The sequence below is a fragment of the Lysinibacillus sp. 10T31 genome (genome assembly GCF_056394365.1).
Genome location: NZ_JBFTHS010000022.1, coordinates 1 through 57671, shown reverse-complemented (window position 1 = coordinate 57671; position 57671 = coordinate 1). Strand labels below are relative to the sequence as shown.

Below are 57671 nucleotides of genomic sequence, written 5' to 3'. Positions count from 1 at the left end.
TTTTCGAGTTAATCTTCCTTGCCTGTAAAGGGTGAGTGATTGCGCGTTTACCTGAGCAGATATTTTGGGTACCCGAGCGATTTTCTAGGGGGCCCGATCACTTTCCCGGCTTACCTGAGCGATGTCCCACGGCACCCTAGCATTTCCCCTCACTAAGGCTTTCTAAATCCCGCCTTTAATTTGTCTTCATTTCCCTTTTGCCAAGTAACGCCCTACCTGTCGGCCACTAAATAAACAACCACCAACAAATGTCCCTTCTAAAGCACGGTAACCGTGTACACCGCCACCGCCAAAACCACTAACTTCCCCAGCTGCAAACAAACCTGGTACAGGCTGACCATCTATTCCTAACACAGCACCATTCAAATTAGTCTGTAAGCCTCCTAATGTTTTACGCGTTAAAATATTTAAACGTACCGCAATAAGTGGCCAATTTTGGGGATCTAATATTTTATGGGGCTTCGCAACACGCACAAATTTATCACCAACATAGTTTCTTGCACCATGAATAGCATTAACCTGTAAGTCCTTTGTAAATTTATTGTCCATTTCACGATCCCTTGCTAAAATTTGCTCTTTTATTTTGATAAAATCAAGAAGATCATTGCCAGCCAACTTGTTCATTCCTACAACTAACTCCTTTAAATCATTAGCAATAACAAAGTCCTCACCATGATTTTTAAATGCCTGAATTGGTCCTGGTGCTCCTGGCAAAACACGTTTCAGAACATCACTAATACTTTTGTTTGTTAAATCAGGATTTTGTTCAGAGCCTGATAATGCAAATTCTTTTTCAATAATTTTTTCAGTTAAAATAAACCACGAATAATCATAACCTGTTTTTTGAATTGCCTCTAATGTGCTTAACGTATCAAAACCAGGAAAATTTGGTGCTCCAAATCGATTGCCTTCTGCATCAAACCATAATGATGAAGGGCCAGGCAAAATTCGAATGCCATGATTTGGCCAAATAGGGTCCCAATTCTTCAAGCCTTCTGTATAATGCCACATGCGGTCTCGATTAACGATACGTCCCCCCGCATGCTCAGTTATTTCTAACATTCTGCCATCTACATAAGCAGGTACACCACTGACCATATTTTTAGGTGGTGTACCAAGTCGATCAGGCCAATTTTTTCTGATTAAATCAAAATTTGCACCTATCCCACCGCTCGCCACAATAACCGCTCCCGCTTCATAAGAAAATTCGCCAATGCCTAGCCTAGAGCTTTTTTCACCGCGAATTGCATAGCTTTGAGCTAAAACTGTTCCACTAATACCTGTAATCCTTCCATCTTGTTGAATAAACTCATCTACACGATGTCTTGGTTTAAAATCTATATATCCATCCTTTATGGCCTTTTTCACTTTTTCAGCAAAAGGCTTTACAATGCCTGGTCCAGTTCCCCAAACAATATGAAATCTAGGCACTGAATTTCCGTGGCCGCCTGCTAATGATCCTCCACGTTCTGCCCAACCGACGACTGGGAAAAACTTAATACCAATAGACTTTAACCAACTATATTTTTCACCAGCTGCAAAATCTACATATGCCTTGGCCCATTTATACGCCCACGAATCTTCATCCTCCAAGCGATCAAAACCAGCCGTTCCTTGCCAATCTTGCCATGCAAGCTCTTTACTATCCTTAATACCAAGCCTTCTTTGCTCGGGTGAATTCACTAAAAATATACCGCCAAAGGACCAGAATGCCTGTCCTCCCATTGAATTTTCAGGTTCTTGATCTACTAAAACAATTTTTTTCTTTGCATCCGCTAACTCACAGGCAGCTACTAATCCTGCCAGTCCTGCACCGACAATTGCTACATCATACATCATTCTATCCCCCCTAAAAATCAATCTATCATTACTTACATTCTTCTCTAATGGATCGTTTACCTTCTACACATTGTAAATTTGACAAAAATGTGACAAGAAAAAATTGTTCGCTTTCTTCCACTAAACAACGAAAGTTCGTATTTTTATTATCCATTTAATGCCAATCCATTCCCGTATAATTTTCGACCTTAAATATTTGTTGAATGCCCATGTAATCTGACTTAACATCTATCGGTAGCGCTTTCATTGTCCTTCCTGAAAAGACGAACAATACTTAATACAAAACACAACAATATTCGCATTTAGGTATTTTTTAGACTTTTAAAGTCTCGTTTTTTAATCTTTTTCAGAAATATTGTTGACAAAGGTGAACAATAGGGATTATGATGGTAACAAATTTAATCACACGGAAATATAACGACGGAGACATGCTAGTCGCAAGAAAATCCACAGAGAGCTGATGGTTGGTGTAAATCAGCGATTTCTACGATAATAGTTCCACTCCTGAATAGATAAGCCGAACACTCCCAAAGTAAGCTTATCCGTCACATGCACGTTACGCATATAGCTAAGACTGCAAGAAATCTTTCAAGCAGTGATTAAGGGTGGTACCGCGAACCAAAGTTTATTCAGCCTTTCGCCCCTTACAACACAATCTTTGTGTTTGTAAGGCGCGGAAGGCTTTTTATATTGTTCTTGAATCTAGAAAGGAGATTGTTTGTATGGTGTAAGATGTTTAGTTTTACAAAATTCAGACTGTTTCGTATATAAAGGCCACTAACATATTTTATTTAAAAGGAGCTAATTACAAATGACTACTGCAACAAAAACAATTAACGTATTTATCGCTGACCCACTAAGTGAAGATGGTATTTTCCCACTTCGACAAGAACAAGATTTAGACTTAAATATCATTGTTGATACTGGTCTTGCACCAGAAGAATTAATCGCAAAAATTGCGGATGTAGATGTTTTACTAGTACGTTCTCAAACAACGGTAACACGTGAAGTAATTGAAGCGGCTAAAAACTTAAAACTTATCGGACGTGCTGGAGTAGGTGTAGACAACATTGATCTAACTGCTGCAACTGAACATGGCATTATCGTCGTGAATGCACCAGACGGTAACACTAACTCTGCTGCTGAGCACACTATTGCAATGATGACTTCACTTGCTCGTCACATTCCACAAGCATTCAATACACTTAAAAATGGTAAATGGGATCGTAAATCTTATGTTGGCGTCGAGCTTAAAAATAAAACTCTAGGTGTTGTAGGCTTCGGCCGTATCGGTGTTGAAGTTGCTTATCGTGCAAAAGGTCAACGCATGAACGTTATGGCATACGATCCATTCCTAACAGATGAACGCGCTAAAGAGTTAGGGGTAACAAAATCAACAGTTGAAGAAATTTGTGCAGCTGCAGATTTCATTACAGTACACACGCCACTTCTTCCTGAAACACGCAACCTTATTAACAAAGAAAAATTCGCTATGATGAAAGATGGCGTGCGTATTATTAACTGTGCACGTGGCGGTATTATCAATGAGGACGATTTATACGATGCAATCGTAGAAGGTAAAGTAGCGGGTGCTGCTCTTGACGTATTCGTATCTGAGCCAGCAACAGATCACAAGCTACTTACTTTACCACAAGTAATCGCAACACCTCACTTAGGTGCATCTACAATTGAAGCACAAGAGTCTGTAGCTGTTGACGTTTCAAACGACATCATTAAATTCTATAAAACAGGTACTGTAACTAACCCAGTGAACATGCCATCTATTCCAAAAGAGTTACTAGCACAAGTCGAGCCTTTCTTTGAATTAGCTGAAAAACTAGGTTCATTCTTATCTCAACTTACAACTGAGCCTGTAAAAGAAATCAACTTATCTTATGCTGGTGAAGTAGCAAATTATGATGTACGTCCATTAACGTCAAATGCGTTAAAAGGCTTATTGGCTAAAAACCACGGCAATCATGTGAATGACGTAAATGCTCGCTACCTATCTGAACGTATCGGTATGAAAATTAATGAGCACAAAACAACAACTGCTAAAGGCTTCACTAGCTTAATTACGATTGAAATTAAAACAGTGAACGAAACACATACAGTTGCTGGTACATTACTAAATGGTTTAGGTGCACGTATTGTTAAAGTAGAAGACTATGTTGTTGACGTTATTCCACAAGGTCACCTTCTTTACATTAAAAATACTGACAAACCAGGTGCGATCGGCCGCGTAGCAACAAAGCTAGCAGAAAAAGATGTAAACATTGCAACAATGCAAGTTGGTCGTGCACAAGTTGGCGGTACAGCTGTCATGATGCTAACAATCGACAATGCTGTAACAGAAGAAGATTTAACATTCGTTGCACAGCTTGAAAATATTGATGAAGTAAGAGCGATTAACCTATAATATAGTGGTTTATAAGCAGGGAGTATTTGTACTCTCTGCTTTTTTATTTTTGGAGATTATCATCTTAACGTAGGGATGATTTCCGTTCCGACTGGGCGCTTTGCCGCTGACGCTTCGCTTTCGCGCAGATAAAACATTTGTTGTTGCTGTCGCTACGCTTTCGCACAGAGCAAAGCTTCCTGGGGGCGTCCGATGAGCCACTTCACTCGCGTTGCTCGCTCCAGGGTCTCGGGCCAACAGATGTTTTTTGCGCGAAAGCGTAGTGTTAACGTAGCGGCAGCAGCACCGATGTTGGTCACGAAGGCGTTATCACAGGACGTGATGCTTTTAGCCTTCGTTCCTCTATATCGCTGAACCCCAAGGAGTCGCCCAGCCTCCACTCCAATCAACTTATATACATAGTATACGTTTCAACAATGTCATACCTAATTTTTAATGAGGAGCTTTTTTTTGGTAAAATGATACTTTTCAGAAAGTCACTCGTCTCTAAGAGAAAGGAGGTGCACATTTTGACGATTGAAGAGCTGTTTTACTTACATAATCAAACCATTTTTAAATACTTATATTACTTACTCAATGATGAGAAATTAGCGGAGGATTTCACACAGGAGACATTTGCCCGCTATTTAAAATATCAGCAGACAATCAAAGAAGGCGCAGAGCTCGCTTGGCTTAGGAGTACTGCACGTAATCTAGCCTACGATCATTACCGCCGAAAAAGGCTTATTCAATTTGTACCGTTTTTAAACGACCATGAAGAGCTTGAACCAACTTCACCACATCAATGGCTCATCCAGCAAGAAGATGCAAAGACGCTTTATCTTGCCATTAGTAGACTTAAGCTTACCTATCGAGATGTCATTATTTTACGTAAAATCGAGGGTTTATCCATTCAGGAAACTTGTGATGTACTTGGTTGGAATGAAGGCAAGGTCAAAAACACATTAAAACGTGCACTTGTTGCATTAAAAAAGCAACTTGGAGGTGAATTTGATGAAGAACAATGAGGAATCCTGGCAACATTTACGCGACCTCAAATTAACTAAGCAGCAGCAGGAAAAAATACTGCACAATATTACTACACCTACTACAATAGAAAAAACACCAATTAAAAAGTCTTGGAAAATGCCAGCTGTGTCTTTGCTATTTATCATAGTTCTTTCTATTTTAATTTTGTCCATTATCCAAGGGCCAGCCACCTCTCCACTGACAACAGATACAAACAAAACAATTGCAGAAGTCTATGTACACAATAATGAAAACAAAGAAACGTTCATCGCAAAAGCTTCATGCCTTTATGTACCTCAAGAATGCTATACAAATAAGCAACTTTTAAGTCAGCTACAAGAACAAATGGAACATGCACCTTCAGTTTCATTAACCGCTCAGCAGTGGGAAGCTAACAGTAACTCACCTCATGATGTGTTGATTGTCTATTCTGATGGTACTCATGAGAAATGGAAGGTGCTTAATAATGATATTTTCTTTAATGTCGTAACAGAACAAGCAATTCAATTCGATAATGCATTTAATTCACTAATGTATTACTTTGATGATAAACAATTAACCAAGCTCATTTTTATGTATATCTTTATATCACTTAGTCATGTAACACTATGGCTTGCAAAAAAAAGAATGCCTCATATTGAGCGACGTTTTTTTGCGGCTACAGTTGAACATGCTATCGCCAACGCTATCATGTTAGTCTTGTTTGCAGGTATTTTATACGCAATTTATTTACTGATGCATTCCATACACGCTACGATTATATACAGCTTATTTACGCTCTACTCTATTATGCAAATTTATTATCGTAAAAAAGCAGGCGAGCCCCGAGGTTACCTAGTAGCAAGTGCCGTTGTTCAACTATGTATTGCAATAGCTTTTTCATTGCTATATCTTACAAAATATATACACCTTTAATATATATTTCGATAAACTTCAAGAGACAAAAAAATGTACTGATTCTTTGATGAATCAGTACATTTTTACTTACAGCTTATTCACAAGTTCTAATAATGTAGTTAAAGAATCAACTTCATATGTTGGAGTGACAACGCCATTTGGTACATTGTTTTCACGATTAATCCAAACGTTGCGCATACCAACACGGGATGAGCCTAAAATATCAGTATTTAAGTTATCTCCAACCATGATTGCATCGTCTGCTGTAATACCTGCTTTCTCCATTACATGCTCGAAAATAGAGGCATCTGGTTTCCCTTTACCAAAGTCCCCAGAGATAATAATATGATCAAAATATGGCGCGATTTCTGGTGTAATTTCTAGCTTTAAATTTTGTAAACTTGGTGCTCCGTTTGTTAGTAATACGAGTTGATACTTTCCTTTCAGCTTATCTAGCACATCAAAAGTATCTTCATATAAGAATGGAGACACTTTACGCTCTGCCACAAAGCACTCCCCTAGCTCCGCCCCTAGTTGTGCATCCTCAATACCAAGAGCTGCTAAGCCTTTTGTCCATGCTTCTGTACGATAGCCTGGTACGATATTTTTCATCTTTTGGAAAGAATCTGTTGGATCGTCGAATGTTCCCCAAAGTCCTTCGAATGGGTTAATGCCGATTAACACCGTATAATCATATGTTTCATAGCCTTCGTAAAGTGCACGTGCTTCTTTACGCACAGATTCCTCTAGCTCAGCCGGATTTACATTATGTATTGTTGCTGCATATTCACACGTTTTCTCAAATGCTGTTTTGACGGATTTTTTATCCCATAATAGTGTATCATCTAAATCAAAAATAATTGTGTTAATTGACATTGTGTCAGCTCCTAGCTTCCTATTAGTATAATTATTTTAGCATATATTCAAAATATTTAGCATAGCGTTTTAGGCATTTTCGCGCTCGAGTTGGCCCGTCAAAAAATAGACTCATCACCATCTTCTAGTGATGAGTCTATTCTTCATTCTGAAGCTATTGATTTTTCCTTCGCAATCTATCCATTAAGCTTTGTATTTCGACCTTTTTCTGCTCAGTCTCTTCTTTTAATATTTCAATTTGATAGATACCGTCAATTTCTTCAATTAGCACGCGGTCGCCAACCTGTACTGGTTTATTCATGGCAGACTGTAAAATAATTAGCTGTTCCTCTTCCTCTGGGTACTTCAAAAAAACTGCATATCCGTCTTCAATACGGTCTAAGGTGTATTTAGTCGAGCTCACTAACAATATCCCCTTTCGCATTACGTAATTGCGCAGCATCCCCATCATTCAGCCATATCTGTTTCTTTGTCCACTTTAAATAATTTTGACCCTCTCGTGCATTTGAGCCACTTGTAACATAAATTGTTTTCCCTGGCTGCAATGTCACATTTGGAAAGTTAAAAACTTGATACCCTTCAACCGATATAAGCTGCCAATCTTTTAAGGACACTGCTTCATTACCATTATTTTTAATGCCTACAATTTCTTCGATTAAGTCCTTACTAACAATCTCAACACTTGCACTAGTTGTTTTTGGTGTTGAGACATTCGCACTAGTTGCTTTTGGTGTTGAGACATTTGTTCCTGACATTTCTTTCGAATTCACGTCATAGTTTACCCCATCTGTTGATACGATAACAGTCCCCGCTTCTGCAGTTGCGTAAATTTTACTACCAATTGCTTGTAAACGGTCAACTACTTCAGCATGAGGATGACCATACTTATTCCCCTCTCCATAGCTTAAAATTGTTACCTCAGGATGCACTGCTTGAATGAACTCCGTAGAGCTACTCGTGTTAGAGCCATGATGACCTGCCTTTAAGATTGTTGCTTTCACATCGTCCTGCATCATCTCTTTTTCTAACGCTATTCCCGCGTCGGCTGTTAATAAAAATGATACATTGCCATAAGTAATTTTTAAGACAATAGAAGCATCATTATTATCTGTTGCATTTTCATTGGCGTTTAATACCTTCACATTAATATCATCATCAAACGCTATACGGTCGCCTGTTTTGGGAACATTATAAGGAATATTCTTCGTATCAATAAGTGTCAGCATCTCTTCAAAGGTTTGAGATGTATGTACCTTCCCTGAATCATAAAATTGTCCGATATCTATCGAATTTAACACAGGAATCAAACCACCAATATGGTCTGCATCAGGATGGGTAGCGACCACTATATCGAGCTTGTTCACGCCAAGCTCCTTCAAATAAGAAACAACCTTTTGACCAGCTCCTTTAACGCCTCCATCAACAAGCATTGTTTTACCATTTGGCGATTCAATAAAAATCGAATCTCCTTGTCCTACATCAATAAAATGTACGCGCATTTCATGTCCTGCAGTGACGGATACTTTCTCCTTATTTAAGGTCTCCGTACAGCCTGCTAATAAAAAAATACAAAGGAGCACTACTATTAATTTTTTCATTTACTAACTTCCTTTCTATTTTTCTATTATACAAAAAAGAGAGCTAGCCATGGGCTGCTCTCTATCGTTACCTGTCATTGTTCCGGCATTAACCCTTCCCCATTTGTACGTAAGACTCAAAGATTCTCTTTGTTTTCATGCGAATAAAATAATAAGGTTCTTGCATTGCCTGTTGGACACTAATATTTTCATCTACTAATGATTCAACAACAGTAAAGTATTTGAGTAATTCAGGTTTATCATTTTCTTCTATTGCCCCTGACAATAAGATAGCCTGTACATTCACCGATGTTGCAGCCTCCGCTACCCCCAATGGTGCTTTCCCATGTAATGTTTGACGATCCGATTTCCCTTCACCTGTCATAACAAATCCGGCACCTTCTAAATGCTTTTTTAACTGTATTGCATTCATCACAATCTCGATACCTGCATGAAAACTGCCGTTTAAAAAGGCTATTAATGCGCCTCCCATTCCACCTGCAGCGCCTGCCCCTTTGTAGTCGTGCAGTCGGATGTCAAATTGCTTATCAACAATATCTGCAAATTGCTTTAAGCAGCTATCAAAATAAGCAATTTGATGTTCTTTTACACCTTTTTGAGGTCCAAAAATAGCTGTTGCCCCACGCTCTCCAATCAATGGATTATCAACATCACAGGCAATAATAAATTTTGCTTCAAGCAATCTGGGATCTAGCTGACTAACATCAATTAAAGCTAAATCTAAAAGTGCCGAAACTCCATCAGCAATTAAAGTGCCGTCTTCTTTTTTCAATTGCAGTCCAAGTGCCTTTAACATGCCAATACCAGCATCATTTGTAGCACTACCGCCAATTCCGATAATAAATTTCCTAAACCCTTCATCAAGAGCAGCCTTGATTAGCTGGCCCGTCCCATACGTCGATGCACGCTCAGGATTTTTTTCCTTCTCCTGTAACAGCATAATACCGGATGCCTGAGCCATTTCAATAACGCATGTTTCATTATCATCGAGAACACCATATTTCGCTTCAATTACTCTCCCTAATGGGTCAAGCACATGTTGTGAAATATATCGACCGTTTGTTGAGGCAATAAGGGATTCTAGTGTTCCTTCTCCACCGTCTGCTACTGGTAAAATGACTGTTTCAATCGATGGATCAACATCCAAGATACCTGCTTGCATTGCACTAGCCACATCGATGGACGACAAAGTCCCCTTATAGGAGTCTGGACTAATAACGACTTTCATGTTTTACCTCCACTCATTTATGTTAGGTACTTACAATCATTATAGTTCAGACTAACAACATTCCTGAGATTTTATCGGAATGATTTTTAATTTTATCGGAACATTATCGCGATTTATCGGAATAAAAGAGGCAATCTGAACATCACGTCAGATTGCCATCATTTTTTATGCCTTATATAATTCGTCTAAAAACTCGATTTTTTTACCGATTGCCTCTTCAAACGTCATGATGTAGGCGGCTGGATCCTTTGGATTATGGAACTGTGTAATCTTCCCTGTTTCAGGATGAACAAATTTAGAGGATGCTCCACAGCCAATCCCTAAAATTGTCTGCACTTCTTCCATTATGACAATGTTATAGATGCTTTCTTCGCCCGCTTTACTATAGCCAACATTTTCTAAATTACCTAAAATATTTTTTTGACGATATAAATAGTATGGTACATAATCATTTTCCTTCGTCCATACTTGTGCCATATGCATCATTTGTGCAACAGTATCACGGTCTGCTACCTTGTACTTATCCTTATTACGTGTCATTTCCGATGCACGCTTAAATGATAATGTGTGTACAGTTAGCGATTCTGGCTGCATTTTTCCAGATTCCTCTAATGAATGTTGGAACTCCTCAATTCCTTCATTCGGTAAACCAATAATTAAATCCATATTAATGTTATTCATGCCTGATTCACGCGCTAACCAAAACTTATCAATTGTTTCTTGTACTGTATGATGACGACCAATCGCTTTAAGTGTTTCATCTGTATATGATTGTGGATTAACACTTATTCGGTCAATGCCCCATTTTTTTAACACTTCTAGTTTTTCAGGCGTAATCGTATCAGGTCTGCCCGCTTCGACAGTTACTTCACGGATTGTTTCAGGATGCGGGAAGGATTCATGCATCGTCTGATAGAGTGCATCCATTTCATGTGCCTCGATAGATGTCGGTGTACCGCCACCCCAATAAATGGACGTGATTTTCATATTATTTTCCTTCAGCCATTTCCCCATTTCACGTAATTCAATATGCAGTCCATCTAAAAATGTAGCAACACGCCCTTGTTTTCGATTGCTGCCAATCGCATATGCTGGGAACGTGCAATAAGCACATTTAGTCGGGCAAAAAGGAATACCTATATAAATACTTATTTCTTTACCGATTTCATCTATATCAGGAATCGTCACTAATTGACGAGCCACTATTTCTTTTAGTAGTGCTACCTTTTCTTCTGACAGACGGAAATCACGAATAAGAATATCTGCAATTTCTTCCTCACTCTTCCCAGCCTTCCGGAATTTATGGTAAAGCTTAGTTGGACGCACACCCGTTAAAATTCCCCATTGCTGATGCATTCCAGTATGTTGTTCTAGCACATCTAAAAAAACGTGAGACAAAGCACGCTTCATACGAATATTTAACTCACGTCCTTCAGCCCCAGATTCGTATTGAATACGGTAATCATCCGTATAACGCTTACCGTCTACCTCTAGAACAGCTTTTGTAGATATTGAGAAATCATCCCCAACCTTATATTCGAATGACACTGTCATATCTGTTCCTTCAGACTCTACTTTTAACTTGGAATCCTCATAAAATAAATTCGCAATATGATTTAATACACGAATCCAATCCTCAGGATATTTTTGATCTATATGAATGATTTTCATTGTCTTCGCTCTTTTCTCTCAAAAATTACAGCACCAATAGTTTAACAAATTTTTATAACGTTAAGCAAAGCCGCAAATAATAACAGAACATTCTGTCTATTGATACAAAAAATCCATTTTGAAAAAATTTATCAAAATGGATTCTAATCTTTTAATTTTCTATAGCCACGTTTGTTTTGAAATTTTCTTCTTTTAGTTTAAGAATTCCCCTTAATTCCGTGCTTACTTTTTCCAAGCTTTCCATATCGGGTATAAAATAAGACACTTTGTCGATATACTGATCTTCTCCTTTTATTTCTATCGTTTTCGTAGATATGCTTTCGGAATTCAAATATTGCTTTTGGAGTGCGTAGATTTCATTAGCGTTTAAATCTGTTTCTACGTTTTTCCCTAAAATATCTGCAATTTGACCAATTTTAAATATTGTATTCGTGGATTTTGCTTGATTAATTGTTGCAGTCAAAAATTGTCTTTGTCTCTCTTCGCGTGAGTATGAAGCATTCACAGGTCTGTATCTCATCCTTACAAATGCAAGTGCCTCTTCCCCGTTTAAATGCGACTCTCCTTTATGAAAGTCTATCCGTTTTTTATCGTAAATATTATCTTCCCAAAAATCCTCTTTTACATCTACTGTTACTCCACCTAAAGCATCGACAATATCTCTAAAGCCATCAAAGTTTACCGCAATAAAGTTATCTATCGGTATATTAAGGAATTTTTCAACTGTCTCTAATTGAAGTTTAATTGCTCCATAGCCTGTAATCGATCCATAATTATAAGCAGCATTGATTTTATGTATACCTGTATATTCCCCTGCATTTTCTATTTTCACTCTGGCATCTCGAGGTACTGTAATTAAGCTAATTTCAGATGTAGCCGGGTCTAAAGTAATGACCATTTGAGTGTCTGCTCGACCATTCTCTGCCTGACTAGAGTAATTTTCAACACCTAATAATAGAATTGAGATCGGATCTTTTTTAATTGATACATTCTCTTCCCTAAGATTTGATTTATTTCCTTCTCTATTTAAATCGATCTTTGAACTATCATAGGCATTTTTAAACTTAACAAACGCATAAGCTCCATAACTAGTTACGGTTAATAATAAAATTACAATTACTAGTAAGGTTATTTTTATTATTTTATTTTTAGGTTTCGCTTTATTAGAGTTTCTTGATTTTCTTTCCATATAGAATCCTCTCTTCTGTTTGAATTCCTAAAGTAAAGCCATTCTCTTCATTGATTAAGACGCTGTTTGTTCTCTCAAGTTTCCTACAATAACTATACTTGGTAATAAAATTAAAAAATCCCTATAAAGGTAAACCTACCTTTACAGGGATTTTTTGAATTATTTTAAGTATTCCTCTACAAATTCAACTGGTACATATGTTTTATTACCTTCAAACAAAGCAGGCGCTGCATGAAGTGGGCGTAATGCTTTGTTATAACCAAACATTTTTTCTCCACGAGTAATTGTGAAAGATAAATTACCTTTTGATACAATTGCACCTTTACCTGTTGACTCCACTTTATAGCCAAGCTTTTCGGCAATCAAACGCAATGGAACCATCTTTGTTCCATCGACTTCATAATAATCTGTCGCGATTATTTCTGCTATCTCTGCATCTACAGTATTTTCTGTTATATTTCCTGATTCATCATCAAGGACAATTACTTTCGAAGGTGTTGTTTGAGCTGGGATACTTTTTGTTGAAGCTGTATAGAAAACAACTAAGTTCTTCTCTGCTAAATCTTTAGCTGCAACTTTCTCTCCCATCGTATTTAAAAGCTCTGTGTTTTCACCGATGCTTAATTTTAACATATCATACGTATTGGTTAAGTTTTCGAAGAAGTAATCAACTTCAACAAATCCAGCTTCCTTAGTTTCAACAATGACAACATCAGGATTGAATTGTGGTGGATAAATTAATTTTTGTGGCTTGTTTGCAAATGTATAAGCTACTATTTTATCGCCTTCTTTAAGTTCCACTTTTTTACCTGTATTATCGAAAACAAGTGTATCATTTGTTATTTCTAAAGTGTTTGTTTGATCGCCATCTTTTACTGTGAAATATGTAATGTTTTCACCAGAATTGACTTTTTCAACTGTTCCATAAGTAGTATTGAAAATGTGAATAGGATCAATTTGAATTTGTGGTTGTTCTGCCTCTTTCGGATTCTCATTTGCTGAAGCGACTGGTATTACTACACTTCCAAATAATAATGCTGTCATTGCTGCAGGTGCAAATTTTTTCATGTTCATAAAATCTCTCCTTATTATTAGGTTCATAGTAGTAGTAGTTTTAGAATGGTAAAAGTTTCATTAAAAATGGAGAAATTATGATAATAACCGTTTTTTTAGTCAATATCTATTATAATTAGCAATAAAGAATGGAATAATTGGCCTATCGTCAAAGCGTAGAGTTGATTTCTGTTCCTTTTTAACAAATTTCGTCTCCGGCTTTTGGTGATGAATCACTAATTTTATGGAGAAGTAAGGAGATATTATGTTAAAAAATGGATAATTCCACTATTCTTTCTAAGTTGTTTGTTATTTGCTTGTGAGAATCAATCATCAAAAGAACCTGATGTTTCTAACGAGTCAACAAAGAATGACAAATTACCTTATACGACAGAAGAGTGGAAGCAACAGGCTTTAGATAGTACATGGTACAAAAACTTAACAATCCCAAGTGAAGAAGTATTTGTAGAAATGATTGACTTTGAAGGAGATGAAGTACCAGAACTCTTCATTAGTTATAGCGGTACTAATTACGGTTATATAATCGGTCATTATAATAAGAACAACGAAGCTTGGGAACAATGGAATTCTCAACAATATGAAACGACAATTCATGGAGATATCCGTTTTAAAGGTATCTTCGAGGACGAAGACAAAAAAGATATTGCATTAATAATCAATTTTGAGGCTGGTGCTTCAGGCAATTTAGAAGTTCTCCATCTACTTAAAATAGCAGACGATGGTAGTAACATTATTAGCGGACAATCCTATAGGCTCTATGAGGATAGTGAGTTAAAAGTAGATACCTCTAAAAACACCTTTACTATTCAAACAGGTGATTTTTTAGAGCGTTTTACACTTCGTGACCATGCTATAACTAGTGAAAATAGTACAACAAACTTATATTCTGGGTTGCCAATCATTCAAAATTCAAAACTGCTAAAATTGTTAAATCATGATTTCTTTAATACTGATATTATTTTTGGTGATACATATCCGATCGCTAAGGGGAAAGCCGGCTTGCCGAAAGGGGAGGATTATTATGAGGGGGGTCTTTGTTCTTTTTATGATAATTACTTTTTCTGTCTAGCTGAGGAAGAGATACCTGTTAGTCATTATTATCTTTCAAATTTCAAAAATGTTACAAAAGAATCATTAGAGGAAGTCATAGGTCAAGCTATTCAAATTTCTTCCTATGAGAGATATGAAGATCCTGATGATATCGTATATTATGCAAATTTTGAATTTGATAATGTTTATTTCCAAGCTGAATTTAATCATGATCAAAGTAAGGCTGAGCTAACTAGTCTTGCATTGGGGATTAATGCTTTAGAATAGTTAAAAACCACCTTGTCATTGAACTGCGCCCAATTGTTAGACACACCATCTAACAATTGAGTGTGCATTTCAAAATACTGGTGGTTCTCTTTTGGAGTTTCTAATATCTACTCCTTTACAATTTCCTTTAAACCTGTAATATCGATACCATTTAATGCTTGAGTTGCAAGGCGGTCGGCTTCAGAATTTTCTTTACGTGCTATCAGCTTGTACTCTGGTTGGATACTGAGTTCCTCTAGCTTTGCATCAATTTTATCTGCCCAGCTAGATAAATTCTTTTCAAGTGCTGGCCATTCCCCACTCAATTGATTGATAACAACTTGGGAATCACCAGTGAAACAAACTGGCAAATGGTGCACATTCATTAGCTCAAGCTCAACTAACCCCAAATAAAGTGCTGCGTATTCTGCCTCATTGTTGGATTTAAGCTCTGAAGAAAAAGAATTTTGTCTTAATCGATATGGCTTACCATTTTGCTCATAATAAATCGCACAGCCTAGCCCCGATTGATTTGTTGCACGATCAAAGCCCCCATCAAAATAGACTGTAATATTGTGTGGTTCAGTGTCAATTTCCTTTAAATATGCCTTGAGTTCCTTTAAAGACCAATTTGTATCCTGTCGATCGACACAATGCAGTGATTTTACTCTCCCTGTTCGCTCCATGTCCTCCGCAAGTAGTAATGCTTGAGCTGCAGGCATTTCTTCTGAACGTAAAACAGTTTCTGCACCCTTTTGCGCTTTATAGGTCCATTCAATGATTACATGCATAGTATAACCTCCAATGATATTGAGCCATAAAATGAAAACGTGCTCCGGCTTGCGGAAACACGTTTTTCTTCTTACTTGTTATATGTGCAACTATTAGTATTTTTATGCCTAAAAAAGCGGTTTGATCAGATTGATGATAGCATCTGTTTCTCATTGCGACGCTAAAACATGTTGTTCAGCTGGGATGTTGAGCTTTGCCGCTAAATCATGCTTTTCCGCCCTTGAATTCTACTGTTAAAATTCTTCATATAATGCTTGAATAGGTTTTATTAAAATGCGGTTTACTTCTTCAATGATCTTGCTTACATTCATTTCTGCCTCAAGCATTGCAGAAATTTTTGCATTTTGCTGTGCAAGCTGTGCCGCTTTTTGTGCGTATACAAGCTCATCTTCCAATATATCTTCGCCATTTAATTGCTTTTGCTGTAGGTCAATTTGAACCTTACGGAAATTTTTGAATAGATTTAATGCCTCTTCATCTTCCTTAACCACTGTCACTGCTTCATTTAACGCTTCAAATTCAGGTGTTTTACGAAAAGTTGCCTCTAACGCATTAATTTCATTGTAAATATTAATCATAAACATAATTCTCCTTTTTAAATAAAGTAAACAATTAACCCTTGCACAATCCCAATCAATCCACCTAGAACTGCACCAAGTACTGTAATCATTTTAAACTCACGCTTTGAAATACCTAGTACAAGCTCCTCTAATTTCGATACAGGGAAAGAATCAACCTGCTCACGTACTACTTCTTGTAAATTTAAGCGTTTCAACACATCTTCTAATTTATCTTCAGCTTTTACAAAAGCTTTTTCAATTGCTTGTGGGATTACTGTTTCCTTCATCCATGAATTACCTTCTGGCCAGTAATGCGAAATAGGATAATTCAAGCGCTCTTCAACTGCTAATTGTTCTTTTACGTAAGTTTGCAATTTCGATAATATTTGTTCAAAACGAATATCCTTTAAGAAATCCATTGCTGGGCGATCTTTTAATTTTTCCAATTCCTGAGTAAAAATTTTCGTTAGTAATGTTGACGTTCCTGGTGCCTGTAAAAGTTTCACAAGTTCACGTTGAACTTTTGCTACGAGCGACGAAGAATCACCTAAAAACATATTAATCATTCCACCAAGTGATCCTTTTGACGATAGGAAGTCATCGATCATCGCCTTAATTGTCAGTTCGCCCTCAGGTGATAAAAAATAATCTTCACCCTTTTCTAAAATATGATCAACCGCTACTGGTATCTTTGCATCAATAGTATTTTGAATATCTGCTGATAATAGTGTACGAATTGATTTCGTTGATAGTGTATTCTTAACTGATTCAAATTGTCCCTCAACAATTGCTTCTACCTTCTGTTCAATTGTTGCTGGCATATTGGAAAACCCAGCTAATGATAGCCAATCTTGAATTGTTTTATCATTTGTAAAAATCGTTTCTTCTACCTTCGTTTGTACAAACTGTTCAACCTTTTCCTGAATATCCTTTGAGAAAAATTTCTTTCTAAAAGTTTCAGGTGTTAATAAATAATTCACAACCGTTAGCCCAAGTTGCTTTGCTAATTCGTCACGTCTTTTTGGAATAAGACCTGGTGTAAAAGGCACACGCCAATTTTTAATATATATAGCATTATGTGGTCGGAAAAGCATTTTAATCGCTAGGTGATTCGTTACACCACCGATTGCAGCACCGATAACGGCCATAAATATTAGTGTCACTAGAAAATTATCCATTCGTATCCTCTCATTTCAATTGTATTCTCTATTGGCGTATTTTGTCGCCTGCTGCACTAATTATAGCAGAGCAATGTTTTTCTACGAAAGAAATACCCTCTATTTAGTAAATTAATTAACTATTTTTATCCATCTTTATTAATTTGAAGGTGTTGATTTCCGCTATTTATCAAAAATCATGCTACGTATTAAGTTGATTGGGGTGGAGGCTACTCGGGGATCAGCAATAGAGGAACGAAGGCTAAAACCATCACGTCCTGTGATAACGCCTTCGTGACCAACATCGTGTTGGCCCGAGTCCCTGCAGCGCAGCTGGATGTTTTCTTTGCGAAAGCGTAGTGCTAATATAGCGGCAGCAACAATGTTTTTTCTGTGCGAAAGCGAAGCGGCAGCAACAATGTTTTTTCTGTGCGAAAGCGAAGCGTCAGCGGCAAATGTTTTATCTGCGCGAAAGCGAAGCGTCAGCGGCAAATGTTTTATCTGTGCGAAAGCGAGGCGACAGCCACAATGTTTTATCTGTGCGAAAGCGAAGCGTCAGCCACAACAAAAGTGGCTTATCGGATGCCCCAGAGAATGCGCCCGGTCAGAACGGAAATCAACCACACGTTATTATTATGTCTTAGCATATACAACGCTACTCACTAAGTGTTCGTAAAGAGAATAGTTGCAAAATTACCACTATCCTTGAATAATATTAACTACATATATAAGAAATGGGGTTTGGTTATGATTCAGCATTTTAGCTTTAAGCCTTTATTTGAAAATTCGCAGCTTCCAGGTTGGTCTATTTCGTTCTTTTATCAACGTGAACGTTATTCTGCGGAGTACTTAAAAGATGGCGTTATACAATGGAATGGACCTATTCCTCCAGACGAAGAGGATGTAAAAAAAATGATTCATGAGCTTATGTTGTACCATGTTTACGACTGATCAATTTCACCTTAATAAAGATAAAAGTAGTATTTTCCTGTGCCAACATTGCATAAAAGCACCTATTTTTTACTAATTTTAGCACTGCTATTATCTTAATATTGTTTATGTATATTGAAATTCCCTTATTTTTCTTATACATTTATGTTATCAAGTATTAAATGTTTTTTATGCAGGAGGCTATTTCAATGAGTAAAGTCACTCTTTCTGATGACTTAAACAGTTATAATTCAAAAGTATTAATTCGTGCAAAAGTAAAAGAAGTTTTTTCCGAATTTTCCGCTAAAATTTTCGAGTTAGCGAATGAGGCTGAAGCGATTGATAGTAAAAAATTTGAGGCTCTTTCTGGCTTTAAAAGTGATTTCTACAATGAATACTGCAGTCAATTAAAAGGATTTTTCAATTCATCTACTAGTACTTTCGGAAAAAGGTCTGTAAAAAATATATATTTAACGTATAAGGGCAAAAATTATATTTTTACACAGCAAGGCATAACAGAAAAAGCACCTGTTACAATTGCACTTTACTCAGGTGAAATACCGTTTAAAGAAACGCTTCACGATGTGGAAAAAGCGTGCTTAAAATTACGTTTTCAACAACAATAAATAATTAGAACAGAAGGAGCCTTCTCATACAAATGAAAATGGCTCCTTTTTTGTTAAAAAAATATATTGTTAGCTTTCGCTAAAAAAGCAATACTATGACACCATCTATTTTACTTTCAACACAACAAAAGAGCCAACCCATATGAATGAGACGGCTCCTTTTTGTTGCTATTAAAAATAATTCATTTAAAAAAATCCGCAAGTATAGCTCTCTTGAGATTTTTGACGTGTCGTTTTATATGAGATGTAAATGCTTCTTTCTCTAAATAAACTATCTTCTTTGCTACATTTAAAGTTAGCATACAAAATTTCTATTTTCAATCTTTTGGTGTTTGAAATTACTTTTATTTTTTCAATTTACGGTGTCAAAATCAAATCAATTATGCCTCTGCATAATTGTAGCTGTCGCTACAGATAAACAATGCGTCTGGAATCGGCTTTGGGCTAATAGATTTTTTTGTGCGAAAGCGAAGTGACAGCAACATCAGATATTTTTGCAGATAAATTGCCACAGGACATGGCACTCTTAGACTGAGTTCCTCTATTTCAGCGGATGTTTGGACATCCGCTGAAATAAGTTAAAAAAATTGTTGTCAATATTTGTGTTTTGCAAGTAAATATTTTATGATTAAATCATTCAACAATTTTTTAAAATCATAGGAGGTGTACACTTTGTTTACCTCCCTCATTCGGGCGGGGACAAAGGAATTATTTGGACGGAGACATAATGGAAATAACCATAAGGTTGGCGGCATTTGCCCTACTAATAATAATGACAGGATTTTTCGTTGCAACCGAATTTGCAATCGTTAAAGTAAGATCCACACGAATTGATCAATTGCTTGCCGAAGGGAATAAAAAAGCAAAAAATGCAAAACGTGTAATTTCAGATTTAGATGAATACTTATCTGCATGTCAATTAGGTATTACGATCACTGCTTTAGGTCTAGGTTGGCTTGGTGAACCTACATTTAAGATTATTTTGAATCCAGTGTTTGAATTTCTAAATTTGAGTGAAAATTTTACTACGGTCCTTTCATTTATACTTGCATTCTCAATTGTAACGTTTATGCATGTAGTTATAGGGGAATTGGCGCCAAAAACACTTGCCATCCAAAAAGCAGAATTTGTAACATTAAATCTTTCTGGCCCATTAATTTTATTCCACAACATTACGTATCCAATCATTAAGCTGTTAAACGGATCTGCACGTGGCTTAACTGGCCTTTTCGGCTTAAAAATGATGTCAGAATCAGAAGTAGCCCATACTGAGGAAGAGTTACGTATGATTTTGTCGGATAGTTTAAAAGGTGGAGAAATTAATACTTCAGAATATGAATATGTGAACAGTATTTTTGAGTTCTCTGATCGTCTTGCGAAAGAAATCATGGTCCCACGTACTGAAATCGTTGGTATTGAAAAAGAACTAACGATTAAAGAGGTTTTCGATTTAATGGGCGTTGAGCAATACACTCGTTACCCAATTATCGATGGTGACAAAGACCATATTATCGGCTTAGTCAATATGAAGCACTTATTAACTGCTTACATTAAAGACCCTGCAAATGGCGATAAACTAGTGATTGACTATATGCAGCCAATTATTCGAGTAATGGAGACAACGCAAATTAACGATTTGTTACTAAAAATACAGCGTGAACGCATTCATATGGCCATTTTAATGGATGAATATGGCGGAACATCTGGACTAGTTACGATTGAGGATATTATTGAAGAAATTGTCGGCGACATTCAAGATGAATTCGATGAAGATGAAATTCCAGAGGTTCAGGAAATTGCAGAAGATCACTTTATTTTAGATGCGAAGATGCTAGTAGAAAACGTTAATGATATGCTAGGTACTGACATAGAAGATGATGATATTGATACAATCGGTGGTTGGTTCATGACAATGCGCTTTGATGCAGTCGAAGGAGACAGTATTGAAGAACAAGGCTATGAATTTATCGCAAAAGAATTAGATGGTCACCATATTTTATACTTAGAAGTTCTGAAATTACCTGAACGTGATTTATCAAATGACAACGATGAGTAATTGACTAAAATCTATTATGCCACGGCATAATTGCGTTTGGACAAGCGCTGAAAGAAGATAAATTGCCTTATCGTATTGATATGGTAAGATAAAAATCGCGCTTGTACCATTCAGGGAAAAAATAGTATTTTGCTCACATCCTATAGTGGCAAGAGCTTCTACTTAAAAAATAAATATATACGCAAAAAACGACTCCCTTACACGAGAAGGGGGTCGTTTTATAATGTCCGAAAGTTTTGCTAGGAGGAAACAAAATGGAGCTCTATACAAATTTACGTCAAGGGGAAAAAGGTGCCTGGTTATCCATCGGCACATATTTAATACTGAGCTCAATAAAACTGACGATTGGCTATATCGGAACATCAGAAGCATTAAAAGCAGATGGACTTAACAATACTACTGATATTATCGCATCCATTGCGGTATTAATTGGGTTACGGATTGCCCAAATACCACCTGACTCCAATCACCAATACGGACATTTACGTGCTGAAACCGTTGCTTCACTTGTTGCATCGTTTATCATGCTAATTGTTGGCTTACAAGTACTCACCAATTCGATAAAAAGTCTATGGGAGCCGACTGACACAGTGCCATCGCTATTAACAGCCTATGTGGCCATCGGCAGTGCAGTAGTGATGTATATCGTTTATCGCTATAATTTGGCACTGTCTCAAAAAATAAAAAGCGCTGCCGTTAAGGCCGCAGCCTATGATAATCGCTCAGATGCGCTTGTCAGTATCGGTACAGCCATCGGGATTTTTGGAGCAATTTTCGGCTTCCCCATTATCGATACAATAACAGCTCTTCTCGTCGCACTTCTTATTATTAAAACAGCTGTAGAAATCTTTTGGGAAGCAGTTCAAAGCCTCACAGATGCCTTTGATGTTGAAGAGGTAGAGACATTATCCATTTTAATCCGCAATGTTGACGGGGTGGTCAAGCTCATAGACTTTAAGGGCCGTGCTCATGGCAATATGCATTTTATCGACGTAACAGTGACCGTCGATCCTTACTTAAATGTCTTTGAAAGTCATCGAATCACAGAGGAAATTGAAAAAACCGTTACTCATGAAAATTGCTTCTGCCAGGTACTCGTGCATATTGAGCCAGAAATAGCAGTAATTCCTCCTCCAGCAAATGTCGACAAGTCTCCTACCAATTGATTGGTAAGAGACTTGTTTTTAACTTCTTTCAGCAATTGTTTTGTGTAGCGAAAGCGAAGCGTCAGCTACAATTGTTTTATGTAGCGACAGCAAAGCGTCAGCTACAATTATGCCTCGGCATAATTGATTGTTTAGGCTTGAACTTCAACATCGAAAAGGTTTATGGTTCACCGATTCCCATTGCTAATTGTAATAGAAAAGCACAAACCAAAAATAATACATTTGCGATTAGACCGATCCAACCGAAAATACGTTTTATAGACAATACCAAAGAAACTACTGCAAATATAATACCGATGATTGATAAAATGCTAAACACGGTGATACCAAAATAAATATCAAAATCAGGCCCTCTTTTTATATAGAAAAAAATAACACTTATTATCGCGGGTAACAACGATGTAACACTTAAAATGTCTCCTACTTTTTTCTTAGCCAAACAACTACTCCTCCCTCAGTTTTCTTTATCCTCTTCTTACAGCAATAAACGATTTATCACCATCATGAGGATTAATTTCCGTTGTAACTATTCACCTCTTAAATGTAAGAATATCCCTTTTCATCATACTGTACATGCTCATAGAAATGTATGCTTTCTCCATATTCAAAATGTAAACCAACAAATAAGCCTCCTATCCATCATAGACAGGAAGCTTAATTTGTTTAATTATTTGATTGCAATATAAATGTCGACCTGAGCTTCTTGTGGGTTGGCACATCGTTCATCGTACATTTCAAAGTCACCTGTGTATGTTCGCTCTACACCTGAGCTTGCGAACCAAGCCCAAACATCCTGCCATGCTTTTACGACAACTTCTTCAAATGGACCTTTGTTAGAAGTAAAAACTAAATATTTTGCAGCTGGTACTGTTTTTACGACCATACCTTCAGGAATTTCGTCGGTAGCTAATACTTCTACTCCAAGTGTAATTGAATACTCTCCATTAACATCTGTTTCATAGTCAGAATACAGACCATATATTACTTGATTTACTGCATTAGCTATTTGTCCTGTTACATCTTGTTGATAAAAGTTCGTCCATAATTGCGAGATTTTTGCTTGGGAGGTAATTTCTTTCGCATTACTTGTTCGTGCTGAAATTCCTACGATTTGAAATGATTCTTTATTCATCACAACCGGTTCTTTTATGTCATGCTTTCTCCATCTCTTTAAACTTGGTAAAAAAGAAGCTAACATTTGGCGTGCTTCCTCTTCCGCCATACCATCTTCTTTTAAATGCGGTACACAAATTTCAATCATTTCTTGAACTGTTAGATTTAGCTGCTTAAACTCTCCTAATTCATAACAATATGTGCAATAATTCTGACTTTTGTGTCCTTCTTTTTCTGTACCAAGTAAAGCCTCATCCACTAAAGGCATTCCACAGCTTTGACAATAACTTTGCATTATTAAATCCACCCTTCGTTCTATTTGCTTTGACTATAACAAAGGAAACTTGACATCTGTATGTCATCTATTCAAATTCTTTATACAACTTAACAATTTCCTGCGCCCGTTTTAGCACAATCTCACTTATATGAGGTGGTTCTAAAACTTTTAGGCGATGGCCAAAGCTAAGAAGAAAGCCATATAACCATTCATCCTCAGGCAATGCAATATTAATAGTTGAACTCTCATTATCTACATGTTCAGCGCCAAATGATTCTTCTACTAATGTCGTTATTGCAGAATCGAAAGATAACGTAAGATTTACTATATTTTGAGGACGATGCCACTCTTTATCCCAAGGGAGTTCAGACAAGTTGACTTCTTTGCGCTGGAATGTCGTCACATCTTCTTTTATATCCTTCATTCTAGAAATTTTAAATAAGCGAAAATCCTCTCTCATTGTGCAATAGCCATAAACATACCAAACTTTTCCCTTTTGTACTAAAGTATGCGGCTCTAATAATCGTCTTGTTATACAACCATGTGTAGTAGAATACGTAAAGCTTATACAATGCTCATGTTCAATCGCATTTTTTAATAACGTAATCTGTTCCTTAAAAATAACATTTGGCCCCCAAGGACTAAGGTCAATAAATAGTTGATCGATAGATTGTTTAATTTCCTCATCTGCAACACCTGTTAATTTTTCAAGCACTGCTTCAGCATGTGAATTCTCGTATGTTGTTAGCACACTTTTAATGGCAATAGAAAGTGAAGTAAGCTCTTCCTTTGTCAGCACCTGCTTATCAACTCGATAGCCATCAATTAAACTAATCCCACCATTAACCCCCTGCTGGCTAATAACCGGAACCCCAGCGCAACTCAATGTTTCAATATCTCGATAAATAGTACGAACTGACACATTAAATAAATCGGCAAGCTCCTGGGCTGTCACTTTTTTACGATTTATTAAAATCATTGTCATCGTTAATAGACGCTCTAATTTCATATTTGTACTCCTTTATTATAAATCCTAATTATCCTATGCTAATTACGCTTTACCTACTATTTCCCTATCTATTTTAAGTATTTTTTAAGTACTTTTTGAGTTTTATTTAAGTCAAATGTACTATAATAACGCCTAATAAATTATTACATTCATTACACTATTTTTACAATATAAGAAAAAAACAACTAAGGTACTTTTAATCTCTCTATAACACCGTTGTTTTTAACAATAAACGCTTAATTATTTCAATTCTCTTAACACAACATATAAAATTTTTATCCTCTATATAGGGACGCTGAAAACTCTGAAGTAGAAAACATTATAGTAACTATTTGTGGAAGTCCAAATTTCTATGTATAAAGGTTTAGCATGGAGCACAAGCCATCATCGAGAAAAAGCTAAGCAGATAAATCTTGTATGAAGAGATAGCCTATGAGGAGACCCGACACTAACTTATGGAATACAAAGAGATAAATTTTGGTGTCAAATTTTTAATTTTATGTGGAATTTACTTTTTAGTGCCCACCCTATATTCGAAAAGCATTTTCAAAACAACAAACTAGAGTTTAATGGTTTTCAATTTAATTGTAAAAAGGAGATTTTGATGTGATTCGAGCCGTTTTAATAGACAATGAACCTTTAGCTTTACACTATTTTCAAAATAAACTACAAGCATTTCAGCAAATACAGGTAATTCAAACTTTTACAAGTGTAGAAGTATTTTTAAATGAGCTTCCAATAATAGAATTTGACGTGATTTTTTTAGAGGCAAGGCTGAATGATCTAACTGGGCTTGAATTAGCTGATATGATCAAAACTGATCGTCCACATGTTAGTGTTATTTTTATAACTTCATATAAAGAATTCGCTTTACAAGCATATGAAATCGGAGGTCTTGACTACGTACTTAAACCAATTAGTCATGCTCGCTTAGAAAAAACTATTTCTCGTATTGAGCATGAATATTCCATTCAGCAAATGATTAAAAAAGCTTCGAAAACTATGTTAAACGTACAATGCTTTAATCAATTTGCCGCATATAGCAACAACAGCTTAGTTGCCTTCAAAACTGAAAAAACAAAGGAGTTATTTGTATATTTCATATTACATCCAAACATTCCTATTCATCGGGATTATTTAATTGAAATTCTATGGCCTGATTTAGACTATGTACGAGCAAAATCGAATCTTCATACCGCTCTTTCTTATTTAAGAAAAACCTTAAATAATATAGGTTATGCAAACTGTATTATCTTTTCAAACAAATACTATATCTTCGAGAAACCGAACATCCTTTGTGATTTATTTGACTTTCATAGATATTATGAGGATTTCACGAAGTTAGAATTCCCACCAATTTCATTGATCAATCAATGTCTCTCAATTTATAAAAATGGACTACTCATTTATGATGATTATGAGTGGGCTACTGCCTATAAAGATAAGCTGACGAAATCATACATAGATTTATTAGAAAAAGGTTTTCAAGCAACTTTACTAACGGATATTGATAAGGCATTAAATTTTTTAAATAGACTATTAGAGTTTGATCCATATAATGAACAAAAACTTGAGCACTATTTACACATTTTAATAAATGCGGGGTTTCATGAACAGGCATACAAAGTATTCCTCGCTTATGAACAGAAACTAAAAGATGACCTATCAATTTCGCCAAGCTCTACGTTAATTGATATTTCTAACAATTTCTTTGTTCAAAAGTAAATAAAGAATTCATTCATTAAAAAACGACGGGCTACTACAATTTGTAGGAACTCGCCGTTTTACTTATTTTTTTATTTTATACACCGCTACCCTCTGTTAGCCCGTGCTTCACAGCATAAAGCGCCGCCTGCGTACGATCCTGCACTTGGAGCTTTGTGAAAATATTAGAAATATGAGTTTTCACCGTTTTTTCTGTAACGAATAAAGAGGACGCAATTTCTCGATTACTTTTCCCTTTTGTAAGCTCTGCAAGCACATCCTGTTCACGAGGTGTTAGTGGGTTTAAAACATGAGGTGCATTATTTGATTCTTGGCGGTCCATTTCAAGAGTTGTTGTTGCATCTGGATGTATTGTATTTTCGCCTCTCATAATACGACGAATGGACAATACCAACTCATCAGGTTCAATATCTTTCAACTGATATCCTGCAGCTCCTGCCTCCATTGCTGGCACTACATGATCACGATCTGAAAAGCTTGTCAGCATTAGAATTTCTATATGTGGAAACTTAGCTTTAATACGCTTCGTTGCCTGAATCCCATCCATCTCAGGCATTACCAAGTCCATGAGTATAATATCTGGCTGTATACTTTCCGCTAAAGCTACTGCCTCTAGTCCATTTTTCGCTTCTCCTACAACTTCTATATCTTTCTGTGTTTTTAAGAAAAATAATAATCCACGACGCACTACATGATGGTCATCTGCGATTAAAACACGTATCATACTCTTCCCCCCCTAATATGGCAAGCGGATTAACAGCTCTGTTCCTTTGCCAATTTCACTAACCCAGTCAGCTTTGCCACCAACTGATTTTGCACGATCCTTTATGGATTGCAAGCCTATCGACAGTAGCTTCGTGTTATGATCGATAACGAAGCCTCGTCCCTCATCACGAATAACAAGTAAAATATCTGTAGAAGTAACCGTAATATAAAGTGCAGCCTCCAGCACACCAGCATGCCGACGAACATTATTAAGTGCTTCTTGGGCTACCCGAAATAATGTTTCTTCGATACGCGATGGGAATTGCAGTACACCTGAGACCGTTACATGAAGCTTAAGGCCAAGCATTTCAGCATACACTTTTATCGCTTCAAGTAAACCATTTTCTAATCCTTTTGGACGGAGCTGCCAAATAAGAGCACGCATTTCTGTTAAGGCATCCTGTGTTAAGTGCTGAATCTCCTTAAACGTTTCCTTCACATCACAGTCGTTTGTCATTTCAATACCAGCTCTCGCCGTTAATGTAACCGAAAAAAGTAGCTGATTCACGGAATCATGTAAATCTCGAGCTAGACGATTACGCTCCTTCACAAGGGCCATTTCCTGCTCCTGCTTTGTCAGCAAAATACGCTTAATAGCTGATCCCATCTGAAATGCAACCGATTCAAGTAGCGCTAGCTCTTCCTCTGAAAAACGCACGGTATCCTTCGATGCAACATTTAAGACACCAAAACGCTCATGTCCAGATAGAAGCGGCACTGTTGCATGATGTGTAATGCCTTCGTGATCGCCAACATTTGCTGCAATTGCACTTTCAATACGTTGACATTCAATAATATTAGAGGCTTTTTTTAATTCCTCGTTACGATAGCGGGAAACACACCAACAGCCACCTTTTTCTAAATAATGGCAACCTTTATACTCCAGTGCCTCTGGTAAATTGACATGGACAACAAGCTCTGAGCGCCCTTTTTCATCGATAAAAAAAATCCAGCCTGTTTCAAAATTTGTGCCATTTAAAAATTTCACAAGTGCTCCCTTTAACATCGACACAATTTCAGTTTCTTCGTTTAATAACTCTGCAATCTCTTTTAAAATACCAATATTGGAATGATCATTCTCCCTCACAAAAACACCTCTTCTTTGGCATTACTATTTTTAATGATAACATTTCAAAGTCTGGAACGTCTGCCTCAGCCATTCATACTTTAGACTGATTTATAAGAATATACCTTATTTTGGGTAAGTTAATTTACATATAAAACTAGAACAACTATAATCGAACAAGTACATGGTTATAATAAGGAGAGAATTACTATGTCTAAAAAAATGGAAAATGGCTTATTATTTATTTGGATTGTCTCTGTCGTTGCAACAATGGGTTCCTTATACTTTTCTGAAATTCGCCATTATGAACCTTGTAAAATGTGTTGGTACCAACGAATTTTCATGTATCCAATTGTCATTATGACAACGATTGCCTTTATTCAAAAAAATGCACGTATTGCTGTAACAACAGCTGTTTTTGCCATTATGGGAGGCAGTATATCACTTTACCATTATGGTATTCAAAAGCTTAGTTTTTTAGCTGAAACTGCACCTTCTTGTGGCCTTGTTTCATGTACTGGTGAATATATTAACTGGTTAGGTTTTATCACAATACCATTTTTAGCGCTAACTGCATTTATTTTAATTGCAGGGGCAAGCTTTTATGTAATGAAGGCTGCTAAAAAAGCAAATTAATTACGAGACCGTGTTCTACAATTGGAATACGGTCTTTTCTACGGAGGAAGATTTATGTTTCATTATGAAATAAATACGAATAATTTAACAGTCGAGGATTTATTACGCAATCATTGGCGACTTGGTAAAAAAATAGTCCATGAATTGCGAATGGCGAAGGCTATCACAACAATTGACGGAGAGCCTATTCAGTGGAATGATCCACTACAGGTAGGAACAATCATAAAATTCACATTCCCTATGCCGACATCTAATTATCAACCGACACCGGTTTGTGCAATTGATGTCGTCTATGAGGATGACCATTGTTTGATCGTTTCCAAACCTAAAGGCATGTCGACACATCCAAATGATGCACGCGATACTCACACTTGTATGAATCATGTTATGGCTCATATTAAAGATCAAGGCGGCACTTATGCGGAGCATGTCCATCGTTTAGATAAAGGGACACAAGGTTTGTTACTTGTAGCAAAACATCCTTTAGCAAAATCAATCTTTGACCGTATGATTGAAGAAAAATCCATTATTCGAACATACGCTGCAGAAGTACAAGGAAATTTACGCTCTTCATCCGGCACGATTTCTGAAGGAATCGGAAAAGACCGACATCATGCAACAAGACGTGTCGTTTCAAAAACTGGACAGCATGCGGTTACACACTATGAAGTTGTAGCGCGCTATAAAAGCTCTTGTGTTGTTCATCTAATTCTTGAAACAGGAAGAACACATCAAATTCGCGTACATTTAGCACATATCGGTCATCCGATTATTGGAGATACAATGTATGGAGCAAGAGAAACGGCAAGTGACGACTATGAGCTCCATGCTATCCAATTGGAATTCGAGCATCCATTTTTAAATAAGACGATCGTTGTAAAGGATCAGCAGTAATTAACGTACTGCACTTACTATTGTTGAACAGCTAACAATAGTAGGTGCAGTTTTTGTATGTCTAAATTAACCGTTGAAGACATTGATATCGAGAAAAGAAATATTCCTTTACTTAGGCTCATCATCAAAGGTTGGGAATAATATTTGTAAAAAAGTATGTCATGTATATAAGTTGATTGGAGTCGAGACTTGACGACTCCTTGGGGATCAACGTCACAGAAGAGACCCTGCAGCGAAGCGGCTCATCGGGCGCCCCTGTACTTCTGTGGCATTATACCGGGACTGATTGTTTTTACTACCTCTCCACCTTCAAGAACTGCCCCAGAAAAAACATCCACTGAGCAAATGAGCAATGCTTACCTAGGAAAGCGCTCGTCAGAACTGAAATATTCCCTACTTTCTCGTGATGAGGCTAATATATTTCAATCTATTTACTTATAATTCTAAAAAAGTATATATATATCATTTTACATTTTTTTCATCTATTTTTTACAGTAATTTTAATATGCATTTCCATTATTGGTAATGACGTTGGATTTTTTTCATGGTAGAATTAGAGTAAATTGTCAGTCATCTGACTAATTATGAGGAGGAATTCATTGATGAAATGGGTTAAAAGTATTGCAGCAACAACTCTAGCTGCTAGTTTACTAGCTACACCAGGTTTTGCCGCACATGCAGCGGAAGCAACAGCTACGAAAGATGGTTTCAAATTAACAATTCTACACTCAAATGACACGCACGCACACGTTGAGGACGCTCCAAAGCGAGCAACAAAAGTAAAAGAACTTCGTGCTGCAAACGCAAACTCACTTCTTTTAGACGCTGGTGATGTTTTCTCTGGTACTTTATACTTTAACGAATTTGCTGGAGAAACTGATATGAAATTAATGAACTTAATGGGTTATGATGCCATGACTTTCGGTAACCATGAGTTCGATTTAGGATCAAGCCCAGAAGGACATGCTGCACTTTCTAAATTCGTTAAGGGCGCAGAGTTCCCATTACTAGGATCCAATCTAGATTTTTCAAAAGATTCTTTATTCGATGGCTTACAATTCAAAACAGTCACAAAAGACTTTAAAAACGGTAAAATTTATGACGGTATTATTAAAGAAATCGATGGCGAAAAAGTAGGTATTTTCGGCTTAACAACAGAAGAAACACCTACGATTTCAAGCGTTGCTAACGTCCAGTTTGCAAACTATATCAACTCTGCGAAAAAAGCAGTAGCAGAATTTGAAAAGCAAGGTGTTAACAAAATTATCGCATTAACACACATAGGCTACGATGACTCCGCTGATTGGGATAATGACCAATTACTAGCGAAAGCTGTAGAAGGTATTGATGTAATCGTAGGTGGTCATACACATTCTAAATTAGACAAGCCTGTGAAAGCTGAAACACCATTTAAGAACCCTACAATTATCGTTCAAACAGGTCAATATAGCGAAAATTTAGGTGAATTAGACTTAACATTCAACGATAATGGCGCCGTTGTTGACTACTTCGGTCAATTACATGCTTTAAATGATAAAGAAAAGCCTGTAGAAGCAGATCCTGAAGCTACAGCACTTTTAGCTCCATATAAAGAGAAAATTTCAAAAATATTAAATCAATCAACAGGTAATACAGCTGTTTCACCACTAAATGGCGGTCGTAATCTTTGGGGCGTTCGTGCTGGGGAAACAAACCTTGGTAACTTAATTACTGATGGTATGCTTGCTGGTGCTAAGAAAATTGATCCAGAAGTACAATTTGCATTCCAAAACGGTGGAGGTATCCGAGCTGGTATTGACGCTGGTGATATCACTGTTGGCGAAGTTATGACAGTTATGCCATTCGGTAATGCTCTTGGTATCGTAAAATTAAAAGGTGCTGAAATCTACGAAATTGCTGAACATAGTGTAAAAGAATTCCCGAAAGAATTCGGTGGCTTCCTACACTTCTCTGGTTTACAAGTAGAATTTGACGGAAAAGCACCAGCTGGTAAACGTGTAAAATCAATTAAATTAAATGGTAAAGAACTAGATAAAGCAGCCTATTATAAGGCGGCAACAAATACATTCACTGCTAAAGGTGGAGACGGCTACGATACACTGAAAAAAGTTTATGAGGACGGCCGTGTAAGTGAACCTGGTACGATTGACTATGAAATGTTTATCGAACACTTAGATACGCTGAAAAAAGTTGATCCAAAAGTAGAAGGACGTATTATCGCAACAATTCCATTTAAAGATATCGCAAAAGGTTCAGAAACAGAAGGATATGTGCGTGACCTTTATTACCGTGATTTAGCTAACGGTACTTCTGCAACAACATATTCACCGAATGCAAACTTAACTCGTTCACAAGCTGCATCATTTATCGCACGTGCCTTAAAGCTTGAAGCAAAAGGTCAAACAACATTCTCTGATATTGCGAATGTAAATCCTGCAACACAAAAAGAAATTACAGCACTTGCTGAAGCAGGAATTGTACAAGGTGTGAATGGTAAATTCAATCCTAATGAAAAAGTAACTCGTGCTCAACTTGCCTTAATGTTTACTCGTGCATACAACCTACAACACGATGCAAAAACTGGTTTAAAAGCTGATTTCAGCGATATTTCTAAATACGACACTGAAACTCAAAATGCTATTGCACTTATGAAAGACTTAAAGATTGTTAGCGGCGCAAACGGCAAATTTATGCCTGGTGACTACGCTACACGTGCACATATGGCAAAAATGCTTTCTAACTACATTCCTTTTGTAAAAGAATCTAAATAATACATTTGAAAATCCCGCTTCTCAAATTAGAGAGCGGGATTTCTTTTGCACTAAAAATTAAATTTAAAGTTATCTGGGTCCTGCCCAAATCTTTCATTGCGATTTAACGCAGCTATTTTATCCATTTGAGCTAGTGTTAATTCAAAATCAAAAAGCTGTGCGTTTTCCTCAATACGACTAGGTGTCACAGACTTTGGAATAATAAGTGTATCATTTTGCAAATGCCAGCGTAGCACTACTTGAGCAGCTGTCTTCCCTATTTCACGACCAATTTCCATAATCGTAGCGTTATCAAGTACACCGCCACGACCTAATGGAGACCATGCGGTAACAGCAATTCCATGCTCACTACAAAATGCTCGTAATGCGTTTTGTTGTAAATATGGATGCACCTCTATTTGATTGACCATTGGTGCAATATTTGCTTTAGCTAATAGCTTTTGTATATGATGCTCATGATGATTTGAGACACCTGTTGCACGAATTAATTTTTCATCATATAATCGTTCAATTGCTCTATACGTTTCTTCAAATGTTTCTGGTACTGCCCAATGGGTTAAATATAAATCTAAATAGTCCATATTTAACTTTTTCAATGAAACTTCAAAAGCTCGTAACGTTTCATCATAGCCCTGGTCATTATTCCAAACCTTTGTCGTCACAAAAATATCCTCACGTTTTACGCCTGAATGACGAATAGCTTCGCCCACCTCAGCCTCATTACCATAAAGAGAAGCCGTATCAATAGCTCGGTAGCCAAATTTAAGAGCTTTATCAATAGCCTGTAAAGTCTCATCACGCTCTGTCATTTTGTAAACACCTAAGCCAAAGCGAGGCATTTCCGCACCGTTTGCTAATGTTTTTGTTGAGTGTAAATTCAAGAATAACAACCCCTTTCTTTTCCTAGTTCCATTATACTAAAAATTGGTTTTAAGAAACATAAGGAAAATTTTCGGGGTAATTTCTTATTAATCTTTCGCTTCCTCTCCATAATCATCTACTTGAATAGGATCTGGAATCCGATCGTCTTCTACAAGCTCTAGACCATCACGTAAATGCTCCATCTGCTTTCCTAAATCCTGTAAATCTTTAAAATTTCTAGCCATTGTACCGTTTTCGATATTCGGAACCTTTTTTTCCATTATTATCACCTCTCTTATAGTTTTCCCGAAATAGTTATTTCTGAACCATTTCTGACATATTTTATTCCTCTATGTCGTTTCATTTTTAAAGTAGATAGGCTATACTAAAAAGAGATTTCTTTATAAACATGAGGAGGGTTCTTCCATGAGTTTAATTTTAATTATTGGTGTAACTGTTGCGTTCTTAACTGCTATTTTCACTGCTGGTTACGAAGGCGACTACAGATCAGAGAAGTAATACCTCAAGAAAATCACTAAGCATGAATATATGCTTAGTGATTTTTTTGTTGTCGAAAAACTATTGTGATGAAATAAGGTGCCCTCTTAAATAAAGTTTGGCTCTTCGGCAAAGTGAGAAGTTGATTTCCGTTACGACTGAGTGCTTTCCCGGGGCGCCCAATAAGCCGCTTCGGTTACTTCTCTTATTTTTTGGAACAATATAATTACTTGACATTCTGTACTTTATAAAATAAACTTAGTTACATAAAGTAAGTTGATAATTAATAATAACTTATATTCGGAGGTAATTTACTATGCATTTTCATGAAAAACCTAACACATATGTCACTAATGTTGAAATTAAAGTGAGTGATTTACAACGTTCACTAACTTATTATCAGGAGGTTATTGGCTTTAAAGTTTTACATCAGGAATCTCATAGAGCAACTCTAACAGCTGATGGCAAAACAGCCATATTGACAATCGTCCAACCTGAAACAGTAGAAGAAAAAACAAGCTTAACAACTGGACTTTATCACTTTGCAATTTTATTGCCTACTCGTCGTGATTTAGCAAATATTATTACTCATTTCCATAACAAAGGCGTGTACTTCGGAGCATCTGACCATGATGTAAGTGAAGCACTTTATTTAAATGATCCTGATAATAATGGTATAGAGGTTTATGCGGATCGCCCTGAAAATGAATGGACTTGGCATTTCGACCAAGTGCATATGGTGACTGAACCTCTTAAAATCCGTTCTATATTAGAGGAAGGCGATGGTAAATGGGATGGCCTACCAGCTGATACGGTTATGGGGCATATTCATCTATCTGTTTCTAATTTAGCTGCCGCAGAGGAATTTTATACAAAAGGATTAGGATTTGAGATTGTCACTCGCTATGGAGCACAAGCTTTATTCATCTCAACTGGCCGCTATCACCATCATATCGGTTTAAACACTTGGCACTCTGAAAACGCACCAAAGCTTGGTGAACATCAGGTTGGCTTAAAAACTTTTTCACTGCGTCTGGATAATGAAGAGCAAGCAGCAAAAATGAAAGAAAATCTTCGTGCGATTGGTGCACCTGTTACTGATATAGATGGAGGATTCCAAACAGAGGATCCATCAGGTATCGTTGTGTTATTGAAATTTTAAGAATGATGTGACGTACTAACTGTCAGTTTGAGGATTGTATTTGGCGCAAGCGGCGTTCTTTCCGTCGCTTGCGTGATTCTTTCCGTCGCTTGTCGAGTTTTATCCGTCGTTTGTGAGGTTCTTTCCGTCGCTTCCCGGGCTTTCCGTCGTTTGCGAGGTTCAATCCGTCGCTTGTCGAGTTTTATCCGTCGTTTGCGAGGTTCAATCCGTCGCTTCCCGGGCTTTCCGTCGCTTGCGGGGTTCTTTCCGTCGCTTATCGAGTTTTATCCGTCGATTGTCATTTTATCCGTCGTTGTGAGGTTCTTTCCGTCGCTTGCGGCGTTCTTTCCGTCGTTGGCGAGGTTCTTTCCGTCGCTTGTCGAGTTTTATCCGTCGTTTGCGAGGTTCTTTCCGTCGCTTCCCGGGCTTTCCGTCGCTGCGGCGTCCTTTCCGTCGCTTCCCGGGTTATCCATCGTTTGCGAGGTCAAACCGTCGCTTCGCGGGTTATCCTGCGCTTGCGAAGCTCATTCCGTCGTTTGTCGGGGGCTTTCCTTCTCTTGCAGAATCCCTTCACGACTGACGTAAAAACAAAAGAAGTTCTCCTCTATTTGGAGAACTTCTTTTTTAATGTAACCCTGGATATCCTTGTTGACGCAATGCCTCATAAATAACTATTGCTGCTGTATTCGATAGATTAAGTGAACGAACATGCTCACTCTGTGGAATTCGTAAGCACATATCTCGACGCTCATACGCAAAATCCTTTGGTAGGCCAGTCGTTTCTTTGCCAAACATAAAGTAAATATCACGATCTTTATCACTAAAATCATGTGTCGTAAATGGCTCTTCACTATATGTCTCAATTAAATAAACGTCGCCATTTTTGGATGCCTCTAAAAAATCCTCTAGCGAATCGTGATACACGACATTGACACTATGCCAATAATCTAAGCCGGCACGTTTTAGCATTTTATCGTCTGTGGAAAAGCCAAGAGGTCGAATTAAATGTAGTGAGGTATTTGTGCCAGCACATGTGCGTGCTATATTTCCTGTATTTGCTGGAATTTCTGGTTGATATAAAACGATATGCAATGGCATAACGGTACACTTCCTTAACTAAAAAATTGTAAACCTTTATTAATTTCAACGAGTACTTCCTCGTCTTGTTCTTTTGCTTTTGCCTCAAGTAATGCAGATTGGGCATTATCCCCGCCTATCTTACCTAAAGCCCATGCTGCTGTTCCTCGAATTACTGGTCGTTCATCCTTTTCAAGAAGCGCTACTAAATCTGGGACCGCAGCTTCTTCTTTAAAGTGTGCAAGTGCCAAAATAGCATTGCGTTGAATTGGCTTTTTCCCCCGCCATGAACCAGAAACATGTCCAAACTTTTCTTTAAAGTCACGATTTGAAATTGTTAAAAGTGGTACAAGTAATGGCTTTGCAAGCTCTGGATCAGGTTTAAATTCCTCATGTATCCAGTTAATCTTGCCTTTATTCTTTGGGCATACGGTCTGGCATGTATCACAGCCGTACAAACGATTACCAATATGGGTACGAAACTCATCTGGTAGCATTCCCTTAGTTTGTGTTAAAAAGGCTATACAACGTTGAGAGTCTAGTTGTCCCCCCTCGATTAACGCGCCTGTTGGACAAACATCTAAGCATAGACGGCAATCCCCGCATTCATCCTCCATAGGCTTATCAGGCGCAAAAGGGATATTCGTGATTAGCTCTCCTAAATATACATAAGAACCGAACTCGGGCGTAATAATTGAGCAGTTTTTCCCGCTCCAACCTATCCCTGCACGTTCTGCAACTGCCCTATCAACAAGTGCCCCCGTATCAACCATTGATTCAATACGAACACCTTCTATGTGTTCTTCAAGCCAGGCTGATAATAATTTCAAGCGCTCACGTAATGCTGTATGATAATCGACACCCCAGGAAGCACGACAAAAAATCCCGCGTCTTGATCCCTTTTTGCCTACGGGTGCATCTTGCATGCGCGATGGATATGCGACAGCTATCGCCACAATGCTCTCTGCCCCCTCTAACAATTGTAGGGGTTCGGTACGTTTTTCAATATCGCTTTCTTCAAAGCCAGACTGATAGCCAAGCTCTTGCTGACGACGCAGTCTATTTTTTAATTCTGTAAATGGAGCTGCTGTTGTAAAGCCAATCTTGTCTACACCAATGGACATTGCATACGCCACAAATTCACGTTGTAGGTCATGTATGTTCATTTTATTCCCAACTCCTTACATGGTACAATAATAAAAATAGATAAAGTAGGTGATGTTTTATGGAAATTTCAATTAATCAATCTCTATTGACACAACATCCCGAGCTTAAAATCGGTATTATTCATTATACCAAAATTGTCGTTGCAGAATCCCCTCAAATGATTAAAGGCCGCATGCAGTTGTATCAGGAAAACCTTTTTTTAGAAATGCAAGATAGTCCTGTAACGCAACGAGAGGGTATCGCAGAATGGCGACAATTATGGAAAAAGCTTGGTGCAGATCCAAACCGCTATCGTCACTCAGCAGAAAGCTTAATGCGCCGAATTAGTAAGCAAAATTATTTAACACCCCTTCACTCAGGTGTTGATTTAAATAATTTCTTCTCCCTCCAATATGAGATTCCAGTAGGATTATATGATGTAGCTAAACTAAAAGGAAATATAGAAATCGCACTTGGCGACGAGGACACTGGCTATGAGGGCTTAAATGGTCGTTTTAATTCATTAGAAAATATCCTTTATAGCTATGATTCTGAAGGAGCATTTGGGTCACCATTTGTCGATTCTAAACGTACGTCTGTTTCAGAGGAAACGACCGAGGCTTTACATATCTTCTACCTCCGCCCATCATTATCAGAAGAAAATGTGGAAGAGCTTCTTGCATCTGCCGGTAAGATGTTTAATCAAATTCATGGCGGCGATTTTAAAGTGGCCCTATTAACAAACGCAGCACCATCTACTACACTGTAAAAAGGACGTGTTTTCATGATTAATCTTGCAGAAGCCGTTAAGCTAAAAAGTATTTTAGCAAAAAAGGTTCAAGAACTCGTTAGCGAATTACATCGTAGCGCTTTTGTAACTGTTGAAAAAGGACAAGTACCCAAAACAAGTAATCGTGCCATGAAAGTAATTGAAGCTGAATTAGCTCAAGTACGTCTCGATGTTCGTACATTGGATCGTTTAGTATATGAAGCAAATATAAAAAACACAGTAGACTTTAAAGGCGAAAAACTGGCATTAGTTGAAGCGATTGAGCTCGCAACACAGCTCCGCGCCGATGTCGAGCTTTGCAAACAGTTTAGTATGCATGAAAAAGAAAGTGTGCGCATGGGCTATGGTGAAACTACAATGCTTTATGAAATTGCTATGTATGAGCCAGATGAGTACCGCGAGCGTGCTATTAAACTAGAAAAAGATGCCCATAAATTATCGAATCTTATCAACGCAAAGAATTATAGTGTTGAAATTAATTTTGATGATTCTCGATATTTATAATCTCGAGCATCAAGGCTATTATTTCTAAAAAAAGAAATACAATAAAAAAAGCATCCTTTTTGAGCTGTACCTCCAATTGTGTTTAACAATTCGGAGTGCAGCTTTGGGATGCTTTTTGTTCTACTTACTTAAATCATATTTAATTTCAAATTTCCCTATATCCCAATCAGCAAACAGAAAAGTTACATTAGTCTTAGTGTTAGGATCAGTATATGTATAAGCTTCTTCCTCGTCAAAAGCAATATCACTTTCTTCGTCAAATTTATCTATATTCAATCCTAGTGCTTCAGCAATTGACATAGCGGATATAATTCCTTCTGCCCATTCTCCTCCATTTTCATCTTCATTTAATTCGGTTGCGGGGATTCCTTCTATAAAAATATTATATCCAATTTTTTTATCCTCATTATATTTAGCGTCTATTTTATAATGACCCTTATGTTTTTTAAAATCAGTATCCAATAAGATTTGTGAGAAAATATTTTCCTCTTTATTCAATTCACTAGTTATTGGTTCTGGCATTTTTGCTATTACAATTCCATCTACTGGATTCTGTTTATAACCTTTGATTCAGGATCAACCTCTTCAAATTTTATTGGAACGACTTTCTCCTCCTTTACGACCGCTTCTTTTGTTTCCTGATCTTTTTTTACATCTGCCTCTTTTTTCTTCTCTGTTCCTTCTCCAGAACATCCAACTAGCATAACTGCTAGAAGTAATAATAAAACTTTCTTCATTACCTTTATTCCCTCCGAATGTATATCAATAAAAATATACGTTACTAGATTCAATGAAATAGAATTCAGTGCAAAAAATACTTAAATTACTATATTGCATCATCCTATTATAATTCTGACAAAATAAAGTTTCTGTTTCCACCCTTCCTTTCAACATTTTTCGACATTTTGTGTAAAATTAAGGTTTTATGGAATAATAATATATAGAATATCAATTTTTAAAATCTCAATTACACAAATGCAAATACAAAAGACAAGCCGAGGTTTCATCGCTTCTCAAGCCTATTAATAAGCAAAAACGACTTGTATAGCTCTAAATCAATTAAAATAAATACAGCAAAGCAAAAAAGCATCTCTTGATCTGCATTGCAATTGTTAGACACAATTGAGATGTAGTTCATTAGAGATGCTTTTTGTTCTACTTAGTTAATTCAAATTTAAATTCAAATTTTCCTGCATCGACCTCAGTACAAAGATTAGTTACCTTATATGTAGAATCAGTATAAGAATGAGTGTCTCTATTTTCTTCAGCTTTAGCTAATGATTCGGTGAATTTACCCAAATCTAATCCTAGTGTTTGAGCAACTATTACAGCTGAAGTCATCCCTTCTTCCCATTCATCTCCCTCATCATTTACTTCTTTTTCAGGGAGTCCTTGAACAGAAAGATTATATCCAATTATTTTTTTATCCTTATTGTATTTAGCAACTAATTTGTAATGGCCCTTATATTCTTTAAAATCAGCTTCCAATAGAACTTGTGAGAAATCATTAAGTTCATTCGTTACAGGTTCTGGAATCATGTCTAATCCTATAGGTTGAACCTGTTTAAATAAAGTAAGCTTTTCATTGTATTCTTTGGCAAACTTTTCAACTGTAGCTTTTGATTCAGTATCGACTTCTTCAAATTTTACTGTAACGACCTCTTCTTTTTTTACATCTGCCTCTTTTTTCTTCTCTGTTCCTTCTCCAGAACATCCAACTAGCATAACTGCTAGAAGTAATAATAAAACTTTCTTCATTACCTTTATTCCCTCCGAATGCATATCGTTAAAAATATACGTTATTAGATTTAATGAAATAGAATTATAGTACAAAAAGTTTCTAAAATACTATATCATTTCCTCTTATTGCAATTCTGACAAAATAAGGTGTACATTTCCACCTTTATTATTCGTCATTTTTCGACATTTTAAGTAAAATAAAGGATCTTGTTACATATTGAACTAAATCTAATGCATATAAAAAAGCGTTCAACCAATAATGGCTAAACGCTTTTGATAGTCTATTTTTTGCGAAAGCTCAGTGCTAACGTAGCAGAAGCAATAGATGTCTTTTGTGTGAAAACATAGGGGTAGTGCCACCGATACAGGTCAATTAGCCGTTTTCGCATGGATGCGATGATTTTAGGCTAACAACTCCTTTCTGATCCGTGATATCCGTCGGAAGCTTAACCTCTCCTAGAAGAAGTTAAAATGTCTTTACGGGTTTGGAAGTCGATCATTTAGCATAGCTAAGTAAAAACTTCTTTTCTCATTTGCAAGAGTCATCACGTTTTCCAATTGCTCCAATTGTTGCCCCAGTAGATTAACATGTTTATTTAATAGTTCGATCCGTTTATGTAAAATATCCTGGATATCTTCTATTTCTTGATCATTTTGTGTTAACAGACAGCCATCTTCAGCAAACAAAGTAATATCCTTTAGCTTCATTCCTGTTTGCTTTAATCCATAAATAAATTGGATAAAGCGAAGATCCTGATCATTATATTGCCGAATCCCGTTTTGCTTCCCATCCAAACGATGAGGATTAGGTAAGAGACCCATTTTTTCATAATAACGAAGTGTATATGCAGAAATACCTGTTAATTTAGATATTTCACCAATTGAGTACATTAGGTTTTGTCCCCTTTCATTCACATATAAGAACAACCTTTCCTACAGATATTGATTTTTCATGCAATTCTTGTGCATGTGCCGCTTCCCTTAAAGGAAGTCTGTAAGAAATCAAGGGATTGATTTTCCCTTCCTCTAACAATGAGAGAAGGAACCGAACATCTTCCTTAAACCAATCTAACCTTTCTTTTTTTAATGAGGTTATAGAGTAAAGATAGACAGGATTACCTTTCCCTGTAGTTCGATTTTCAGCCAAACTTTCCCACTCTTTGGTCCATTCTTCTGAATCTCCTTGCTGAAGAATCGAAGTATAGCCGTAACCTATGAAACGGCCATTGTTGCTTAAGGTATTCATCGAACGCTCATAATTCTGGCCTCCTATTGGATCAAATACAACATCCATACCTTCAGGAGCCTTATTACGAAGAGTATCTACAAAATCTTCGTTTCGATAGTCAATCGGCACGGCGCCGAATTGGGATACAATTGAATGTTTAGCCAAGGAAGCCGTGCCATACATGTCTAATTTCGCTAACTTCCCAAGCTCAAGCAATGCAGTACCAACCCCTCCACTTGCCCCGTGAATAAGGATACGTTCTCCCTCAGCTACCATTGCAACTCGGTGAAGCATTTGATAGGCTGTTACATAATTTAAGATCACAGCAACCGCCGTTACGGAATCGATGCGAGCAGGAATCCCGACAACCTCATCATCCATCGCGTACACATAAGATGTATAGCCACCCGTTCCGTTAAAAAAGACGGCTACCTTATCCCCTATCAAATATTTTTGCACGCCTTCTCCCAACTCGTCAACAATCCCAATAGCATCGTATCCTGGAGTAAAGGGAGGTATAGGAGATAGCGGATATTTACCCTCTCTTCTCATAATATCCGCAAGTGCAACCCCTGCTGCTTGGACCTTAACTCGAATTTCTCCCCTTTCAGGTTTTCGTAGGGGCTCCTCTATCACATCAATTACCTGAGGTCCTCCGTATCGAGTTACAATTACACGTGTATTCAAATCAAAACATCTCCTCTCAATAAAGATGTTTGTATTATATTTGTTAGAGTAAACTCTAAGTCAAGGAATCTATTTTGCATCAGCCAAGGTTTAAAGTTTTATTGCATGGACGATTTCCCTGAAACTGTATACAATAGATTTATGGAGTCGATGAGACTCCAAACCGAGTTGGATGTGCTGTTTTCAAAACTAGCTTTTTGGAGCTAACTTAAACAAAACCAATGACAAGTTACCTGTTACTGTATGACCAATGACTAATAACCAACTATAAGCAATGGCCATACTCAAACAACTTGATAATTATTAGAAAACGCCATCCAATAGCTCTCTTACATCTTGTGTGTAGGAGAGCTTTTTATGTGCAATAATTACCTCTTCTTCCTTTAACGAATAAGGAAGTAAAGTAGAAGATTACCCCTATTACAAAGGCAATTAATTGATCTAATAATATTTCATCATGAAGAAACCATCTTAACAAAAAGATTCCACCGAAAATTAACATGATTAAAAAACCAACATATTTTAATCCATTATGTAGCATTTTCTATCTCCTTTTTTAAGTCTTCCGAAACTATCTTAGTAATAAGCACATAAAAAAATCTTTAAAAAGGGAGCAACCTTCATTTAGTTTAAAATTGTTTCAAAAGCCTTTGATCTCATCTATCAATTTTTATTCTTTTAATAGCTACTATTCTTTCATTTGCGGGAACTAGTCAAAGTATATTTTGTTTATTGATGCCATTCAAATGTGTACACAACTTGCTCATTTACTTTATACAAGCAAATGAAAGAATCTTCCCCTCTGTTTTTAGAATTGTAATAATAATAATCCCCTATATCCACATTTATATTAATTTCTTGAAATACGTTCTGAATCTTTACTTTATAATCATCTGAATAAGAATTAATGCTATTTGAAATAAATTTCGATACGTATTGTCTCGCTTCTTTCTGATTTGTTTCCGTTACTTTAATCATATATTGAGTAAATGAAGTATTTTGATTTGTAAAGTCGAGGCATTTTACCCATGTACCGTCCCCTCTTGCTGCAAAAGGCTCGGTCCATAATTCCGTTACTTTGTTTGGTAAAGGCATTGAGATTCCCCAGCGATCTTCATATGAATAGACAATTTCCAATGGATCACTATTCACAAGAGTTTTTATCCAGAAGAACCCTATAAAAATTATCAGAACCATAATCGAAATTACTATTCCTATCAATTTCTTCATGAAAATTCTCTCCCTCCTTTTTAAAAATTGATGTTCTTATTTACTGTTTAAATAATGATTATCTTTAAATATATACCAATTCACCTTGATTATAAAATACTAATCTAATAAAAAGATTACAAACGCCCCTTCTCGTCTAGCTGCATTCTGCTGGAAGGGCAAGATATCTTTTTATGACTAGTTCTCCCCTAATATGGACACAATGGACATATCAAAAGAAAGGGGTTACACAATGACAAACCAACACGATTCAACAAACGAGCATGACATGACTTTGACAAATCGACAGGGGCACCCTATTACTAACAATCAAAATATACGAACTGTCAGTAATCGAGGACCTGCAACTCTTGAAAACTATGATTTTATAGAAAAAATAAGTCACTTTGACCGCGAAAGAATTCCTGAGCGTGTTGTTCATGCGCGAGGTGCAGGGGCACATGGCTATTTTGAGACATACGGTGTTGTCGGAGATGATCCTATTTCTAAGTATACAAGGGCTAAAGTATTTCAGGATAAGGGTAAGCAGACACCTGTTTTTGTGCGCTTCTCAACAGTTATTCATGGGGGCCATTCGCCTGAAACACTACGTGATCCACGAGGCTTTGCTGTAAAATTCTATACTGAAGATGGTAACTGGGATTTAGTCGGCAATAATTTAAAAATCTTCTTTATCCGCGATGCTATGAAATTCCCTGATATGATTCACGCCTTTAAGCCTGATCCGATTACAAATATTCAGGACGTTGAACGCTTTTTTGATTTCTGTGCAAGCTCACCAGAATCCTTCCATATGGTGACATTCATTTATTCACCTTGGGGTATTCCTGCGAATTATCGAATGATGCAAGGCTCTGGCGTTAATACGTATAAATGGGTCAATAGTGAAGGTAAAGCTGTCCTTGTTAAATATCATTGGGAACCTTTACAAGGCATTAAAAACTTAACACAAAAAGAAGCAGAAGAAATCCAAATGAAAAATTTTAATCATGCCACACAAGATTTATATGATGCAATTAAAAATGGCGATTATCCTGAATGGGAGCTTAACGTCCAAATTATGGAGGATGGTCCACATCCAGAGCTTGATTTTGATCCATTAGATGATACGAAGCTTTGGCCTAATGATCAATTCCCGTGGTATCCAGTTGGTAAGATGGTGTTAAATAAAAATCCAGAAGATTATTTTGCTGAGGTTGAGCAGGCTACTTTCGGTACAGGTGTGCTTGTGGACGGATTGGATTTCTCGGACGATAAAATGCTACAAGGTCGTACCTTCTCTTATTCTGATACACAGCGTCATCGTGTAGGTGCAAACTATTTACAACTCCCTATCAATGCTCCTAAAAAACGAGTGGCAACCAATCAAAACGGTGGTCAAATGCTGTATAAGCGCGATTTAGCTCCAGGGCAAAATCCTCATATTAACTATGAGCCTTCGATGTTAAATGGTTTAAAGGAAGCTACTCAATCGGCTAAAGAATATACACCTCTCGTGGAAGGTAATCTCGTTCGGGAATCCATTGATCGTCAAAGCAATACGAAACAAGCTGGCGAAACCTATCGCAATTTTGAGCAATGGGAGCGAGATGAGCTACTTGAAAACTTAATTCGTGATTTAGCAGTTTGTCATACAGCCATTCAAGAATCAATGATTGCATTAGCACAAGAAGCAGATGAAGAATACGGTCGTTTGTTAAAAGAAGGTTTACAAAAAGCTCAAAATGATTCATCTTCATCAAAGCCACTTGGCAATATTGCTGGTGATGAAGCCCCTAAAAAGGCTGTAGATAAAGGTCATGGCGCAGAGCCTTATTAATAACTTAAACGTTCCTACAAAATAAAGCGCTCAGCACAATATAAAGTGCTGAGCGCTTCTTTTAATGTACACCGGGCAAAATCTTTAGTACCTTTTCCTGTGCATCTAAAATAGCATCTACGCCTAATGGAATTGCAATATTCGTTGAATCATGGCCAATTTTAAAGCCCGCTACAACCGGAATGCCTAAATCCGCAAAATAATCCTTCATTAAAGCAAATAGTGCCGCTTCATCTGCTTCTGTTTGTGTAAAGGAACCGATAACAACACCGGCTAACTGCTCAAGCTTTCTCGCCTGCTTTAATTGCTGCAGCATCGCATCGATTGCTGGAATAGTTTCTCCAAGCTCCTCAATCAATAAAATTCGACCTTCTGTGCGAACTTCATATTTTGTACCTAATGTGTTAACAAGACGACGTAAATTCCCACCAATAATCTCACCGCGAGCTACACCAGGTGCAATCGTTGTTAATGGAGAAATATCCTCCGAATACTGTAATTCCATCGGTGAAAATAGCTGTAAAAACATTTTCTTTGATAACTCATCTATTCTTTCTACAGACATAAGTAGCGGTCCATGAAACGTCACTAAATTAGCATATTCGTTAATCGCGCAATGTAAATATGTAAGATCAGAGAAGCCCCAGAAGATCTTCGGATTTTCCTCAAGTAGTCCATAGTCAATCTTTTCCGCAATTCGCGCAGAACCATAGCCTCCCTTAACACAAAAAATTGCCTTCACCTCTGGATTTCTCACCATCTCATGAAAGTCAGCCAGACGCTCCTCATCATTACCTGCCAGGTAATCGTGCTTTGCCTGAATAGTATCCCCAATTATATAGTTAAGACCTAACTCTTCAAGAAAGGCTATTGCATCTCCTAGCTTTTCGGGATTTACTTGACTTGATAAAGCTACTAGTCCAACTGTATCGCCCTTTTCTAAATGTGGTACGGTGCTTTTCACCCTAACCCCTCCTATAGTTTTTCTTATTCTAGCATATAGATAATATTGTAGCATTGATTGATAGCGAAGCTAATGTCTATGACATCTAAATTTCTGAGGGAATGCTCCTCCCTTTTTACGTTCTATCCGTCACTTTGAGGGTTCTATCCACGACTTTGGCTTCTCTATCCATCACTTTGACGTTTCTATCCACGACTTTGACTGTTCTATCCACCATTTTGACGTTTCTATCCACGACTTTGGCTGTTCTATCCGCCACTTTGTTGTTTCTATCCACGACTTTGGCTTCTCTATCCGTCGCTTTGGCTCTTCTTTCCGTCTCTTCGGCTGCTCTTCTTTCCGTCGCTTTGGTAATTCTATCCGTCTCTTCGGCTCTTCTTTCCGTCGCTCTAGTTTCTATCCGTCATCTTGGCTCTTCTTTCCATCGCTTTGATGATTCTTTCCGTCACTTCGGCTCTTCTTTCCGTCGCTCTGATTTCTATCCATCACCTTGGCTCTTCCTTCCGTCGCTTTGGTGATTCTTTCTGTCACTTCGGCTCTTCTTTCCGTTGCTCTGCATGCCAAAATAAAAAAGCGTAGACTTCAAATAACATAAAGTCTACGCTTAATTTTTATTTTGTTCCGCCGTAAATAACCGTTACATTCGGATGATTTAATAATTGGCTTGCTGGGAAATCTTCAGTGATGATACCACTTTTTAATTTTTCGATAGCCTCTAGTTTTTTTTCACCAAATGCAATTAACACGATTTCCTTGGCTTTCATAATAGATTGAATGCCCATTGTAATAGCATGTGTCGGTACATCTTTAGAGTTATCAAAATAAATTGCATTTTCTGTGCGTGTAGATTCAGTTAACTCTACAATATTAGTCATTGAATCAAAAGATGTGCCTGGTTCGTTAAAGCCAATATGTCCGTTAACGCCAATGCCTAGAAGCTGCAAATCAATTCCTCCCGCTTCCTTAATTCGAGCATCATAGGCCGTACACTCGGCATCTAAATTTTCTGCCTTACCATTTGGTAAATGTATATTTTCTTCCTTAATATCTACATGATTGAATAAGTTCTCATGCATAAATGTCCAATAGCTTGCCGGACTCGATTGATCGAGACCTACATATTCGTCTAGGTTAAAGGTAATCACATCGCTAAAAGATATATTTCCAGCTTGTTGGCGTTTCACTAATTCCTTATACATTCCTACAGGAGAACCACCAGTTGCTAATCCTAAAATACTCGCTGGCTTAACTTGTAATTGTTTAGTGAAAATATCCGCCGCTACTTCGCTCATTTCATCGTATGAATTTACTTCTAACCATTTCATTTCGCTTGTCATTCGTATACCTACCTTACAATCATTATTTTTAACTAAAATAATAGGAAATATTTCTCTCTATAGTAGCTAATATTTTCATTTTACAAGTTATTTACCTACTTTTCTATTATTTTCTTTCTAATATTCACGTGTAATATCTAGCCATTTCGGTTATGTTATTTAGTAGAGGAAGTGAGGCGATTTTATGAATTCACAAATACAGCAATATTTAAAGCTTATTCAATTTCAAGGATCTTTAGAGCCATCTATTAAGCTACTTGGTCAGCTCCAAACAAGACATCTACATACCATTCCTTATGAGAACCTAGATGTTGCCTTGAAACATGGCATCTCCTTCGCTATCCCTGACCTTTTTCAAAAAATCATTATTCAACATCGCGGAGGCAATTGCTTTGAACTAAATATTTTATTTAGTTGGCTACTTCGTGAACTTGGCTTTTCTGTAACCAACCGCTATGCACAGTTTTGGCGCAACAATGAAGCAGATACTCCTATCGAGGATGTACCTATGCATCAGTTATTGCTGGTCAAATTCGATGGCCAAACCTATATTTCGGATGTTGGTGTAGGCGCACTAGCTCCTTGTAAGCCAGTTCCATTAATAGCTGGGCATCAACACCGTGAAGGTAATGAACTTTATAAAATTGAACGAGATGAAGCGAACGGCTGGATGCTGTACGAACAAAAAAAACAAAATTGGCGTTTACTTTATTGTTTTTTTGATGATGCTAACGATGCACAATTTGCACCAAGACTTTCTAAACAAAAAAATAAAATCGCTATGATTCGTACTCCTCGCGGACGACATACAATGCTTAATAACGAATTTCGAATTTACGAGGGGTACTCCCTAACAACTTATACAACTCATAACGAAAAGGAATGGCGACAAGCACTTCATCGCTTTTTTCATATTTCATTAGATTAGATTCTACTAAAAGCAAGTCTCCTCATTAATAGGAGACTTGCTTTTCTTATGGCTACATTTAATTGGTTGTACGTTCGAGCAACTCATAAACAACAACATCATTGTAAAGCTCTTTAACTAAACCAATACCATCGACAAAGTAATATGTTGAAACTCCATCACTGTATATCGACTTTTCTTCTAGAACAATTACATTATTATAATCGACACCACCTGCTTGGACAGTCCCATCTGTTGCTTTAACAGTAATTCGGATTCCTGAAATTACACCTTCATCATTTTCATGTTTAATCACGCCAATTCTAAGTGGTAGTCTAAAAGAAAAATCGTAATGTGAACTTACATTTTTGGCAATTGCTTGACCATAAAACTCGCCATCGCTAAATAAAAGCTCACTATTAAATACTTTATTAGAATTCAAATCGCTTACTGCCCACACATCATTCTTACCGTCATAATGACTATACTGATATTTTAATGTATACTGTTTTTTGTCTTTCAACGAATAATGCGAATACGTGTAGTCATACGCCGTATTTTTTAATAGATTCGGATTCGATAGCGTTAATGCACGAGCTAAAAATGCTGAAAAATGCGCTCGCGTTAAAGGTAATTTGGGCCTAAATGAACCATCATCATATCCTCTTGCTATATTATTATTAGCAATTAATGAAATTTCCTTATAGCCACTTGTTTGAGGTGAAACATCTGTAAAGTAGCTTATCCCATCCCCTTTGAATTTAAATGCTCTTTGCAGCACAATTGCCATGTGCCCTCTTGAAAGAGTTGCATCCGGATTAAATTTCTGTGCCGAAAGGAAAATGCCAGCATTTTGCACTGCCGCAATTTCTTTATAATAGGGATGTGTAATAGGTACATCCTGATACTTTGGATCTTTGACATTCGTCGTTTGCAATCCTAGAGCACGTGTTAGCATGGCAGATGCTTGCGCTCTCGTTACATTTGTATCTGGTTTAAATAAATTATCAGGATAGCCATAAATAATTCCTTTTTCCACTAAGTAATCAATTTCCGTTATCAATGTATCATCCTTGGACACATCTTTGAAGCTCGCTGCCTGTACACTTCCAAACGGTATTAACCATACAGCTAATAATAGTGCACATACTATTTTCAACATCTTTTTCATGTCTTTCCCTCACTTTCTTCATTACCTACAATATATTCCTCATTACTTATAACATACGTTTATTGGATATTATTTACAATGTGATTTTTAACAAAAAAAGCCTCCGCAATCGTTCGCAGAGACTTGTTAGTCAGATTATTTGTTTTGAATCATGCCAAAGCCTAGTCCAGTAGGGTCTACCATATAGGCAAGATAAAACTCATCGAACTCCATTTTGCCACGAACAATAATGGCACCATTCTGTTTAGCTTTAGCAATAGCTTCATTGATAGAATCCACTTCAATATGGACATTTCCTCCATTAGTTGCATCACCATAACGTGTGGTTGATTTCCGTTCCTACTGGGCCATTTCCTGGGTGAGTCCGATGAGCCGTGGTATTATGCAATTGTAAAAAACATCATGACCTAGGTATTTAACTATTCATTAATTAGTAAAATATTGTATAATCGAATTAGAACGACCGTTCAAATATTTTGAAGGAGTAAATCATTTATTGAATAAAAGACGTTATGATAGCGAGAAAGCAAAAGTTGAAATTATGGAACACGCGGTTAGTTTGTTTTCTCAAAAAGGCTATAATCAAACATCAGTAGGAGATATTTCAACCGCTTCAGGCTACAGCAAAGGACATATTTATTATCATTTTGAAAACAAAGAAAAGCTTTTTGTTCTTTTATCGCAACAAACAATGCAAGACTGGCACAACAAATGGCTGCAAAAAGAATGTACCTACTCCACGGCAACAGAAAAATTATATGGCATGGCCATGCATGTTCTCTATCATTACCAAACACCCTTATTAAGATCAGGGCAAGAACTAGCTTCCAATCCAAAATCGAGCCCTGAATCTGTGCAACAATTATACAATTTAGCGATTGTACCAATGGGTGCTTATCGTGTGATTCTTCAAGAAGGAATTGATAAAGGGGAATTTGTTCATGGAAATATTGATGAGTGGACAGTTCTACTAGGCACATGGCTAGGGGGTTTATGTCAGCTGACAAATACCCAGGATCTTAAAGCACTAGAGCCACTCTTTAACCAGGCAATAACCATTTTTTTAAAGGAGATAAAAAAAGGTGGGATATAAATGAAAATTGCATGTATAGGAGACAGCTTAACAGAAGGTCGACCTGGGGTTTCATTTTTTAAACTACTAACAACAAGACATCAACATATCGAATTTGATAATCTCGGTAAACCAGGTGAAACAGTAAAAAGCTTACACAGTCGTTTAGAGAAATCGAAGCTAGCTACTTATTATGACCTCAGCTTTCTTTGGATTGGTGTCAACGATGTCTATGCTAAACTTTTGAAAGTGCAGGCACAGCCAGTTACAAAAGATCATCAAGAATTTAAAGATTACTATGTAAATTGTTTAGAAATGATTTTAGCATCCTCTAAACATGTTGTTTTAGTAACACCAGCTTTAATAGGAGAAACAATAAAAAACACTTCAAATATGGAATTAAAAGAGTTGTCCACCATTATTCAGTCCATTTCTTCTAAATATGCAAATGTTAGCTTTTTAAATATGCAAGAAGTGTTTGAGCATCAATTGGAACAAGTTAATAGTTCGGATTATATTAACACAAATGTTATGCGAGTAATGAAAGATGTACTGTTTTATAAAAAACCTTTGCGAATTGACCGATTATCCAAAAAGAGAGGGCTACATTTAACGTTAGATGGCGTTCACTTAAACAGTAGAGGAGCAGAACTTGTCGTGGAAGAATACACAGCTGTAATTGAACAGCTCCAACTGCAGGAGGCTACTGTCCATTTGGATCTCATAGAGAGGTGACGAAAATGAGAAAGGTTGCGATTGTTACTGGAGGTGTATCCGGTATAGGGAAGGCTATCTGCAAAGAGTTAGTTGGCCGTAATGTATTTGTTATTATTGCAGATATCAACGAACATGATGGACGTCTTCTAGAGGCAGAATTAAATAAAGATGATGCTTCAAATGCTCGATTTGTTGAACTAAATGTAATCGATTACAAAAGTGTTGAACGTGTCATTACAAATGTATATGAGGAATTTCAAAGATTAGATTATTTATTTAATAATGCTGGAATAGCTATGTATGGTGAAATGTATGATATGTCGATGGACGAATGGAAAAACATTGTGGATCTTAATTTATGGGGCGTTATATATGGTACTCAAGTTGGCTATCAAATCATGAAGGAACAAGGTTTTGGACATATCATCAATACATCATCAGCAGCAGGGTTAGGACCATCTCCTATATCTGCGGCATATTCAACTACGAAGCATGCTGTGGTGGGCTTAACGACATCACTACACTATGAGGCTGAGGAATTTGGCATCAAGGTAAGTACGCTATGTCCGACTTTTGTTGATACACCTATTTTTGATAAAGCAACAGCTATTAATATCGATAAATCAGTGATGTCCAAACAATTGAAAAAGCAAAAAATGATGTCTCCACAGCAACTAGCAAAAATCACTATTGCAGGCGTACACAAAAATAAGCCTATTATCTGTCCTATGCCAATGCGTAAAACAATGGATGTTATCTTTACAATCTTCCCTTCGTTGCATAGGGCATTAATGAGAATGGTCTGTAAAGTAAGTAGAAAAGCTCGATTAACATAAACATGTAACGTAAAAGCTTTCTTCCAGATGGTAAAAAACCGCTATGCTTTTCCGCCGGCAAGGCATGAGCCGCATCAGGGCAAGAAATAGGGTGTTGGACACGAAGGCATATGTCTCCTTCGCTACATTTTCATTTACACTTCATCTCAAAAACAAGTTGTAGGAGTTTTGCGGCTTTTTACCTTTATATTTAAGATAACTAAAACACTGAACGGAATAACCCCTTTTCAAAAGACAAATAGCTAGTTATTTATGCTTTCCTCCATCATTTTTATAAATACCTAAAAGTAATATAATTAACCCTATAACAAAAATTAAAGGAGATAAAAACATCATAATCGATGTTGCCCAACTATTTTTAACCACTATTCCATACATTACGCCAATTACAAAAGATAAGAACGGTGCAAACGCTATCATTGTAATGATACCCCAAACGATGTAATTCCCTTTCTCTGACCTTCCTTCGGTTAATTGGAATCCCGCTATTAAACCAACTAATACTATCAATAAAGCAATGACAAACGCCATTTCAAATCACCTCCCTCTTTCCTTCTATAATATGCTTCATTAGTTTAGTGGTTTGGTAACATAACACTAGGCTTATTAAAAATGTCTAAAATTGCGCTCAGACGGAACGGAAAATCAGCTTAACATTATGATGATAAGCCTGTTTAACTTCTTTCAGCGTGTGTTTGGACAAGAGGAACTCAGTCTAAGAACGCCACGTCCTGTGGCAATTTTTCTGTGCGAAAGCGAAGCGACAGCAACACGGTTTTATCTGTGCGAAAGCGAAGCGTCAGCAACAACACCGGCGTTAGCACTACGCTTTCGCGCAAAAAACATCTGCTGCTGACGCTGCGTTAGCACTACGCTTTCGCGCAAAAAACATCTGCTGCTGACGCTGCGTTAGCACTACGCTTTCGCGCAAAAAACATCTGCTGCTGACGCTTCGCTTTCGCGCAAAAAACATCTGTTGGCCTAAAGCCTCCGGCGGATGTCACGGAATTATGCCGAGGTATAATTGATTCAAAAAAAAACACAACCATCAATAAATGTGGTTGTGTTTTTTACGGTTCAATTTAAATAACTTCTTGTAAAATGACACCGTCGCTCATTTTAATAATACGATCCGAATAAGCAAGCATTTCTTCATCGTGTGTCACCATTAAAGTAGTAATGTTTAACGTTTTAGTCAAATCTCTAATTAGTAACATAACCTCTTTTGATCTTTGCGAATCTAAGCTTGCTGTTGGTTCATCTGCGAATAGAACTTTCGGTTTATGAATGATTGCTCGGGCAATAGCAATACGTTGCTTCTCGCCACCTGACAATGACGAAGGATAAGCCATTTTTCGATGGTCCATTCCTACTAATTTTAGTATTCGATTAACTTCATTTTTTTGTTCCTGCTTCTTTAATTTTGATTCAGAAACATCTAGCATTAGCAGTAGTTGCTCCTCAACTGTAAGAAATGGTACAAGGTGTGCAAACTGAAAGACAAACCCAAATTCACTTGCTCGTACTTTTCGAACCTCTTCAGAGCTCATGCTGGTCATATTTTTCCCCTCAAATATAACCTGCCCACCTGATGCAGGCTGAAGCCCAGCAGCAATTGTCAAAAGCGTACTTTTTCCGGAGCCAGATGCACCGACCAATGCTGTTATTTCCCCTTCATTTAGAGAAAGATCTATCCCTTTAAGTATTTCTTCCTCTATCTCGCCATTCCTAAACGTTTTTCTAACTTCATCGATTTTAAATAAAGTCATACTAAGCCTCTCCTTGCTGTATCGCTTGTAATGGTTGAATTTTTTTAATTTGGATGCCTGAAATTGTAGCACCGATAAATCCAATAATTAGGAATACGATCGATAATTGCGTTGTTGTCGCAATTGTTAAAGTGAAAGGCATTCCTTTTGGCGCTATCAGATTAAATGCTTGGCTAAAGGCTACCGACAAAATAAGTGAAATAACTGTAATGATAGCCATCTGTGCCCATATCATTTTGAATAATTTACTCGTTTTCACACCAATGGCTTTCAAAATTCCGTATAAACCAATTTTTTGAACGTTCATCATATAGAAGAAGATCGCAAACAGCATCCCACTAATGACTACTAAAAACCAAACAATCATATTTAAAGACATTTGTTCTGCGCTATAGCTTGGGATTGTATTAAGAAACTCTTTATTTGAAAATGATTCTAATCCAGCAAATTCTTTTGAAGAATCTCCATCTGGTACGAAAATCATCTGCATTTCCTCAACACGGTAAATTTCTTGATAATCCACTTTATTAATATAGGCAACCGGTGCATGACTATATTTCTTTTGGTCGACAAATCCTTTTACTACAAACTTGCCACTAAATTGATTATTCGTTAATGTATCTCCTACTTTAATACCTTTATCTTTCATTGAGCTATCTAATATGACTTCCTCATGTTTCACATTTTCAAATAACTCTGAATCAGTAGATGTAACAAAGGCAACGCTTTGCTGCTTATTATCCTTATCATTTAAAAAGCCCATTTGTAGTGAAAAAGCTACTGCATCCTTTTCATTACTCAATATTTCATTTTGTTTATCGCTATCTATTTTTGACAGATTATAAGTTTGATCTGCATCCTTATTCATATAAAATTGTCCTTGTGGCAAATCTTTAATTAAAGCGGCATTATCTTGTGATAATCCATTCGCCAAACCTGAAATAATAAAAGTTAAAAAACTAACTAGAAAAACAATTGAACCTAATATTAAAAATCTTACTTTATTCTTCTTAATTTCTTTCCACGCAAGATTCATAGTTAACTCCTCCATTCCTTTTTACATCCTTATCATAAAATCCTTAAATGAACGGAACATGAACTAATCATTAAAAATGAAATATTTTTAACTTCTTTCAGCAATTATTTTATGTAACGTAAGTGAAACGGCAGTTACAAATGTTTTATGTAACGTAAGTGAAACGGCAGTTACAAATGTTTTTTGTAGCGAAAGCGTAGCGTCAGCTACAATTGTTTTATGTAACGTAAGTGAAACGGCAGTTACAAATGTTTTTTGTAGCGAAAGCAAAGCGTCAGCTCCAATTATGCCGAGGCATAATTGATCAAAAAAAGCTCATAAACCTTTTCCTTTTTAGGTTTACGAGCTGATTGTAAAATTATTATTGGCCATCTAAACGAATGACAGCTTTTCTATGATATTTTGGCGTTTCCTCTAGTTTTGATTCGTACAAAATCACTTCTTCTACTAGAAATTTAGGTAGTTGAAAATTTTCTTCTAGCAATGCTTCGAATGGAATTTTCCCGCTGGCCTCATCCCATTTCCTTGCAACAGTTATATGGGGTGTAAAGGGCTTCTTATCCAGTTCAAATCCAGCCTTCAAACAATCTCGGTATACTATTTCTCTCACAAAATTTAATTGCTGTGATTCAAGCAGATCAACCCATAAAATTCTTGGATATTCTTTTCTTCCAAAAGTATTGAACCCTTGAATTTTTATTTCGAATGGAGGAACATTCAAAAGATTTTTCCTCGTTTCATCTATTACATCCTGTAATTGTTCTTCATCCGCATGACCTAAAAAAGCTAAAGTAATGTGATAATCTTCCTGATGTACCCATCGTTTAAAATGAAAATCTGTTTTCATTTCTTCACATCTCACTTTAAGAGTTGCTTTAATATCTGAAGGAAGTGGTACGGCAATAAAAAAATGTCTGTTCATAATCATAACCTCTCTCATCATCAAAAATGCTTCTTATGAGGCATTATGTCATTTCCTACTATAATTTAACCATTACTACTCATGTTAAAGCGGCGAAGACTACCTAGCTAAGAGGAAGACATTCCTTCCATTTAAATAACCCACTTTGCTTTTTAGCTGAGTGGGCCATAACCTTCATTTCTATATTCTTTCTCACTTTACAATGATAACATGTAAAGTGAGGTGGTCTAAATGAAACAACAAGATTATTACCAAAATCTGCTGATAAGACTTTGTAAAGCACACAATATTTCTCCTCGAAAACCTAGATTTATTGAAGTTGAAGATGTGATTACTATTAATGTTAAAAATCATTTGAAAGAAGGAGTAGATTTGGAATGCTTTAAAATTAAATCTTATTTATCAAACGGTTGGACCTTTAGGTATAAAATTTAATCAGCAATTACTTTTATACCCGGGTGGAAATAGATTGGATAGAGTAACAGTAACCTTTACCAAAAAGGATTATATAGCTTTAAACAAAAAATTAGAAAGTGGTGTAATAAATTAATGGGTAGCTTAATGCTATCTTTTATTAATAATACTAACTTGACCAGCAGCTGTATCACTCTTAACAAAAACAAAACATACATATCAATCTTTGTTGGTTTTCGATCATATGATATAAAAGAGTTTTAGACTAATATTGTTAAAATTTCTTTACTGTGTATACGCAATAAAAAACCTCTCAAAAAACACCTTTTGAGAGGATCTTAATTGCTTTCTACAAATAAAAAAAGAACCCTTGCATATCAAGGATTCTTTACTAAATATGATACCGGTGGTCGGGGTCGAACCGACACTCCAAAGGAACACGATTTTGAGTCGTGCGCGTCTGCCTATTCCGCCACACCGGCATAATGGAGATAAAAAAAATCGGATAAACCGATTGAGTAATAAATTATGGAGGCGGCAACCGGATTTGAACCGGTGATAAAGGTGTTGCAGACCTGTGCCTTACCACTTGGCTATGCCGCCATAATAATTAATTGGAGCGGAAGACGAGGTTCGAACTCGCGACCCCCACCTTGGCAAGGTGGTGTTCTACCACTGAACTACTTCCGCAAAAAAAATGGCTGGGGTACCTGGATTCGAACCAGGGCGTGACGGAATCAAAATCCGTTGCCTTACCGCTTGGCTATACCCCAAAAGAAAAGTTAGATATATATAAATGGGGCGACTGATGGGAATCGAACCCACGAATGCCTGAACCACAATCAGGTGCGTTAACCACTTCGCCACAACCGCCATATTACTATATTTTATTATTTAAAATTAAATGGGGCGACTGATGGGAATCGAACCCACGAATGCCTGAACCACAATCAGGTGCGTTAACCACTTCGCCACAACCGCCATATTATTATTTTAAATTAATTGGCAGGGGCAGTAGGAATCGAACCCACACCAAAGGTTTTGGAGACCTCTATTCTACCGTTGAACTATGCCCCTATTAAATTAAAACTGGTGGAGGGGGACGGATTCGAACCGCCGAACCCTAAGGAGCGGATTTACAGTCCGCCGCGTTACAGTCCGCCGCGT

General features: G+C 36.9%; 63 protein-coding genes and 7 tRNA genes. 25 read left to right on the top strand and 45 right to left on the bottom strand.

The genetic code is table 11. The annotated features are described in order from the left end of the window. Positions 1-186 precede the first annotated feature (186 nt). Positions 187-1839, bottom strand: a complete 1653-nt coding sequence (locus AC1DCY_RS14510) for an FAD-binding dehydrogenase (protein WP_477351192.1) — start codon at positions 1837-1839, stop codon at positions 187-189. A gap of 811 nt (positions 1840-2650) precedes the next feature. Here AC1DCY_RS14510 and serA point away from each other — a divergent pair. Then, entirely contained in the window at positions 2651-4258 is a 1608-nt protein-coding gene (gene serA / locus AC1DCY_RS14505) for a phosphoglycerate dehydrogenase (protein WP_477351191.1), read from the top strand. A 152-nt stretch (positions 4259-4410) separates the two neighbouring features. Here the strand turns inward: serA and AC1DCY_RS14500 are convergent, their stop codons facing one another. Beyond that, complete coding sequence (locus AC1DCY_RS14500; RefSeq protein ID WP_477351189.1) at positions 4411-4638, bottom strand: hypothetical protein; 228 nt, start codon at positions 4636-4638, stop codon at positions 4411-4413. Positions 4639-4767: 129 nt separating this feature from the next. Here AC1DCY_RS14500 and AC1DCY_RS14495 point away from each other — a divergent pair, with 129 nt between their 5' ends. After that, positions 4768-5265 (top strand): RNA polymerase sigma factor, encoded by a 498-nt coding sequence (locus tag AC1DCY_RS14495; protein ID WP_477351187.1) that lies wholly within the window; start codon positions 4768-4770, stop codon positions 5263-5265. Beyond that, positions 5252-6181, top strand: a complete 930-nt coding sequence (locus AC1DCY_RS14490) for a hypothetical protein (RefSeq protein ID WP_477351185.1) — start codon at positions 5252-5254, stop codon at positions 6179-6181. The genes AC1DCY_RS14495 and AC1DCY_RS14490 overlap by 14 nt, the downstream gene beginning before the upstream one ends. 69 nt (positions 6182-6250) lie before the next feature. Here the strand turns inward: AC1DCY_RS14490 and AC1DCY_RS14485 are convergent, their stop codons facing one another. From AC1DCY_RS14485 to AC1DCY_RS14455, 7 genes are all read right to left on the bottom strand, one after another. Continuing rightward, complete coding sequence (locus tag AC1DCY_RS14485) at positions 6251-7039, bottom strand: HAD family hydrolase (RefSeq protein WP_477351183.1); 789 nt, start codon at positions 7037-7039, stop codon at positions 6251-6253. Between the two features lie 154 nt (positions 7040-7193). After that, positions 7194-7442, bottom strand: a complete 249-nt coding sequence (locus tag AC1DCY_RS14480) for a DUF3006 domain-containing protein (RefSeq protein WP_477351181.1) — start codon at positions 7440-7442, stop codon at positions 7194-7196. Continuing rightward, a complete protein-coding gene (locus AC1DCY_RS14475) occupies positions 7429-8637 on the bottom strand; it encodes an MBL fold metallo-hydrolase (RefSeq protein ID WP_477351179.1) in 1209 nt (402 codons plus the stop codon). The genes AC1DCY_RS14480 and AC1DCY_RS14475 overlap by 14 nt, the downstream gene beginning before the upstream one ends. An 88-nt stretch (positions 8638-8725) precedes the next feature. Continuing rightward, on the bottom strand, positions 8726-9865 hold the full coding sequence (locus AC1DCY_RS14470) for a glycerate kinase (protein WP_477351177.1): 1140 nt from the start codon (positions 9863-9865) through the stop codon (positions 8726-8728). 165 nt (positions 9866-10030) lie between these two features. Continuing rightward, positions 10031-11536, bottom strand: a complete 1506-nt coding sequence (locus tag AC1DCY_RS14465; protein WP_477351175.1) for a coproporphyrinogen III oxidase — start codon at positions 11534-11536, stop codon at positions 10031-10033. Positions 11537-11687: 151 nt separating this feature from the next. Then, entirely contained in the window at positions 11688-12725 is a 1038-nt protein-coding gene (locus AC1DCY_RS14460; RefSeq protein WP_477351174.1) for an LCP family protein, read from the bottom strand. A 159-nt stretch (positions 12726-12884) separates the two neighbouring features. After that, positions 12885-13799, bottom strand: coding sequence for a stalk domain-containing protein (locus AC1DCY_RS14455; protein ID WP_477351172.1), 915 nt, complete (start codon positions 13797-13799; stop codon positions 12885-12887). A 285-nt stretch (positions 13800-14084) separates the two neighbouring features. Here AC1DCY_RS14455 and AC1DCY_RS14450 point away from each other — a divergent pair, with 285 nt between their 5' ends. Beyond that, positions 14085-15116, top strand: a complete 1032-nt coding sequence (locus tag AC1DCY_RS14450) for a hypothetical protein (protein ID WP_477351170.1) — start codon at positions 14085-14087, stop codon at positions 15114-15116. 107 nt (positions 15117-15223) lie between these two features. Here AC1DCY_RS14450 and AC1DCY_RS14445 read toward each other — a convergent pair whose 3' ends face one another. The 3 genes from AC1DCY_RS14445 to AC1DCY_RS14435 form a co-directional block, all read right to left on the bottom strand. Beyond that, entirely contained in the window at positions 15224-15886 is a 663-nt protein-coding gene (locus tag AC1DCY_RS14445) for a ribonuclease H family protein (RefSeq protein WP_477351168.1), read from the bottom strand. A 234-nt stretch (positions 15887-16120) separates the two neighbouring features. Then, the gene (locus tag AC1DCY_RS14440; protein WP_477351166.1) at positions 16121-16465 is read right to left on the bottom strand and encodes a YlbF family regulator; all 345 of its coding nucleotides are present in this window, start codon (positions 16463-16465) and stop codon (positions 16121-16123) included. 17 nt (positions 16466-16482) lie between these two features. Further along, on the bottom strand, positions 16483-17625 hold the full coding sequence (locus AC1DCY_RS14435; RefSeq protein ID WP_477351164.1) for a DUF445 domain-containing protein: 1143 nt from the start codon (positions 17623-17625) through the stop codon (positions 16483-16485). A gap of 325 nt (positions 17626-17950) precedes the next feature. Between AC1DCY_RS14435 and AC1DCY_RS14430 the strand changes: the two genes are divergently transcribed. The 5 genes from AC1DCY_RS14430 (at position 17951) to AC1DCY_RS14410 (ending at position 22382) form a co-directional block, all read left to right on the top strand. After that, complete coding sequence (locus AC1DCY_RS14430; protein ID WP_477351162.1) at positions 17951-18280, top strand: hypothetical protein; 330 nt, start codon at positions 17951-17953, stop codon at positions 18278-18280. A gap of 71 nt (positions 18281-18351) precedes the next feature. Further along, positions 18352-18555, top strand: coding sequence for a YheE family protein (locus AC1DCY_RS14425; protein ID WP_477351160.1), 204 nt, complete (start codon positions 18352-18354; stop codon positions 18553-18555). A 188-nt stretch (positions 18556-18743) separates the two neighbouring features. Then, complete coding sequence (locus AC1DCY_RS14420; protein ID WP_477351159.1) at positions 18744-19160, top strand: hypothetical protein; 417 nt, start codon at positions 18744-18746, stop codon at positions 19158-19160. 727 nt (positions 19161-19887) lie between these two features. Then, complete coding sequence (locus tag AC1DCY_RS14415; RefSeq protein ID WP_477351157.1) at positions 19888-21216, top strand: hemolysin family protein; 1329 nt, start codon at positions 19888-19890, stop codon at positions 21214-21216. A gap of 254 nt (positions 21217-21470) precedes the next feature. Continuing rightward, positions 21471-22382 carry a cation diffusion facilitator family transporter gene (locus AC1DCY_RS14410; RefSeq protein WP_477351155.1) on the top strand — a complete coding sequence of 304 codons (912 nt, stop codon included), beginning with the start codon at positions 21471-21473 and terminating at the stop codon, positions 22380-22382. Positions 22383-22542: 160 nt separating this feature from the next. Here AC1DCY_RS14410 and AC1DCY_RS14405 read toward each other — a convergent pair whose 3' ends face one another. The 3 genes from AC1DCY_RS14405 to AC1DCY_RS14395 all read right to left on the bottom strand — a co-directional run bounded on the left by AC1DCY_RS14405 (position 22543) and on the right by AC1DCY_RS14395 (position 24781). Continuing rightward, positions 22543-22821 (bottom strand): hypothetical protein, encoded by a 279-nt coding sequence (locus AC1DCY_RS14405; RefSeq protein WP_477351153.1) that lies wholly within the window; start codon positions 22819-22821, stop codon positions 22543-22545. A gap of 228 nt (positions 22822-23049) precedes the next feature. Then, complete coding sequence (locus tag AC1DCY_RS14400) at positions 23050-23790, bottom strand: effector binding domain-containing protein (protein ID WP_477351151.1); 741 nt, start codon at positions 23788-23790, stop codon at positions 23050-23052. Between the two features lie 67 nt (positions 23791-23857). After that, a complete protein-coding gene (locus AC1DCY_RS14395; protein ID WP_477351149.1) occupies positions 23858-24781 on the bottom strand; it encodes a helix-turn-helix transcriptional regulator in 924 nt (307 codons plus the stop codon). A 606-nt stretch (positions 24782-25387) separates the two neighbouring features. Between AC1DCY_RS14395 and AC1DCY_RS14390 the strand changes: the two genes are divergently transcribed. Next, positions 25388-26506, top strand: coding sequence for a response regulator (locus AC1DCY_RS14390; RefSeq protein WP_477351147.1), 1119 nt, complete (start codon positions 25388-25390; stop codon positions 26504-26506). A gap of 76 nt (positions 26507-26582) precedes the next feature. Here the strand turns inward: AC1DCY_RS14390 and AC1DCY_RS14385 are convergent, their stop codons facing one another. After that, a complete protein-coding gene (locus tag AC1DCY_RS14385; RefSeq protein WP_477351145.1) occupies positions 26583-27230 on the bottom strand; it encodes a response regulator in 648 nt (215 codons plus the stop codon). Between the two features lie 12 nt (positions 27231-27242). Continuing rightward, the gene (locus tag AC1DCY_RS14380; RefSeq protein ID WP_477351144.1) at positions 27243-28358 is read right to left on the bottom strand and encodes a GAF domain-containing sensor histidine kinase; all 1116 of its coding nucleotides are present in this window, start codon (positions 28356-28358) and stop codon (positions 27243-27245) included. A 189-nt stretch (positions 28359-28547) separates the two neighbouring features. Between AC1DCY_RS14380 and AC1DCY_RS14375 the strand changes: the two genes are divergently transcribed. The 3 genes from AC1DCY_RS14375 (at position 28548) to AC1DCY_RS14365 (ending at position 32638) form a co-directional block, all read left to right on the top strand. Beyond that, positions 28548-28973, top strand: coding sequence for a disulfide oxidoreductase (locus tag AC1DCY_RS14375; protein WP_477351142.1), 426 nt, complete (start codon positions 28548-28550; stop codon positions 28971-28973). Positions 28974-29027: 54 nt separating this feature from the next. Beyond that, positions 29028-29867, top strand: a complete 840-nt coding sequence (locus AC1DCY_RS14370) for an RluA family pseudouridine synthase (RefSeq protein WP_477351140.1) — start codon at positions 29028-29030, stop codon at positions 29865-29867. 602 nt (positions 29868-30469) lie between these two features. After that, complete coding sequence (locus tag AC1DCY_RS14365; RefSeq protein WP_477351138.1) at positions 30470-32638, top strand: 5'-nucleotidase C-terminal domain-containing protein; 2169 nt, start codon at positions 30470-30472, stop codon at positions 32636-32638. 50 nt (positions 32639-32688) lie between these two features. On the opposite strand, the gene AC1DCY_RS14360 is transcribed toward AC1DCY_RS14365, so the two are convergent. Continuing rightward, positions 32689-33519, bottom strand: a complete 831-nt coding sequence (locus AC1DCY_RS14360) for an aldo/keto reductase (protein ID WP_477351136.1) — start codon at positions 33517-33519, stop codon at positions 32689-32691. Positions 33520-33606: 87 nt separating this feature from the next. Next, complete coding sequence (locus AC1DCY_RS14355) at positions 33607-33780, bottom strand: hypothetical protein (RefSeq protein ID WP_477351134.1); 174 nt, start codon at positions 33778-33780, stop codon at positions 33607-33609. A 533-nt stretch (positions 33781-34313) separates the two neighbouring features. On the opposite strand from AC1DCY_RS14355, the gene AC1DCY_RS14350 reads away from it, so the two are divergent. Next, positions 34314-35159: a VOC family protein gene (locus tag AC1DCY_RS14350; protein ID WP_477351132.1), complete on the top strand. Its 846-nt coding sequence runs from the start codon at positions 34314-34316 to the stop codon at positions 35157-35159. Positions 35160-35186: 27 nt separating this feature from the next. Further along, positions 35187-35723, top strand: a complete 537-nt coding sequence (locus tag AC1DCY_RS14345) for a hypothetical protein (RefSeq protein WP_477351130.1) — start codon at positions 35187-35189, stop codon at positions 35721-35723. 39 nt (positions 35724-35762) lie between these two features. On the opposite strand, the gene trmL is transcribed toward AC1DCY_RS14345, so the two are convergent. Together trmL and queG are read right to left on the bottom strand one after the other, a co-directional pair. Then, on the bottom strand, positions 35763-36236 hold the full coding sequence (gene trmL, locus AC1DCY_RS14340) for a tRNA (uridine(34)/cytosine(34)/5-carboxymethylaminomethyluridine(34)-2'-O)-methyltransferase TrmL (protein ID WP_053485736.1): 474 nt from the start codon (positions 36234-36236) through the stop codon (positions 35763-35765). A gap of 14 nt (positions 36237-36250) precedes the next feature. Then, positions 36251-37381, bottom strand: coding sequence for a tRNA epoxyqueuosine(34) reductase QueG (gene queG / locus AC1DCY_RS14335; RefSeq protein ID WP_477351128.1), 1131 nt, complete (start codon positions 37379-37381; stop codon positions 36251-36253). Between the two features lie 59 nt (positions 37382-37440). On the opposite strand from queG, the gene AC1DCY_RS14330 reads away from it, so the two are divergent. Both AC1DCY_RS14330 and AC1DCY_RS14325 read left to right on the top strand, forming a co-directional pair. After that, positions 37441-38130: a B3/B4 domain-containing protein gene (locus AC1DCY_RS14330; protein ID WP_477351126.1), complete on the top strand. Its 690-nt coding sequence runs from the start codon at positions 37441-37443 to the stop codon at positions 38128-38130. Between the two features lie 15 nt (positions 38131-38145). Further along, complete coding sequence (locus AC1DCY_RS14325) at positions 38146-38655, top strand: hypothetical protein (protein WP_477351125.1); 510 nt, start codon at positions 38146-38148, stop codon at positions 38653-38655. A gap of 120 nt (positions 38656-38775) precedes the next feature. Here the strand turns inward: AC1DCY_RS14325 and AC1DCY_RS14320 are convergent, their stop codons facing one another. The 7 genes from AC1DCY_RS14320 to AC1DCY_RS14290 all read right to left on the bottom strand — a co-directional run bounded on the left by AC1DCY_RS14320 (position 38776) and on the right by AC1DCY_RS14290 (position 43540). Then, the gene (locus AC1DCY_RS14320) at positions 38776-39177 is read right to left on the bottom strand and encodes a hypothetical protein (protein ID WP_477351123.1); all 402 of its coding nucleotides are present in this window, start codon (positions 39175-39177) and stop codon (positions 38776-38778) included. A gap of 20 nt (positions 39178-39197) precedes the next feature. After that, positions 39198-39392, bottom strand: a complete 195-nt coding sequence (locus AC1DCY_RS14315; RefSeq protein ID WP_477351122.1) for a hypothetical protein — start codon at positions 39390-39392, stop codon at positions 39198-39200. 418 nt (positions 39393-39810) lie between these two features. Beyond that, positions 39811-40413, bottom strand: a complete 603-nt coding sequence (locus tag AC1DCY_RS14310) for a hypothetical protein (protein ID WP_477351120.1) — start codon at positions 40411-40413, stop codon at positions 39811-39813. 459 nt (positions 40414-40872) lie between these two features. After that, positions 40873-41286, bottom strand: a complete 414-nt coding sequence (locus tag AC1DCY_RS14305; RefSeq protein ID WP_477351118.1) for a MerR family transcriptional regulator — start codon at positions 41284-41286, stop codon at positions 40873-40875. Between the two features lie 16 nt (positions 41287-41302). Beyond that, positions 41303-42310: a medium chain dehydrogenase/reductase family protein gene (locus AC1DCY_RS14300; RefSeq protein WP_477351116.1), complete on the bottom strand. Its 1008-nt coding sequence runs from the start codon at positions 42308-42310 to the stop codon at positions 41303-41305. Between the two features lie 355 nt (positions 42311-42665). Beyond that, entirely contained in the window at positions 42666-42851 is a 186-nt protein-coding gene (locus AC1DCY_RS14295) for a hypothetical protein (RefSeq protein ID WP_477351114.1), read from the bottom strand. 188 nt (positions 42852-43039) lie between these two features. After that, positions 43040-43540, bottom strand: a complete 501-nt coding sequence (locus AC1DCY_RS14290) for a hypothetical protein (protein WP_477351112.1) — start codon at positions 43538-43540, stop codon at positions 43040-43042. 232 nt (positions 43541-43772) lie between these two features. Between AC1DCY_RS14290 and AC1DCY_RS14285 the strand changes: the two genes are divergently transcribed. Continuing rightward, positions 43773-45359 carry a catalase gene (locus AC1DCY_RS14285; protein WP_477351110.1) on the top strand — a complete coding sequence of 529 codons (1587 nt, stop codon included), beginning with the start codon at positions 43773-43775 and terminating at the stop codon, positions 45357-45359. A 61-nt stretch (positions 45360-45420) separates the two neighbouring features. Here AC1DCY_RS14285 and AC1DCY_RS14280 read toward each other — a convergent pair whose 3' ends face one another. Further along, complete coding sequence (locus tag AC1DCY_RS14280) at positions 45421-46323, bottom strand: S66 peptidase family protein (protein ID WP_477351108.1); 903 nt, start codon at positions 46321-46323, stop codon at positions 45421-45423. A gap of 101 nt (positions 46324-46424) precedes the next feature. On the opposite strand from AC1DCY_RS14280, the gene AC1DCY_RS14275 reads away from it, so the two are divergent. Continuing rightward, positions 46425-46841, top strand: coding sequence for a hypothetical protein (locus AC1DCY_RS14275; RefSeq protein ID WP_477351106.1), 417 nt, complete (start codon positions 46425-46427; stop codon positions 46839-46841). A gap of 93 nt (positions 46842-46934) precedes the next feature. Here AC1DCY_RS14275 and nagB read toward each other — a convergent pair whose 3' ends face one another. After that, positions 46935-47648, bottom strand: coding sequence for a glucosamine-6-phosphate deaminase (gene nagB / locus AC1DCY_RS14270; protein ID WP_477351235.1), 714 nt, complete (start codon positions 47646-47648; stop codon positions 46935-46937). Positions 47649-47844: 196 nt separating this feature from the next. Here nagB and AC1DCY_RS14265 point away from each other — a divergent pair, with 196 nt between their 5' ends. Next, positions 47845-48588 carry an arylamine N-acetyltransferase family protein gene (locus AC1DCY_RS14265; RefSeq protein WP_477351104.1) on the top strand — a complete coding sequence of 248 codons (744 nt, stop codon included), beginning with the start codon at positions 47845-47847 and terminating at the stop codon, positions 48586-48588. Between the two features lie 58 nt (positions 48589-48646). Here the strand turns inward: AC1DCY_RS14265 and AC1DCY_RS14260 are convergent, their stop codons facing one another. Together AC1DCY_RS14260 and AC1DCY_RS14255 are read right to left on the bottom strand one after the other, a co-directional pair. Continuing rightward, positions 48647-49738, bottom strand: coding sequence for an S-layer homology domain-containing protein (locus AC1DCY_RS14260; protein ID WP_477351102.1), 1092 nt, complete (start codon positions 49736-49738; stop codon positions 48647-48649). Between the two features lie 135 nt (positions 49739-49873). Further along, positions 49874-50017, bottom strand: coding sequence for a hypothetical protein (locus tag AC1DCY_RS14255; protein WP_477351100.1), 144 nt, complete (start codon positions 50015-50017; stop codon positions 49874-49876). A 217-nt stretch (positions 50018-50234) separates the two neighbouring features. Here AC1DCY_RS14255 and AC1DCY_RS14250 point away from each other — a divergent pair, with 217 nt between their 5' ends. From AC1DCY_RS14250 to AC1DCY_RS14240, 3 genes are read left to right on the top strand one after another with little or no spacing between them, the layout of a single operon-like run. After that, the gene (locus AC1DCY_RS14250) at positions 50235-50831 is read left to right on the top strand and encodes a TetR/AcrR family transcriptional regulator (protein ID WP_477351098.1); all 597 of its coding nucleotides are present in this window, start codon (positions 50235-50237) and stop codon (positions 50829-50831) included. Further along, positions 50832-51545 carry an SGNH/GDSL hydrolase family protein gene (locus tag AC1DCY_RS14245; protein WP_477351096.1) on the top strand — a complete coding sequence of 238 codons (714 nt, stop codon included), beginning with the start codon at positions 50832-50834 and terminating at the stop codon, positions 51543-51545. A gap of 5 nt (positions 51546-51550) precedes the next feature. After that, positions 51551-52363 (top strand): SDR family NAD(P)-dependent oxidoreductase, encoded by an 813-nt coding sequence (locus tag AC1DCY_RS14240; protein ID WP_477351094.1) that lies wholly within the window; start codon positions 51551-51553, stop codon positions 52361-52363. A gap of 246 nt (positions 52364-52609) precedes the next feature. On the opposite strand, the gene AC1DCY_RS14235 is transcribed toward AC1DCY_RS14240, so the two are convergent. Then, positions 52610-52894, bottom strand: a complete 285-nt coding sequence (locus tag AC1DCY_RS14235) for a hypothetical protein (protein WP_415733030.1) — start codon at positions 52892-52894, stop codon at positions 52610-52612. A 127-nt stretch (positions 52895-53021) separates the two neighbouring features. Here AC1DCY_RS14235 and AC1DCY_RS14230 point away from each other — a divergent pair, with 127 nt between their 5' ends. Continuing rightward, positions 53022-53219 carry a hypothetical protein gene (locus tag AC1DCY_RS14230; protein ID WP_477351092.1) on the top strand — a complete coding sequence of 66 codons (198 nt, stop codon included), beginning with the start codon at positions 53022-53024 and terminating at the stop codon, positions 53217-53219. Here AC1DCY_RS14230 and AC1DCY_RS14225 read toward each other — a convergent pair. The 5 genes from AC1DCY_RS14225 to thpR form a co-directional block, all read right to left on the bottom strand. Continuing rightward, positions 53187-53336: a hypothetical protein gene (locus tag AC1DCY_RS14225; protein ID WP_477351090.1), complete on the bottom strand. Its 150-nt coding sequence runs from the start codon at positions 53334-53336 to the stop codon at positions 53187-53189. The two genes, AC1DCY_RS14230 and AC1DCY_RS14225, sit on opposite strands and share 33 nt — an antisense overlap. Before the next feature lie 109 nt (positions 53337-53445). Next, positions 53446-54132, bottom strand: a complete 687-nt coding sequence (locus AC1DCY_RS14220; protein WP_477351089.1) for an ABC transporter ATP-binding protein — start codon at positions 54130-54132, stop codon at positions 53446-53448. Position 54133: 1 nt separating this feature from the next. Further along, positions 54134-55168: an ABC transporter permease gene (locus tag AC1DCY_RS14215; RefSeq protein WP_477351088.1), complete on the bottom strand. Its 1035-nt coding sequence runs from the start codon at positions 55166-55168 to the stop codon at positions 54134-54136. A gap of 87 nt (positions 55169-55255) precedes the next feature. Continuing rightward, entirely contained in the window at positions 55256-55438 is a 183-nt protein-coding gene (locus AC1DCY_RS14210) for a hypothetical protein (RefSeq protein ID WP_477351087.1), read from the bottom strand. Positions 55439-55529: 91 nt separating this feature from the next. Beyond that, the gene (gene thpR, locus AC1DCY_RS14205; protein WP_477351085.1) at positions 55530-56090 is read right to left on the bottom strand and encodes an RNA 2',3'-cyclic phosphodiesterase; all 561 of its coding nucleotides are present in this window, start codon (positions 56088-56090) and stop codon (positions 55530-55532) included. A gap of 231 nt (positions 56091-56321) precedes the next feature. On the opposite strand from thpR, the gene AC1DCY_RS14200 reads away from it, so the two are divergent. After that, positions 56322-56525, top strand: coding sequence for a hypothetical protein (locus AC1DCY_RS14200; protein ID WP_477351083.1), 204 nt, complete (start codon positions 56322-56324; stop codon positions 56523-56525). A 380-nt stretch (positions 56526-56905) separates the two neighbouring features. Here the strand turns inward: AC1DCY_RS14200 and AC1DCY_RS14195 are convergent. The 7 genes from AC1DCY_RS14195 to AC1DCY_RS14165 all read right to left on the bottom strand — a co-directional run bounded on the left by AC1DCY_RS14195 (position 56906) and on the right by AC1DCY_RS14165 (position 57581). After that, positions 56906-56986, bottom strand: a tRNA-Leu gene (locus AC1DCY_RS14195). A gap of 47 nt (positions 56987-57033) precedes the next feature. After that, positions 57034-57107, bottom strand: a tRNA-Cys gene (locus tag AC1DCY_RS14190). A 12-nt stretch (positions 57108-57119) separates the two neighbouring features. Next, positions 57120-57194, bottom strand: a tRNA-Gly gene (locus tag AC1DCY_RS14185). Between the two features lie 8 nt (positions 57195-57202). Beyond that, a tRNA-Gln gene (locus AC1DCY_RS14180) sits at positions 57203-57277 on the bottom strand. A gap of 24 nt (positions 57278-57301) precedes the next feature. Then, positions 57302-57377, bottom strand: a tRNA-His gene (locus tag AC1DCY_RS14175). Between the two features lie 32 nt (positions 57378-57409). After that, positions 57410-57485: transfer RNA gene (locus AC1DCY_RS14170), tRNA-His, on the bottom strand. 22 nt (positions 57486-57507) lie between these two features. Beyond that, a tRNA-Trp gene (locus AC1DCY_RS14165) sits at positions 57508-57581 on the bottom strand. Positions 57582-57671 lie beyond the last annotated feature (90 nt).

What these genes read in the sequence shown, in the direction of transcription:
- AC1DCY_RS14325 (WP_477351125.1), top strand. Translation starts at nt 38,146, where the DNA reads ATGATTAATCTTGCAGAAGCCGTTAAGCTAAAAAGTATTTTAGCAAAA.
- AC1DCY_RS14265 (WP_477351104.1), top strand. Translation starts at nt 47,845, where the DNA reads ATGAATTCACAAATACAGCAATATTTAAAGCTTATTCAATTTCAAGGA.
- AC1DCY_RS14410 (WP_477351155.1), top strand. Translation starts at nt 21,471, where the DNA reads ATGGAGCTCTATACAAATTTACGTCAAGGGGAAAAAGGTGCCTGGTTA.
- AC1DCY_RS14475 (WP_477351179.1), bottom strand. Translation starts at nt 8,637, where the DNA reads ATGAAAAAATTAATAGTAGTGCTCCTTTGTATTTTTTTATTAGCAGGC.
- AC1DCY_RS14200 (WP_477351083.1), top strand. Translation starts at nt 56,322, where the DNA reads ATGAAACAACAAGATTATTACCAAAATCTGCTGATAAGACTTTGTAAA.
- AC1DCY_RS14440 (WP_477351166.1), bottom strand. Translation starts at nt 16,465, where the DNA reads ATGATTAATATTTACAATGAAATTAATGCGTTAGAGGCAACTTTTCGT.
- AC1DCY_RS14485 (WP_477351183.1), bottom strand. Translation starts at nt 7,039, where the DNA reads ATGTCAATTAACACAATTATTTTTGATTTAGATGATACACTATTATGG.
- AC1DCY_RS14510 (WP_477351192.1), bottom strand. Translation starts at nt 1,839, where the DNA reads ATGATGTATGATGTAGCAATTGTCGGTGCAGGACTGGCAGGATTAGTA.
- AC1DCY_RS14370 (WP_477351140.1), top strand. Translation starts at nt 29,028, where the DNA reads ATGTTTCATTATGAAATAAATACGAATAATTTAACAGTCGAGGATTTA.
- AC1DCY_RS14375 (WP_477351142.1), top strand. Translation starts at nt 28,548, where the DNA reads ATGTCTAAAAAAATGGAAAATGGCTTATTATTTATTTGGATTGTCTCT.
- nagB (WP_477351235.1), bottom strand. Translation starts at nt 47,648, where the DNA reads ATGAAATGGTTAGAAGTAAATTCATACGATGAAATGAGCGAAGTAGCG.
- AC1DCY_RS14490 (WP_477351185.1), top strand. Translation starts at nt 5,252, where the DNA reads ATGAAGAACAATGAGGAATCCTGGCAACATTTACGCGACCTCAAATTA.
- thpR (WP_477351085.1), bottom strand. Translation starts at nt 56,090, where the DNA reads ATGAACAGACATTTTTTTATTGCCGTACCACTTCCTTCAGATATTAAA.
- AC1DCY_RS14365 (WP_477351138.1), top strand. Translation starts at nt 30,470, where the DNA reads ATGAAATGGGTTAAAAGTATTGCAGCAACAACTCTAGCTGCTAGTTTA.
- AC1DCY_RS14415 (WP_477351157.1), top strand. Translation starts at nt 19,888, where the DNA reads ATGGAAATAACCATAAGGTTGGCGGCATTTGCCCTACTAATAATAATG.
- AC1DCY_RS14315 (WP_477351122.1), bottom strand. Translation starts at nt 39,392, where the DNA reads ATGAAGAAAGTTTTATTATTACTTCTAGCAGTTATGCTAGTTGGATGT.
- AC1DCY_RS14285 (WP_477351110.1), top strand. Translation starts at nt 43,773, where the DNA reads ATGACAAACCAACACGATTCAACAAACGAGCATGACATGACTTTGACA.
- AC1DCY_RS14400 (WP_477351151.1), bottom strand. Translation starts at nt 23,790, where the DNA reads ATGCAAAGTTATTGTCAAAGCTGTGGAATGCCTTTAGTGGATGAGGCT.
- AC1DCY_RS14435 (WP_477351164.1), bottom strand. Translation starts at nt 17,625, where the DNA reads ATGGATAATTTTCTAGTGACACTAATATTTATGGCCGTTATCGGTGCT.
- AC1DCY_RS14395 (WP_477351149.1), bottom strand. Translation starts at nt 24,781, where the DNA reads ATGAAATTAGAGCGTCTATTAACGATGACAATGATTTTAATAAATCGT.
- AC1DCY_RS14425 (WP_477351160.1), top strand. Translation starts at nt 18,352, where the DNA reads ATGATTCAGCATTTTAGCTTTAAGCCTTTATTTGAAAATTCGCAGCTT.
- AC1DCY_RS14355 (WP_477351134.1), bottom strand. Translation starts at nt 33,780, where the DNA reads ATGGAAAAAAAGGTTCCGAATATCGAAAACGGTACAATGGCTAGAAAT.
- AC1DCY_RS14225 (WP_477351090.1), bottom strand. Translation starts at nt 53,336, where the DNA reads ATGTTTTTTGCGCGAAAGCGAAGCGTCAGCAGCAGATGTTTTTTGCGC.
- AC1DCY_RS14290 (WP_477351112.1), bottom strand. Translation starts at nt 43,540, where the DNA reads ATGAAGAAATTGATAGGAATAGTAATTTCGATTATGGTTCTGATAATT.
- AC1DCY_RS14220 (WP_477351089.1), bottom strand. Translation starts at nt 54,132, where the DNA reads ATGACTTTATTTAAAATCGATGAAGTTAGAAAAACGTTTAGGAATGGC.
- AC1DCY_RS14295 (WP_477351114.1), bottom strand. Translation starts at nt 42,851, where the DNA reads ATGCTACATAATGGATTAAAATATGTTGGTTTTTTAATCATGTTAATT.
- AC1DCY_RS14465 (WP_477351175.1), bottom strand. Translation starts at nt 11,536, where the DNA reads ATGAAAATCATTCATATAGATCAAAAATATCCTGAGGATTGGATTCGT.
- AC1DCY_RS14330 (WP_477351126.1), top strand. Translation starts at nt 37,441, where the DNA reads ATGGAAATTTCAATTAATCAATCTCTATTGACACAACATCCCGAGCTT.
- AC1DCY_RS14235 (WP_415733030.1), bottom strand. Translation starts at nt 52,894, where the DNA reads ATGGCGTTTGTCATTGCTTTATTGATAGTATTAGTTGGTTTAATAGCG.
- AC1DCY_RS14350 (WP_477351132.1), top strand. Translation starts at nt 34,314, where the DNA reads ATGCATTTTCATGAAAAACCTAACACATATGTCACTAATGTTGAAATT.
- AC1DCY_RS14310 (WP_477351120.1), bottom strand. Translation starts at nt 40,413, where the DNA reads ATGAAGAAAGTTTTATTATTACTTCTAGCAGTTATGCTAGTTGGATGT.
- AC1DCY_RS14455 (WP_477351172.1), bottom strand. Translation starts at nt 13,799, where the DNA reads ATGAACATGAAAAAATTTGCACCTGCAGCAATGACAGCATTATTATTT.
- AC1DCY_RS14445 (WP_477351168.1), bottom strand. Translation starts at nt 15,886, where the DNA reads ATGCATGTAATCATTGAATGGACCTATAAAGCGCAAAAGGGTGCAGAA.
- AC1DCY_RS14275 (WP_477351106.1), top strand. Translation starts at nt 46,425, where the DNA reads ATGCTCCTCCCTTTTTACGTTCTATCCGTCACTTTGAGGGTTCTATCC.
- AC1DCY_RS14420 (WP_477351159.1), top strand. Translation starts at nt 18,744, where the DNA reads ATGAGTAAAGTCACTCTTTCTGATGACTTAAACAGTTATAATTCAAAA.
- AC1DCY_RS14320 (WP_477351123.1), bottom strand. Translation starts at nt 39,177, where the DNA reads ATGCCAGAACCAATAACTAGTGAATTGAATAAAGAGGAAAATATTTTC.
- AC1DCY_RS14385 (WP_477351145.1), bottom strand. Translation starts at nt 27,230, where the DNA reads ATGATACGTGTTTTAATCGCAGATGACCATCATGTAGTGCGTCGTGGA.
- AC1DCY_RS14470 (WP_477351177.1), bottom strand. Translation starts at nt 9,865, where the DNA reads ATGAAAGTCGTTATTAGTCCAGACTCCTATAAGGGGACTTTGTCGTCC.
- AC1DCY_RS14460 (WP_477351174.1), bottom strand. Translation starts at nt 12,725, where the DNA reads ATGGAAAGAAAATCAAGAAACTCTAATAAAGCGAAACCTAAAAATAAA.
- trmL (WP_053485736.1), bottom strand. Translation starts at nt 36,236, where the DNA reads ATGCCATTGCATATCGTTTTATATCAACCAGAAATTCCAGCAAATACA.
- AC1DCY_RS14260 (WP_477351102.1), bottom strand. Translation starts at nt 49,738, where the DNA reads ATGAAAAAGATGTTGAAAATAGTATGTGCACTATTATTAGCTGTATGG.
- serA (WP_477351191.1), top strand. Translation starts at nt 2,651, where the DNA reads ATGACTACTGCAACAAAAACAATTAACGTATTTATCGCTGACCCACTA.
- AC1DCY_RS14245 (WP_477351096.1), top strand. Translation starts at nt 50,832, where the DNA reads ATGAAAATTGCATGTATAGGAGACAGCTTAACAGAAGGTCGACCTGGG.
- AC1DCY_RS14230 (WP_477351092.1), top strand. Translation starts at nt 53,022, where the DNA reads ATGATGATAAGCCTGTTTAACTTCTTTCAGCGTGTGTTTGGACAAGAG.
- AC1DCY_RS14305 (WP_477351118.1), bottom strand. Translation starts at nt 41,286, where the DNA reads ATGTACTCAATTGGTGAAATATCTAAATTAACAGGTATTTCTGCATAT.
- AC1DCY_RS14215 (WP_477351088.1), bottom strand. Translation starts at nt 55,168, where the DNA reads ATGAATCTTGCGTGGAAAGAAATTAAGAAGAATAAAGTAAGATTTTTA.
- queG (WP_477351128.1), bottom strand. Translation starts at nt 37,381, where the DNA reads ATGAACATACATGACCTACAACGTGAATTTGTGGCGTATGCAATGTCC.
- AC1DCY_RS14240 (WP_477351094.1), top strand. Translation starts at nt 51,551, where the DNA reads ATGAGAAAGGTTGCGATTGTTACTGGAGGTGTATCCGGTATAGGGAAG.